The following is a 56,832-nucleotide window of genomic DNA, read 5'->3' as shown; positions in this document are numbered from 1 at the left end:
CGGGGCCGAAGGCCGCTATGCCGACGTTGCGGCCCGCCGGGATGCCGACGTTCTCGGGCAGCTCCACGGTCCGTACGCCCTCGGGGAGCTCGGGCAGGGGGGAGCCGTTGCCCACGACTACGACCTCGATCCGCTCGCCGTGCTGCTTGGCGACCGAGTCGAGGAGCGCGCGCAGCTCGTCGGGGCGGTTGCCCATGGTGAGGACAACCGCTCCGAGCTTGAGGTCGGCCGCCCCGGTCATCGCAGCCTGCTCGAGGCGAGGATGCTGACGAGGTGCAGCAGGGTCTGCACGATCGCGATGCCGGCGAGCACCGCCACACCCAGACGGGTGAAGAAGAGGTCGCCCCTGATCATGTCCAGGATGGCCACGAGCAGGATGACCAGCGAGGCCTCGACGCCGCCGACCAGGCGGTGGAACTTCAGCGCGGCCGCCGCCCTGCGGGCCAGGGCCAGGCCCGAGGACCGGGGCACGGAGGCCTCGTCCCGAACGGCGGGCAGCCCGCTGCGGGACCGGGCGACATCCACCAGATCCGTCTCGGCCTTGATCAGGATGGCGCCGAGTGCGGCCAGGGTGCCGAGGAAGGCCCACAGCCAGGCCGGGTCGCCGTGGGCGGAGAGGTCGGTGGCGCGCAGGCCGAAACCCACCAGCAGGGCCGCCTCGGAGAGGTAGTGGCCGATGCGGTCGAGATAGACCCCGGTGATCGAGGTCTGCTTCCGCCAGCGAGCGACCTCGCCGTCCACGCAGTCCAGCAGCAGATACAGCTGGATGAGCAGGGCGCCGAGGAGCGCCCCGGGCAGGCCCGGCACCAGGAGTGCCGCCCCGGCCAGGACGCCCGCGACCACCATCAGATGGGTGAGCTGGTTCGGGCTGATCCTGGTGTTCACCAGGTGTCGGGTCCAGCGCAGCGAGACCTCTCGCATGTACAGGCGCCCGGCCCAGTGCTCACCGCTGCGCCGGTCCTTCACGCCCTCGGGGTGAACGACCGGACGGAGTTCAGCTACTGATGGCTTTGGCATAGTCGGCGTATGCGTCCCTGATCTGGTCGGTGGACAGGTTCAGGTGCTCGAGGATCGTGTAGCGCCCGGGGCGGGTCTGCGGTGCGTACTCCACCACCTGGACGAACTCGTCCACGCTGAAGCCGATCTCCTCCGGCAGCACGGGCAGGCCGTGGCGGCGCAGCACCTCAGCCATCAGGCGGGACTCCTCGTGTGCACCGCGCAGGTACATCGCGAAGGCGGCGCCGAGACCGCACTGCTCGCCGTGGCTCGCGGCGCGCTTGGGGAAGAGGAGGTCGAAGGCGTGGTTGATCTCGTGGCAGGCGCCGGAGGCCGGGCGGCTGTCGCCCGCGACCGACATCGAGATGCCGGTCAGGACGAGGCCTTCGGCCAGCACGGTCAGGAAACTGTCGTCGCCGACGCCGCCCGGGTGGCGGAGCACAGCCTCGCCGGCCTGGCGGGCCATGGCGGCGGCCAGTCCGTCGATCTGCTCGCCCTTTTCGCGGTGGGCGAGCTCCCAGTCCGCGACGGCGGAGATGTTCGACAGCGCGTCACCGATGCCGGCGCGGACGAACCGGACCGGGGCCTCGCGGATGATGTCGAGGTCGATGACGACGGCGATCGGGTTCGGGACGCCGTACGAGCCGCGGCCCGCGTCGTTGTCCAGCGTCGCGACCGGCGAGCAGAGGCCGTCGTGCGAGAGGTTCGTCGCGACGGCGACCAGCGGCAGACCGATCCGGGCCGCGGCGAACTTCGCACAGTCGATGATCTTGCCGCCGCCCAGGCCCACGACCGCGTCGTAGTGGCCGGACTTCATCGCGTCGGCGAGCTTGACCGCGTCGTCGAGTGTGCCGCCGCCGACCTCGTACCAGGTGGCGCCGGGCAGCGCCGGGGCGAGCCGCTCGCGCAGCGCCGCACCAGAGCCACCGCTGATCGCGATGGCGAGCTTCCCCGATGCGGAGATGCGCTGGTCCGCCAGCACACCCGCGAGATCATCCAGGGCCCCGGCTCGGATGTCGACGACGAGGGGCGAGGGGATGAGTCGGGTCAGTACTGGCACGCGATCTCCCGGCCCTTCGCGAGGTCGTCGTGGTTGTCGATCTCGACCCACTTGACGTCGCCGATGGGGGCGACGTCGATCTTGAAGCCGCGGTTGACCAGCTCCTGGTAGCCGTCCTCGTAGTAGAGGTCGGGGTCCTTATCGAAGGTGGTCTTCAGGGCGTCGGCGAGGTCGTCCGCCGCCTCGGGCTCGATGAGGGTGACGCCGATGTACTCGCCGGTGGCGGCGGAGGGCTCCATCAGCTTGGTGATGCGCTGGACGCCCTTGGCCGGGTCGACGACGACCTTCATCTCCTCGTCGGCGAGGTGCTTCACCGTGTCCAGGGCGAGGATGATCTTCTGGCCCCGGCCCTGGGCCTCGAGCAGAGTCTTCTCGACGGAGACCGGGTGCACGGTGTCGCCGTTGGCGAGAATCACGCCCTCCTTGAGGACGTCACGCGCGCACCACAGGGAGTAGGCGTTGTTCCAGATCTCGGCCTTGTCGTTCTCGACCAGGTGCAGCTTCAGACCGTACTTCTGCTCCAGGGCGGCCCGGCGCTCCACGACGGCCTCGCCTCGGTAGCCGATGACGATGGCCACCTCCTTCAGACCCACCTCGGCGAAGTTCCCGAGGGTGAGGTCGAGGACGGTGGTGTCGCCATCAACCGGCACCAGAGCCTTGGGCAGGGTGTCGGTGTAGGGGCGCAGACGCCGTCCGGCGCCGGCTGCCAGCACGAGGCCGATCATGCGGGTTCTCCTGTTTCGTCGTGTACGGCGGGTGCCCCGGAGGACACCCAGAAGCGGATGCTCTCGCTGAGCACCGCCAGCGCCAGGGCCGTCGCAAGGGCCGTCAGCGCGATGGTGAAATCTGTGTCGCGCAGCAGAGCTGCGGCGACCGTGACCGCCAGAACCCGCCCCTCGTGCCCGCCGATTGCCCGCACCAGCAGGTGCGGGGGCGCGCCGGTGCCGCCGCGGATGCGGTACACCGTGTCGTAGTGATGGTAGGCGACGGCCGCCACCAGCCCGAAAGCCGCAGGCAAGGCGCCGTTCACTTCGGAGCGGGCGGCGAGTATAAGAATGACGGTGTATTCCGCTACGCGGAAGAGGGGCGGCACGAGCCAGTCGAGCGGGCCCTTGAGGGGCAGCGCCACGGCGGCACCGGAGCTCAGCGCATAGAACGCGGCGGCGAGGACCGGCCACCAGCTGCCGACCGGCGCAAGCCACACGGCGGCGAGCAGCGGCACAACGCCTTGCAAGGCGAGCAGTGCCCTGGAGCCGACGGGCTCACGGGACCGCAGCCTTCCCAGCGCTCGGGCCGTCCCCTCGGCGATCGGGCCGGAGTCCGCGAGGTCGGCGAGCGCCTGGGCGGCCCGGTCGGTACGGGCGCCACGCCGCATGAGGGAGCGCAGCACACGGCCCGCGGTGGTGTAGCACGCGGCGAACGCGCAACCGATCAGCAGGGCGTAGAAGACGATACGAGGCGTGGCCACGGCCGTGAGGACGGCGATCATGGCCCATCGCTCGCCGATCGGCAGGATGATCATCCGGCGCACCCAGACGGTCCAGCCGACGCGGTCCAGCTTGCCGGAGAGGGCGGCGGTGGGGCTGCTGTTGCCCGTGGCGTCCTGGTTGGCCTCATTGAAGGAGAAGTCCACGACGTGGCGGCAGGTCTGGAGCACCATGGCGCCGAGGGCGAGCGCCCAGACGTCGTCACCGCCACGGGCAGCGCCGAGGGCGAGGCCCGCGTAGTACGCGTATTCCTTGGCGCGGTCGAAGGTGGCGTCCAGCCAGGCGCCCATCGTGGAGTACTGCAGCGAGTAACGGGCCAGCTGGCCGTCGGTGCAGTCGAGGATGAACGAAGCGATGAGCAGCGCGCCCGCCGCTATGTAGCCGGGGCGCGTGCCGGTGGCCGCACAGCCCGCGGCGATCAGGGCGGTGAGCAGCGAGGCCGTGGTGACCTGGTTCGGGGTCAGGCCGCGGCGGGCGCACCAGCGGGCGATGTAGCGCGAGTACGGGCTGATGAAGAAGGTCGTGAAGAATCCGTCGCGTGCCTTCACGGCGGTCCGGAGCCGTACCTGCTCGTCGTCGACTCCGTCGACGACGGCCTGGGCCTCGGCCCGCTCCGCGTCGTCGCCGGCCACGGTGGCGACGAGCACCCCGAGCTCGGGCCGGTGTACGTGGACGCCCGCGGCGAGGAGCGCCTCGGCGACGGCGTCGGCCACCGTCCGCGGTACCTCCGCGCCGGACGGCACGTCGGTGCCCTCCGCCGCCCCAGCGGCGAAGCCATCCTTCGTCGGCTGCCCCTCGGTGGCTGCCGGAGCACCCACGCCTACACCGGTCGGGTCAGCGCCGGTGAGCGCTCCACTGACGGTGGCTTGCCCATCCGCTCGTTCAGTTCGGACGTCAGCGGGCTCGTCGTCGGCCACCGGGCGGGCGGCGTCGCCCGGCCCGGCCTGCGGGCCGGTGCCCCGTGCGGGAGCGGCGGCGCCGGTTGCCGCGTCGGCTTCGACACCGGCAAGGGCAGCCGCAGGGCGGGGGGCTGTCGTGGACGTCAGTGCGGCGAGAAGGGCCGGGCGGGCATCCGGTTGGGCCGTGAGCGCGCCGGGGATCGCGGCTGCCGGGAAGCGGGGGTCCGTGAGGGCCAGCCGCAGGGCGTGCCGGTGGGCCACCAGGCGCGGGTCCACCAGCGCCACGCGCTCCGACGGCGGGACCGCGGCGACCCGTTCCGCGAGGTCGTCGCCCGCCGGGACCGCGACCACGGCGAAGCCCAGCGATCGCAGGTCGCCCTCGAGCTGGGACCCGGCGACCGGCGGACCGGTGAGGATGGCGGTCGACAGACGCGTTCACTCCTTGGAAGCTGGCATGGCCGCGCCGGGAGTCAGGGGTGTCCGGGCAGCGGTCGTGGCACGCCCCGGCTCCGACGCGCACGGGCGGCACGTCGGGAGAGGCTATCGGATTCTCGGAAGCGACCGTTCATCGCCCGTTTACGCCCGGATAAGACCGTAGAGGTGCGGGAGTCGACCGGAGAGATCCGTCTTTCGCATCATGGGCGATCATCGCGGTCCGCGACAAGCGCAGCTGCCCGGAGCCGCACACGGCCGGTTACGCTGCCAGGCATGACATGGATGATCACCGGTGGTGCCGGTTACATCGGGTCCCATGTGGCCCGGGCCATGGCCGACGCCGGGGAGCGCGTCGTCGTGCTGGACGACGTCTCGTCAGGGCTCCCCGAGCGGCTCCCGGCCCACGTCCCGCTGGTCCGCGGCACGATCCTCGACCGCGAACTCGTGGACCGTACGCTCGCCGAGCACTCCATCACCGGAGTGGTACACCTGGCGGCCAGGAAGCAGGTCGGACAGTCCGTCGAGCAGCCCCTCCGCTATTACCGGGAGAACGTGCACGGCCTCACCGTGCTGCTGGAGGCCGTGGTCGCCGCCGGGGTGCGGCGCCTCGTCTTCTCCTCCTCGGCCGCCGTCTACGGCATGCCCGATGTGGACCTCGTCACGGAGGACACCCCCTGCCGGCCGATCAACCCGTACGGCGAGACGAAGCTCACGGGCGAGCGGCTCGTCCGGGCCGCCGGCCGCGCCCACGGCATCGCCACCACCTGCCTGCGCTACTTCAACGTGGCCGGCGCCGCACGTCCCGAGCTCGCCGACACCGGAGTGTCCAACATCGTCCCGATGTTCTTCGACGCACTGACCCGCGGCGAGCCCCCGCTGATCTTCGGCGACGACTACCCGACCCCGGACGGCACCTGCATCCGCGATTACATCCACGTCTCCGACCTGGCCGACGCCCATCTCGCCGCCGCCCGCCGACTGCGCTCCAGGACCGAGGCGGACGATCTGACGGTCAATATCGGGACCGGCCGGGGCGTGTCCGTCCGCGCGATGGCGGATCTGATCGCTGAGGTCACCGGTGTGCCGGAGCCGGCCGCGAAGGTCGTCGGACGGCGGGCCGGGGACCCGGCGCGCGTCGTCGCCGCTGCCGACCTGATCGCCCAGGAGCTCGGCTGGAGCGCCCGGCGCGGTGTGCGCGAGATGGTCGAGTCGGCCTGGGAGGGCTGGTGCCTGCGCCGCGAAGCCGCAGGTCACAGCACATGACAACGGTGTTCAGCGCCATGTTGCCCGGCACCCCCCACCCGTAGTTCACTGATCACAGTCGGCAGTCGGTCGACGATTTCTGATCACTTGCTTTCGGGAGGGAACGGCATGGGGGCAGGCCACGACCACGGGCATGCGCATCGCCCGCCGCCCGGAGTGGGCGGCACGGCGGCGACGGCCTACCGGGGACGGCTGCGCATCGCCCTGTGCCTGACCCTCACCGTCCTAGTCGCGGAGATCGTCGGTGGACTCCTGGCGGACTCCCTCGCCCTGCTCGCCGATGCCGGGCACATGGCGACCGACGCCGTCGGGATCGCGATGGCCCTGCTGGCCATCCACTTCTCCGCTCGCCCGCCGAGCGAGCGCCGCACCTTCGGCTACGCGCGCGCCGAGATCCTCGCCGCGCTCGCCAACTGTCTGCTGCTCATCGGTGTCGGCGGCTTCATCCTCTACGAGGCCGTACGGCGCCTGATCTCACCGCCGGAGGTCGAGGGCGGGCTCACCGTCGTCTTCGGTCTGGTGGGCCTGGTGGTGAATGCACTGTCGCTGGCTCTGCTGGTGCGTGGGCAGAAGGAGAGCCTCAATGTCCGCGGCGCCTTCCTGGAGGTGATGGCGGACGCGCTGGGCTCGCTGGCCGTCATCGTCTCGGCGGTGATCGTCATGGCGACCGGCTTCCGGCAGGCCGACCCGATCGCCTCCCTGGCCATCGGCGTGATGATCGTGCCCCGGTCGTGGAAGTTGCTGCGCGAGGCGCTGGACGTGTTGCTCGAGGCGGCGCCGAGGGACGTGGACATGGCCGAGGTCAGATCGCACATACTGGCCCTGCCAGGCGTCGAGGACCTGCACGACCTCCACGTGTGGACGATCACCTCCGGACTGCCGGTGCTGTCCGCGCACGTGGTGGTCCGCGAAGAGGTACTGGATGCGATCGGGCACGAGAAGATGCTGCACGATCTCCAGGGCTGCCTCGGTGAGCACTTCGATGTCGGCCACTGCACCTTCCAGCTGGAGCCGGCCGGACACGCCGAGCACGAGGTCAAGCTCTGTCACTGAGCCCACCGAGCCGAGCGCGGTGCTCGTCCGCTCCGCCATCGGTGGCACGAGCCGCCTATCAGGCTGACATGCGGGGCGAGCAGCCGGGCCGCGCCTGTTTCGTGCGGCAGACTGAAAGGTCGAAGCCCAACCGAAGGATGGCCATGCCGACCACACCTGCCTCCACGGCGGACGCGGACCTCTCGTCGAACGGCTCCGCAGCACCGATCATGCTGGAACTCGTCGACGAGAACGGCACGACGATCGGCACCGCTGAGAAGCTCTCCGCCCATCTGCCGCCCGGCCGGCTGCACCGCGCCTTCTCGGTCTTCCTCTTCGACACCTCCGGCCGGCTGCTGCTCCAGCAGCGCGCTCCGGGCAAGTACCACTCCCCCGGTGTCTGGTCCAACACCTGCTGCGGACACCCGTACCCCGGCGAGGCGCCGTTCGCGGCCGCCGCCCGGCGTACGGCGGAGGAGCTGGGGGTGTCCCCATCGCTGCTGCGCGAGGCGGGCACGGTGCGCTACAACCACCCGGACCCGGACTCGGGGCTGGTGGAGCAGGAGTACAACCACCTCTTCGTGGGGCTGGTACGAGCCGAGCCGCAGCCGGATCCCGAAGAGGTCGGGGGGACCGCCTTCGTGACCGCAGAGGAGCTGCCGCGGCTGCACGCTCAGCGGCCGTTCTCGACGTGGTTCATGACCGTGCTGGACGCCGCGCGCCCGGCGATCAGGGAGCTGACCGGAGCCTCGGCGGGCTGGTAGCCCCGGTCCGCGCCCGGATCCCGAGTCCTCCGGCGCCGTCAGTCCCCGGTCAGCGGCAGGGCGGCCCAGATCACCTTGCCTCCGCTCGTCGTGTGCTCGACGTCGCAGACGCCGCCCGCCTCGGCGGTGATCACCTTCACCAGGAGCAGCCCCCGGCCGCCCGTCTGTCCCTGGTCCGCCACCAGGGCCTTCGGCCGATACGGATGGTCGTCCTCGACCGCGACCCGTACCCACCCGGCGCCGACGGAGACCTCGACCGCGATCTCGGGGGAGAGCAGGGCCGCGTGCCGGACGGAATTGGTGACCAGTTCGGAGAGGATCAGCATCAGCCCGTGGACGGTGTCGTCCTGCACCGGCACACTCTGGTCGCGCAACAGGTCGCGGACGGCGTGGCGGACCTGTGGAACCGAGGACTCCAGGGCCGGTGCCGTGAAGCGCCAGACACCCTCGTACGGCGGTGGAGCGGTCAGCCCGTCCGCGACCGGGGCGGTGGACAGGCCCTGCCCCGGCGTCTGGGGGCACGCCCCCTGGCTGCGCCGGGGGGACCCCCACCCAGCGTTAGCTGGGGGAGGTACGCTTCCGCCGCTCTCCATGTCGGGCACCTCCGCTGGTCTTCGACATGGGGGACCCTCACGACTGCACGCGACGATCCCCGCAGCTCCGGCGCCGCAGCACCGGAACGACCGGGGATGCGACGGCCGAGTCCGCCTCATAACTCGAGTGTCGGGAACGCGCTGGTCCAACCGGTCCGCTGCTCGGAAGTCGGCACTTTTCGACGGATTCTGATCGATGGCGTATGCCAGGATCGGTTGCACGACTGATCCTGTTCGTCGCTTCGCGACCCCAGGAACGTTCCTGCACAGCCCGTCCCGAGGTCCGCAGCCCGCGGAGCCCGGCGATCAGCCGGATAGCATCCGGCGTCATGGAGCCCGGACTGCACCTGGACCTCGCCGACGGCGTCGCGACGGTCGTCATACACCACCCTGCCAAGCGCAACGCCATGACCCCGGCCATGTGGCGGGAGCTGCCAGGGCTCCTGGACCGGCTGGCGGACGACCCGAGCGTACGGGTGCTGGTGCTGACCGGGGCCGGTGACACCTTCTGCGCGGGCGCGGACATCGGCACCCTCAGGGAGTCGGCGGTCGAGTCGCAGGCCCTCGCCGTGGCCGCGGAGGAAGCCTTGGCCGCCTTCCCCAAGCCGAGCCTGGCAGCGATTCGCGGCTACTGCGTGGGCGGCGGCTGCCAGCTGGCCGCCGCGTGCGATCTGCGGTTCGCCGCCGAGGGCTCGTCCTTCGGGATCACTCCGGCGAAGCTCGGCATCGTCTATCCGGCCTCGTCGACCCGGCGGTTGACCGGGCTGGTCGGCCCGGCCACCGCCAAGTACCTGCTCTACTCCGCGGAGTTGATCGACGCGCAGCGGGCCCTGCGCACCGGCCTGCTGGACGAGCTGCTGCCGGCGGACGGGCTGGCGAAGCGCGTGGCGGAGTTCGTACGGACCCTCGCCTCGCGGTCGCTGCTCACCCAGGCCGCGGCCAAGGAGTTCACAGCCGGACCCGTGGCACCCGAGCGGGAGGCCCACTGGGCGGGGCAGGCGCGCGGCAGCGGCGACACGGCGGAGGGCGTCGCCGCGTTTCTGGAGCGCAGGACACCGCGCTTCACCTGGTCCGGTCCGTCCTGATTCCTCAAGGACCGGCCGCTCCAGCGGAGACTCCCGCGACGATCTCGGGCGGGCCGACGTACGTGCGGCGCCCGCCTTCCCTGCCGTCGCGGCCTTGGCATTCAGCCATCTCGTACTTGCGGGTAACGTGCGGACATGAGCACTCCTCTGCCCGCCCGCGCCGGCCGCCGCTGTCACAACGTCCTCAACGTGCTGCACTCGGCGGTCTACTTCGCACCGGAGTTCACCCAGGAGATGGCGGCCATCGGCCACGACCATCCGTCCGCCGCCTACTTCGCGTCCCGCGCGGCTGCAATGGGGCCGGTGGGCGCGGGCGCGGTCACCGCCACCTTCTTCAACTTCAACCACGAGCTCGTGGCCCGGCACATACCGCAGATCTGGCGCACTGCATCCCCGGAGGACGCCCTGGCCGCCCGCGACCGCGCCGCCGACGCCACGCTGCGGCGGCTGCTCGGGGCGGAGGCCGTCGCCTCCGCGGAGATGGCGGAGGCCGCGCGGCTCGCGCTGCGCGCCGCCGAGGCCTGCACCCGGTCCGCCCGGCCCCTGTACGCGGCGCACGCCGACCTGCCGGTGCCCGAGGAGCCGCACCTCGCCCTCTGGCACGCGGCGACGCTGTTGCGCGAGCACCGCGGCGACGGTCATGTGGCGGTGCTGGTCGGCGCCGAACTGGACGCCCTCGAGGCGATCGTCAGCCACACCGCGAGTGGCAAGGGCCAGGCGCCGAAGTGGCTGCTGCGGACCCGTGGTTGGGCGCCGGAGAACTGGGCCGCGGCCGAGGACCGGCTGCGTGCCCGCGGACTCATGGCCGCCGAGGGTGAGCTGACCGAGGCGGGCGTCGGACTGCGCAAGCGCATCGAGGAGGAGACCGACCGGCTCGACCGGGCCCCGTACGAGCACCTCGGCGAGGCGGGCGTGGCGCGGCTGACCGAACTGGCGGGCGGCTGGACCATGACCGCGCTCGCCGCGGGCGCCTTCCCCGACGAGCTGCTCGGCAAGGGCTGACTCCCCCGCGCGGCGGCGGGCATGGACGCTGTGGCACGGCTGGTGGCGCGGCACGGACGCGGTTTACGGGCGGCGTGCGCGGCAACCCGCCACGCGTGAGCCCCACCTTTGTCGGCGTCGCCTGCCACAATGCAGGCTCAAGTTCACTGCAGAAGGCGGAACGGAACGTGACGACGTCGGTTGAGGGCAGGATCGCCGAGGAGCTCGGCGTACGGGAACGGCAGGTGAAGGCGGCCGTCGAGCTGCTCGACGGCGGTTCGACCGTGCCGTTCATCGCGCGCTACCGCAAGGAAGCCACCGAAACGCTCGACGACGCGCAGCTGCGCTCGATCGAGGAACGGCTGCGCTATCTGCGGGAGCTGGAGGAACGGCGCACCGCGATCCTCGAGTCCGTCCGGGCACAGGGCAAGCTCGACGAACAGCTGGAGGCGCAGATCCGGGCCGCGGACTCCAAGGCCCGGCTCGAGGACATCTACCTCCCCTTCAAGCCCAAGCGCCGCACGAAGGCGCAGATCGCGCGCGAGGCCGGCCTCGAGCCACTGGCCGACGGGCTGCTGGGCGACCCGTCGGTCGAGCCGCTCGCCGCGGCCGCCGCGTTCGTGGACCCGGACCAGGGTGTGGCGGACGCGCCCGCGGCCCTGGAGGGCGCCCGGGCCATCCTCACCGAGCGGTTCGGCGAGGACGCCGACCTGATCGGCGAGCTGCGTGAGCGGATGTGGCGGCGGGGGCGGCTGGCCGCGAGGGTCCGGGAGGGCAAGGAGGAGGCCGGCGCGAAGTTCGCCGACTACTTCGACTTCGCCGAGCCGTTCACCGACCTGCCGTCACACCGGGTGCTCGCCATGTTCCGCGGCGAGAAGGAGGAGGTGCTCGACCTCGCCCTGGAGCCCGCCGGCCCCGGCGACGAGCCGGACGAGGGCCCGAGCTCGTACGAGCAGGCCATCGCCACCCGCTTCGGCGTCACCGACCGCGGCCGCCCGGCCGACAAGTGGCTTGCCGACACCGTCCGCTGGGCCTGGCGCACCCGCATCCTGGTCCACCTCGGCATCGACCTGCGGCTGCGACTGCGACAGGCCGCCGAGGACGAGGCGGTCCTGGTCTTCGCGGCCAATCTCCGCGATCTGCTGCTCGCCGCTCCGGCGGGCACCCGCGCCACGATGGGCCTGGATCCGGGGTTCCGTACGGGCGTGAAGGTGGCCGTCGTCGACGCCACCGGCAAAGTGGCGGCCACCGACACCATCTATCCGCACGTGCCGCAGCAGAAGTGGGACGAGTCGCTGGCGAAGCTGGCCCGGCTCGCGCGGGAGCACCGCGTCGAGCTGATCGCCATCGGCAACGGCACGGCGTCGCGGGAGACGGACAAGCTGGCCGCCGATCTCATCGCGCGCCAACCCGAGTTGGGACTCACCAAGGTGGTGGTATCCGAGGCGGGCGCCTCGGTCTACTCCGCCTCGGCCTTCGCATCGCAGGAGCTTCCTGGGCTCGACGTGTCGCTGCGCGGCGCGGTGTCGATTGCGCGGCGGCTCCAGGACCCGCTGGCGGAGTTGGTGAAGATCGACCCGAAGTCGATCGGTGTCGGGCAGTACCAGCACGACCTGTCCGAGGTGAAGCTCTCACGCTCGCTCGACGCGGTGGTCGAGGACTGTGTGAACGGCGTCGGCGTGGACGTGAACACCGCGTCGGCACCGCTGCTCGGCCGGGTTTCCGGAATCGGCGCCGGGCTGGCCGAGAACATCGTGGCGCATCGCGACGCGAACGGCCCCTTCTGCTCGCGCAAGGAACTGAAGAACGTGGCGCGGCTCGGCCCCAAGGCGTACGAGCAGTGCGCGGGCTTCCTGCGCATCCGCGGCGGCGACGACCCGCTCGACGCGTCGAGCGTGCACCCGGAGGCGTACCCGGTGGTGCGGCGTATCGCGGACTCCACGGGCGGGGAGGTGAAGACGCTCATCGGCAACACGGCGGTGCTGCGCGGCCTGAAGCCGCTGGACTTCGTGGACGAGTCCTTCGGTCTGCCGACGGTCACCGACATCCTCAAGGAGCTGGAGAAGCCGGGGCGCGACCCGCGGCCCGCGTTCAAGACGGCGGTCTTCAAGGAAGGCGTGGAGAAGATCGGCGACCTCGCGCCCGGCATGATCCTCGAGGGGGTCGTGACAAATGTCGCGGCGTTCGGGGCGTTCGTGGACGTAGGTGTCCATCAGGACGGTCTGGTCCATGTCTCGGCGATGTCGAAGACCTTCGTCAAGGACCCGCGGGACGTGGTGAAGCCGGGTGACATCGTGCGTGTGAAGGTTCTGGACGTGGACATTCCGCGGAAGCGGATCTCGCTCACGTTGCGCCTGGACGACGAGTCGTCGTCCGGCGCGGGCGGGCGGCCGCAGGGTCGCGAAGGGCGCGGCGAGCGCCGCGGCGATGGCCGCGGGCGTCCGCCGCAGCAGCGAGGAGGGCGCGGCGGGGGCGGCGGGCGCGGCGGCGCGCGTCAGGACGCGCCCGCGAACGGCGCGATGGCCGACGCGTTGCGGCGGGCGGGGTTGGTGGACCCGAAGCGCCGCTGAGACGGGTCGGGGGTCTCATCGAGATTCAGCCGCGTCGCACCGGCGACACGAGCACGCCGCCCGTGGTGCGCGCGACCACGTGGGACTCCCCCTTGAGCGCGTTGCGATCGGCGTCGATCACGTGGCTGCCGGGTTCGAGGAGCCCGTCGAAGACCTCGTGGGTGTGCGTGCGGTAGAGGCGGTCGAGGCGATAGGCGAGCACCTGGACCCGGCACGGGGCAGCGACCTCCGCGGTGATGCGACCGGCCTCCGCGGAGAGCGCCGTGAGCCGCCGCCGCTCCGCAGGGCTGCGGTCCAGGGCCTGCTCGATCTGTGCCACGAGCAGCGGGATGATCGGGGCCAGGCCCTCGACGAAGACGGCGTCCGCCCCGGCCGCCTCGAAGGCACGGCGCACCGCTGTCCGTTCCTCCTCGTCGATGGCCCGTCCGAACGCGACCGCGCCGTACGTCCGCAGCTCGTCGGCGTGCGCCCCGGCCGCGTCCCGGGAGATCTCCGCGCCGACGCCGATGGTGCGGAGCGCTGCGGCGAGTCTGGCCAGTACCGCGACCCGCTGGCCGACGAGCAGCACGCGGCGGCCGGGCCCCGGCCCGCCCTCCGCGAGCAGGTGCTCGAGCTCGGTCCGGTACTGGTCCCCGCGGAAGCGGAACGGTCCGATGCCGGGGTAGCCGTTCAGCACGAGATCGGGGATCTCGTTCGTCTGCCAGGCGAAGTCCCGCCACACGATGTCTTTGCCGTCCCGCTCGATGATCGCGGTCACCGCCCCGCACTCGAGGCCCTCGCACTCGGGGCAGCCGTAGATGACGTAACGGCCGTCGGCTAGCGGCGGTTCGGATTCCAGCAGCAGCCGGCGGACGTGCGCCGTGAAGATGGACGGCCCCAGGTCGGTGGCGAGGGGCGATACGGCATCGAGGTCCGCGAGGCGGAGCAGCAGCGGTCTGCCGTCGATGATGAAGTCCAGGAAGTCCCGGTGCGCTTGGTATGCACCGTTGGACAGGACACCTCCGGCGCGCATCGCTGGCGCCAGGCCGAAGGTCGCGTAGGCGGGCTCGGCAGACATGTGCTGAGTATCTCCATCGCGGATGACTTTGGAGCGCAGCCGCGCACATCGATTCATTTGTGGGCACGGGGGGGCGGATTCCGGGCGCCGTGTCGGCTCTCGCCCCGGCAGGTGGGACGGGATAGCGTCCCGGCATGGAGAGCGACGTGATCGTCGTGGGCGGCGGGGTGGTCGGACTGACCACGGCGGTCGTCCTCGCGGAGAGCGCGCAACGGGTCAGAGTGTGGAGCCGAGAGGCCGCCGCGCACACCACGTCGGCCGTGGCGGGCGGGCTGTGCTGGCCCTATCGCATCCAGCCCGAGGCGCAGGTCGTCGCCTGGTCACTGCACTCCTTCCACGTCCTGTCCGAGCTGGCAGAACGGCCGGAGGAGACAGGGGTGAGGCTGGTCACCGGCACGATGGCCGACGCGGGTGGGTGGCAGCCTCGCGCCTGGACCGAGGGCGTTCCCGGGCTGCGCGCCGCCCGGGCCGAGGAGCTGCCCGACGGATACGAGACGGGGTTGCACGCGCGCGTGCCGCTGATCGACCTGCGCGCGTATCTGCCCTATCTGGAGCAGCGGCTGATCGCTGCGGGCGGGGTGCTGGAGCGGCGCGAGGTGACGTCGCTCGACGAGGCGGGCCGGGACGCGCCGTTCGTCGTCAACTGCACCGGGCTGGGGGCGCGCGAACTGGTGCCGGACCTGGATGTCCGGCCCGTACAAGGGCAGTTGGTGGTGGTGGAGAACCCGGGCATCGACCAGTGGTTCGTGGCGGCTGATGCTGGCGCCTCGGAATCGACGTACATCCTGCCGCAGTCGTACGGGGTCGTCCTCGGCGGTACGGCACGTGAGGGCGTGTGGGACCGGACGCCCGATCCGGCGACGGCGGCCGCGATCGTGCGCCGGTGCGCCGCTGTCCATCCAAGGCTCGCCGAGGCCCCGGTACTCGAACACCGTGTGGGGCTCCGCCCGTCCCGGTCCGTCGTACGGATCGAGGTGGAGCGGCTACCCGGCGGGGCGCTGTGCGTGCACAACTACGGGCACGGCGGAGCGGGGATCACCGTAGCGTGGGGATGCGCGGAGGAAGCCGCGTGGTGGGTGGTCGCGGGAGGCGAGGCGGGGGCGGCTCGATGACCCGACCCGCCGGGCAGCGGCGCGGAGTTGCGCTCACCCTCTGCGATAGCGGGTGAAGAGAAAGCCGTCTTCCTCCAGCAGTCCGACCAGCTCCAGGGGCAGTGGCGGCTTGAGCGTCGGACCGTGGGTGATCCGTTTGCCGGGGCCGGCGGTGAGCCTCGGCGAGAGCGACAGACACAGTTCGTCGAGGAGTCCGACGGCTGCCAGCTGGGCGAGCAGTGTCGGCCCTCCCTCGCACAGCACCCGCGTCCAGCCGCGCTCGGCCAGCGCGGTGACGGCCGTCGGAAGGTCGACCCGGTCGTCGTGGCCGGGGGCGGAGGCGATGACGGTGTCCACCGTGCCCGCCGCAATGGCCCAGGCGGGGTCGGCGGCCGCCCGGTGCGTGGTGATCACCACCGTTCGCGCCCGCTCCGCGGTGAACAGGGGCGCGGTGAGGTCGAGCTGTGTGGGGTCGTCGCAGACGATGGCGATGGCCGGGGCCGGGTCCTGTCCGTTCGCCGCCCGCAGTCCGGCGAACTCCGCTCGCGGCCGGATCGGCACGTAGGTCTCCCGCAGCACGGTGGTCTGGCCGATCAGGACCACATCGGCGAGGGCGCGCAGCAGGTGGAAGATCCGCTGGTCGCTCGGTCCCGAGAGACCTCGGGAGAGTCCGTCGAGCTGGGCCGCTCCGTCGGCGCTGGAGACCATGTCGGCCCGCACCCACGGACGGGTGGCCGCTTCCGCGGGGTACGCGTACGCCGCCAGGAGTGCGGTGTCGTCGAGATCCGGGGTGGGAGTCGGGGTCGTGGGAGTCGGGATCAATCGGCGCATATCAGCCAGTATCCGTGCCTCCTTCGCGCATCGGTGTCAGGAACGCCAGGTGTAGCGCCGTTCGGGGCGGCCGGTCGTGCCGTAGCGCAGATGGACCTCGGCACGGCCGGCCGAGGCGAAGTGCTCCAGATAGCGGCGGGCGCTCACCCGTGACAGACCGGTGCCGGCCGCGCACTCGCTCGCCGAGAGGCCTGCGGTGTCCGCGGCCCGCAGCGCGTTCGCCACCAGAGCCGCGGTGGGGGCGCTCAGGCCCTTGGGCAGCGCGTCCGAGCGGGCGGGGACCCCCGCTGTGCCCGGAGCCGGGAAGAGCCGGTCCACGTGGGCCTGGTCGGTGCTGTGGGCACCGGCCAGCGCGAGGTGGGCGGTGCGGAAGTGGCCCAACCGGGCCCGGAGCTCGGCTAGTTCGAACGGCTTGATGAGGTAGTTGACCGCCCCGGCCCGCTGGGCCTCCCGCACCGTGTCCGTGTCCTTGGCTGCACTGATCACCAGGAAGTCCGTCCGGGGAACGTCCTCGCGTATGCGGCGCAGGACGTCGAGCCCCGAGCCGTCGGGCAGGTAGAGGTCGAGCAGCACCAGGTCAGGCAGGAGGCGGACGGCCTCGCGCACCGCCTCGGCGGCGGTGTGCGCGACACCGGCCGTGCGGAAGCCGGGAGTCCGGCCGACGCACGCACTGTGCAGTCTCGCGACCATGAAGTCGTCGTCGACGATCAGAACACTGAGCTCCATGAGGACCACAAGTTACTCAACGACCTTTGTTTTGCGAATAGTGACCGGGCCCACATCTCCTGGGATGGTCGGCGCACCGCCCCCCTTCGCCGAGGAAATGAGTCCCCTGTGAACAGACGGACACTACTGCGCACTGCCGCACTGGCGGCACTCACCCCGGCCGTGACGGCCGCCACGGCAGGCTGCGGAGCGACCGGAAAGAGCCAGGCCGGAGCGAAAGGCCCGCTCACCGGGCTCCGCATGATCGTCGGCAACAGCCCGGGCAGCGGCTACGACATCACCGCCCGCACGGTCGGCAAGGCCCTGACCGCCTCCAAGGCCGCCCGCGGCCTGGAGGTCACGAACATCTCCGGGGCGGGCGGCACCATCGGCCTCTCCCGGTTGGTGAACGCCCGGGGCAACGACGAGATGCTCATGATGATGGGCCTCGGCGTGGTCGGCGCCGTCTTCACCAACAAGTCGGCCGTCGCGCTGGGCGACACCACCCCGCTGGCCCGGCTGATCCAGGACCCGAGCGCCATCGTCGTCCCGAAGGGCTCGCGGCTGCGCACCCTGGACGACTTCCTCGACGCATGGCGACGCGACCCCGACCGGCTGTCGGTCGGCGGCGGCTCCTCGCCAGGCGGTCCCGACCACCTCCTGCCCATGCAGGTCGCCGAGGCCGCCGAGGTCGATCCGGCCAAGGTCCGCTACATCGGCTACGACGGCGGCGGCGAGCTGCTGACCGCGCTGCTCGGCAGCAAGATCGACGTGGCGGCAACCGGCATCGGGGAGATGGTCGACCAGATCGCCACCGGCGACGTACGGGTGCTGGCGACCACCGGCAAGACGACCATCAAGGGCATCGACGCGCCCACCCTCGCCGCTGAGGGCATCGATGTCTCCGCGATCAACTGGCGCGGCGTGGTGGCCGCCCCCGGCATCTCCCCGCAGCGCCGCGACCAGCTCGTCGAGGCGCTGCGCACCATGCGTGACTCGGACGAGTGGCAGACGGCCATGCGGCGCAACGGCTGGACCGACGCCTTCCTGGACGGCAAGGAGTTCGAGGACTTCCTCGTCGACCAGGGCAAGAAGGTCGAAGGAACGCTCAAGCGGCTGGGATTGACCAAGTGAGCGCTATGACGGCCAACGAACGGGAGGACGAGGGCGTCGGCACGGCTGCCGGTAAGGAGGCCGGTGGCCGCGCGGAGCTCCTGGTCTCCGCGCTGCTCGCGGTGCTCGGTGCCGTGGTGGTCGTCGATGCCGCGACGATGGGCACGGCGGCGACGGCCGCCGGGCCCATCGGCCCGCAGGCCGTGCCGTACGGGGTGGGCGGCGGCCTGCTGGTGTGCGCGCTGGTGCATGCGATCGACGTGCTGCGCGGCGGACGCGGCGAAGCCGAGGGCGGCGAGGACATCGATCTCACCGCCCCGTTGGACTGGCGCGCGGTGCTGCTGGTGATCGCCTTCTTCCTGGCGAACGCGGTGCTCATCGAGCCGCTGGGCTGGGTGATCTCGGGCGCGCTGCTGTTCTGGGGCATCGCGTACGCGCTCGGCAGCCGCACCTGGCTGCGCGACGCGGTGGTGTCCGTCGTGCTCTCGGTCGGCTCGTTCTACGCGTTCGCCTTCGGGCTCGGCATCACGCTGCCGCCCGGCGTACTGGAGGGGATTCTGTGATGGACGCCCTGAACAGTCTGCTCGGCGGCTTCGCCACCGTGCTCTCCCCCGTGAATCTGCTCTACGCGCTGGTCGGCGTGCTGATCGGCTCCGCGGTCGGCGTCCTGCCGGGCATCGGTCCAGCGATGACGGTGGCGCTGCTGCTGCCCGTCACCTTCGGCATGGATCCGACCGCCGCATTCGTGATGTTCGGCGGCATCTACTACGGCGGGATGTTCGGTGGCGCGATCACCTCGATCCTGCTCAACACCCCTGGTGAGTCGGCATCCGTGGTGACCGCCATCGAGGGCAATCTGATGGCCAAACGCGGGCTGGCGGCACAGGCGCTGGCCACCGCCGTGATCGGCTCGTTCATCGCCTCGACCATCGGTACGGCGATGCTCGCCTTCCTCGCCCCGCTGGTCGTGAAGTTCGCGGTGACGCTGGGCGCCCCCGCGTACTTCGCCATCATGGTGGTGGCGCTGACCACGGTGACGGCCGTGATCGGGTCCTCGCGGGTGCGTGGCTTTTCCTCGCTCGCGCTCGGCCTGACGATCGGACTGATCGGCATCGACTCGATCTCCGGCCAGCAGCGGCTGACGTTCGGGGTGCCACAGCTCGCGGACGGCATCGACATCGTGGTCGTCGCGGTCGCCGTGTTCGCGGTCGGCGAGGCACTCTGGGTGGCCGGCCATCTGCGGCACACCCCGCCGAAGCCGGTGCCGGTCGGGCGGCCGTGGATGAGCCGGGAGGACTTCCGCCGCTCGTGGAAGCCCTGGCTGCGGGGGCTGTTCATCGGCTTCCCGATGGGTGCGCTGCCGGCCGGCGGAGGCGAAATCCCGACCGTCATCTCGTACGCCACGGAGAAGCGGCTGGCCGGCCCGGGCGGGGAGTTCGGGCGCGGAGCGATCGAGGGGGTCGCGGGTCCGGAGGCCACCAACAAGGGCGCGGCGGCGGGGTCGTTCGTGCCGATGCTGTCGCTGGGCCTGCCCGCGAACTCCATCGGTGCCGTGATGCTCGCCGCGTTCACCCAGTACGGGATCCAGCCGGGTCCGCTGCTGTTCGAGCGGGAGAGCGAGCTGGTGTGGGCACTGATCGCGAGCCTGTTCATCGGCAATGTGCTGCTGCTGGTGCTGAATCTGCCGCTGGCGCCGGTGTGGGCGAAGCTGTTGCAGGTGCCGCGCTCGTATCTCTACGCGGGCATCCTGTTCTTCTCCGCGCTGGGTGCGTTCGCCGTGAACTCCCAGGCCGTGGACCTGGTGATCCTCCTGGTGCTGGGGCTGCTGGGCTTCATGATGCGGCGGTTCGGGCTGCCGGTGCTGCCCCTGATCCTGGGGGTGATCCTCGGTCCGCTGGCGGAGGAGCAGCTACGGCGCACCTTCCAGCTGAGCAACGGCGCGGTCAGCGGGCTGTGGAGCGAGCCGGTCGCCGTCGTGCTGTACGCGGTGGCGGCCGTGGTGGTCCTCTGGCCGTTGATCAGCACCTACGTGCTCCGGCGCGGGTCCGCGGCTCGCCGCTGAACCCGGGTCCGGCAGGGCTGCGGACCGTACCTCGGTCCCGCGGCCCCAGCCGGGTGTTCCGCCGCGCCTCGGGCCCGACGCCCTCAGCAGGCCTGGGCCGACCGGCCCGCCGAGGACGCGGGACCGGGGGATCACGGGGCCGACGCACCTCCCTGGCCGGCCGGGCCGGTGGCGAACGGGACCGGCGGAACCGTGCGCGGGTCGCGTACGCCGCGCAGCGGGCCGTCCTCGACGTCAGCGGCCTGCGGTACACCCCGGGTGGCTCGGCCGAAGGCCGGTGCGCCGCCGATGAGCGGCAGTTCGGCCGAGGTACGGGCCAGGTCGAGGGTGAGCCGCGGAGTCGACGCGGGCGGCTCGATCAGCCCGGCGTCCGTGCCGGCCACGATCAGGCCGAGGCGATGGCCGGCGGGCACGACGTGGTCGCTGGCGTGCAGGTCCAGGGTGATCGTGTACTTCTTCCCCGGGACCAGCGGGCGGCCGGTGTGCTCGGACGCGTAGTTGCCCAGGTCGGCCCAACCACGGCTGAAGACCGTGTAGTCGACGTCCGTGGTCTTCGCCCGCGTCTCCTTGAAACAGGCACTGTCACCCGCGGTGCTGCTCCCCCAGCAGGTGCGCTCGGGAAGGGTGGAGATGCCTTCGCCCGGGGCGGCGTAGTCGCGGATGGTGTCGGGACCGAGGTCCACGAGCACGGCGGACAGATGGGCGCTGGAGGTGGACGGCGTCGCGGTGACGGTGACCGTTCCGGCTCCGGACAGACGCAGGTTCTCGCGGAGCGGGCCGGTGGCGAATCCGGCCTTGCTCGCCGTCGGTGCGTCGATGTGCGCGGCCCAGTCGGTCTCGCTCAGCTTCGGGTCGTCGGTGAACGTCTCGGTGCTGCCGGCGGGGGCGGGGCGCAGTCCGAGTGCGCCCACGCCGGGCTGGTCGCCTGCGCGGGGACGCAGCGTGGTGAACCGGGTGCCGTCCGCGGGCCAGACTCGGTCGGTGGACCACCGGTCGGGCGCGCGCTCGACGTGGGCCATGGGCTCCCGCTCGGCGCCGTTGTCCATGCCGAGCAGATAGTGGTCGAACCAGCGGTGCAGGGCCTTCACCCAGTCCGCGCGGCGGAAGTCGAAGGGATCGACATGGCCCGTCTGGGAGAGCCAGATCCTGCGCTCCACGCCCGCCTCGGCGAGCGCGTCCCACCACTGTCCGAAGTGCTTGGCCCGGACGTTGAGGTCCTGCATGCCGTGGACGACGAAGACGCTGGCGCGCACCTTGTCCGCGTCCGGCACGTAGTCGCGCTCGCTCCACAGCCGGGTCCAGTCACCGCTGCGCGGGGCCTCCTCGACGAGCCGCTTCTGTACGGCGGCGCACCGGGCCCGGGCGTCCGGGGACTCGACGTAGTTCGACAGCCAGTCGGGGCCGCTGTCGAAGAGCGGGGCGCCTTTGGCGAAGTAGTAGTCGTACCAGGAGCTGATGGCGCCGATCGGGACGATGGTCTTGAGCCCCTTCACACCGGTGGCGGCGACTCCGTTGGCGACGGTGCCGTCGTAGCTCTTGCCGATCATTCCGACGGCGCCGGTCGACCAGGCGGCCGTCACGGCTGTGCCACCGGTGCGTGAGCTGTAGCCGCGGGCGCGGCCGTTCAGCCAGTCGACGACGGCCTTGGCGGACTGGACGTCGGAGCGGCCGCCTACGTCGACACAGCCGTCGGAGCGGTTGGTGCCCGCCAGGTCGACCAGGACCGTCGCATAGCCGCGCGGCACGAAGTAGTTGTCGTAGAAGAGCGGGAACTGAACCGGTTTTCCGGCGGCGTCGTAGGTCTTCTTCTGGCCCTCGTTGCCGCGCCCGCAGCAGGCGTAGTACGGGCTCGCGTCCATGATGACGGGGATCCGGCGGCCCTGCTGCGCGGGCTCACGCGGCCGGACGATGTCGACGGCGACCCGGTCGGCCTTGCCGTCCGCGTCGCCGTCGATCCGGGTGTCGACCCATACAGACTCGCGTATCGCGTCGTCGTACGAGTAGATGGGCCTGCTCTCGGTCGGGGCGGGCGGGGCCGCCTGGGCTCCCGCCGGCTGGACGAGCACGGCCATCAGGGCGGCCAGGGCCGCCGGCACGAGCGTTCTCCACTGGTTGCGGGTGACCCGCGCACGTATCGCCACGAGCGGGACGGTACACCCGTCAACTCCCGTTCCATAGAAGGCCCGTTCGAGATCCCCGAGCCGACTCGGCATGCTGGGCACCGTCCTGCCGCATACCCGGGGCCGGGTACGAGGTGCCAACAGACCGGTCATGTCCGTCGCATGGCGATCTCATGACACAAGAAGCCCGTATGCCTGACGGTGGACACGTGTCCGAATAGGGTCTCGAACGCATCCTTCTCCCCGACCAGTTGGAGGACTGACTCGTGCACCGCAGACTCCTCGCCCCGAGCGCACTCGCCGCCTGCCTGCTGCTGGCGATCCCGGCATCCGCGGCGACGGCCCCTGAGGGGGGCGCGCCCGGAGCGCCGGGCCTCGGCGATCCCTACTACCCGGACTACGGCAACGGCGGATACGACGTCTCGCACTACGACCTGCGCCTGAAGTACCAGCCGGAGAGCGACCGCATCGACGGCACCGCGACCCTGATCGCCACCACCACCGAGCAGCTGTCGCGCTTCAATCTCGACTTCGCGCTCGATGTGAGCGAGGTCCGGGTGAACGGCAGGAAGGCGGCGTTCGCCCGGTCCGGCGCCCACGAGCTGGAGATCACCCCGGCGGCGCCCCTGGCGAAGGGCGCCCCGATCAGCGTCGTCGTGCGCTACTCCGGCATCCCGTCCAAGGTGGAGGTCGACGGCTTCACCTCCTGGCTACGGACCCCGGACGGCGGCGTGGCGGCGAATGAGCCCGAGGCCGCCTGGTGGTGGTTCCCGAGCAACGACCATCCCCTCGACAAGGCCACGTACGACGTCTCGGTGTCGGTGCCGGACGGCACTCAGGCGATCAGCAACGGCGTCCTGACCTCACAGAGCTCCCGTCTCGGCCGGACCCGGTTCAGCTGGCGCTCCAACAAGCCGCAGGCCACGTATCTCGCGACCCTCGCCGTAGGCAAGTTCGACATCACCACCGACAAGACCGCCGACGGTCTGCCCGTGCTCAACGCCTACAGCAAGGACCTGGGCGACAACGCGAGTGCCGCCCGGGCGAGCCTCGAGCGGAGCGCCGAGGTCACCGAGTGGCTGACCGAGATCTTCGGCCCCTACCCCTTCAACGCACTCGGCGGTTACGTGCCGAACGTGCCGACCGGGTATGCGCTGGAGACCCAGACCCGGCCCTTCTACAGCCCCCGGCAGTTCGGCTCCGGAGCCAACGTCTCCGTCGTCGTCCACGAACTGGCCCACCAGTGGTACGGGGACAGCGTCTCGGTCAAGGGCTGGAAGGACATCTGGGTCAACGAGGGCTTCGCCCGCTACGCGCAGTGGCTGTGGTCGGAGAAGGAGGGCGAGGGCACGGCCCAGGAACTGGCCGACTACGTCTACGCCTCCCGCCCGGCCGACGACCCCTTCTGGAAGGTCCGGCCGGGCGACCCGGGTCCGGCCAACCAGTTCCACCTGGCGGTCTACGACCGGGGGGCGCTCGCCCTCCAGGTGCTGCGCAACGAGATCGGCGACGAGGACTTCTTCGCCATCCTCAAGGGCTGGCCCAAGGAGAACGCGTACGGCAACGGATCGGTCGGGGACTTCGTCCAGTACGCGGAGAAGGTGTCCGGCAAGCAGCTCACCGACCTCTTCAAGACCTGGCTCTACGCGGACTCCAAGCCGGCCGCCCCCGCCGCGACCCGCGCGGAGATCAGTGGGAAGAAGGCCCCGGCGAAGCCCAAGTCCTGGAAGAAGATCGCCGCGACGAACACCGTGCACGACCACGGTTCCCGTGCCGCCGCCGGCAGCACGGGGCACGACCACTGACCGCCTGATCGGCGCTCTCCCACCCACCCGCCCTTTGAAAGGGCGGGTGGGTGGGAGAGCCCCGCGCCGCAGGCGCGCTACGAGGTCAGCGCCTCGCCCCGCGGCGAGCCTCCCGAGCGTACGGCAGATAGCGCAGTCGCTCCGGGAGCAGCGGCACCACGACGCGTACGACCCGTCCGAAGCGCCGCAGCCGGCGTTCCTGCCGGTCGGTCCACTCCAGCCCGATGGCCTCGCGCGCGTCGGGCGGCATCAGCCCGATGGTGAGGAAGCGGCGCACCCGCAGGAGCGGTGGCAGCAGCAGCGGCCAGGCGGCGTGCAGCAGCAGGCGCAGAGGCCTAAGGCGCCCGTCCGGCGGCGGCACGTAGACGTCGATGGCGACCAGCTCCCGCACCACCACCGTCGCCTCCAGCTCGTGCTCGAGCACGGTCCGGTAGTACGGCCAGAACTCCTCGAGCGTCTGCGGCATGTCGGCGTCGCTGATTCCCAGCACCCGTCCGACCTGCAGCCACTCGGCGTACAGCTGCAGCTCCTCGGCCGGTGTGAACGGTCGGCGGCCCAGCACGCGCTGCGTGTGCCGGTAGACGGGGAAGCCGGTGGCGTGCACCCACGCGTAGTAGGCGGGAGTGAGCGCGTGGTAAGGACGGCCGTGGGCGTCGACGCCCTGGATCGGTTCGTGCAGCCTGCGCAGCCTGCGGCCTTCCTCGGCCGCCGCCGCACCGCCGTACACCCACAGCTGCCCGGACGCGAGGGAGCGCCGGGCGCGCCCCCACGGGTCGGTCCGAAAGACGGAGTGATCGTCCACGCCGGCGCCCACCGCGGGGTGCGCGACCTGCATCGTCAGCGCGGCGGGCATCGCCAGCACGGCCCGGACCTCCCCGGCGAGGCTCCAGAGCATCCCGCCGACGGGAGGTGGTACGGGATCGGCGGTGCCGCAGCGCGCCCGGGCCGCCTCGTGCGCGGGGGTCACACCACCATCATCCCTCGCCCATGATCGGGCCGCCCGGCGGTGCCGTGCCGGCCCATCGGGGCGGCGCGCTGTCCACGGTGTCCACGGTCCGCCGGGCCTGCGTGGGCGTCACGGCGTGTTCCGCCGATCACCGGTGATCCCCGTCAATCTTTTGCACGCCGACCTGTTACCTGAAGGAATCTCCAGCTGCTTGGATGTCCGGCGCCGGTCATCACCGGCCAACTGACCACTTCCCGACGGGAGATGCAGTGTCGCACTCCACCCCCCTCCGCCGGACGCAGCGGGCCGCGATCGCCACCGTGCTCGCGGTGGGCACGTTACTGGCCGTCTCCGCGCTGTCCGCCGACGCGACCGAGGCCACCAAGACCACGGCAACACCGCAGATGAAGGTGCTCAGCTACAACGCCTTCCTGTTCAACAAGGCGATCTATCCGAACTGGGGCCAGGATCACCGGGCCAAGGCGATACCCGCGTCGGACTTCTTCCGCGGCAACGACGTCGTGGTGCTCCAGGAGTTGTTCGACAACTCCTCCTCGGATGCCCTGATGAGCCAGGCGTCCGCCCAGTACCCGCACCAGACACCGGTGATGGGGCGCAGCAAGAGCGGCTGGGACGCCACGGGCGGCGCGTACTCGGCCACCACGCCGGAGGACGGCGGCGTGACGGTGCTCAGCAAGTGGCCCATCGTGCGCAAGGAACAGTTCGTCTACAAGGACGCCTGTGGTGCCGACTGGTGGTCCAACAAGGGCTTCGTCTACGTGATTCTCAACGTCGACGGAGCGAAGGTGCACGTCGTCGGCACGCATGCGCAGTCGACGGACCCCGGCTGCGACCCGGGCGAAGCGGCGGCGATCCGTGCGAAGCAGTTCCGCGAGATGGACGCGTTCCTCGACGCGAAGGCCATCCCGGCGGGCGAGCAGGTCGTCGTCGCGGGCGACCTCAACGTCGACTCGCGCACCCCTGAGTACGCCTCGATGCTCACGGACCTGGGTCTCGACGCCGCCGAGGCGCGTACGGGCCACCCGTACTCCTTCGACACCCAGGAGAACTCGATCGCGGCCGAGCGCTACCCCGACGACCCCCGCGAGGACCTCGACTACGTCCTGCACCGCCGGGGCCACGCCCGCCCAGCGGACTGGCGGAACAACGTCATCAAGGAGACGAGCGACCCCTGGGGTGTCACCAGCTGGGGCAAAAAGAAGACCTACACCAATCTTTCCGATCACTACCCGGTCGTCGGCGGCGACGTCTGACACCGGCACCGGGACCGGCACCGGGGGCTGAGGGCCACGCTCGTGGCCCCCGGCCCCCGCGGCGGGTGGTACGACGGGGAGGTTTCACATCGGCAGTGAGACAGCATTACTGTTGCATCGGCCGGATGCCGGAGAGAGAGGCGCAGCCGATGAGCCAGCAGACGACGCCGGACGCCGCCCCCGCCGACACGTCCCTCACGGTCGACGAACTGGCGGCGCGTGCCGGTGTCACCGTCCGTACGGTCCGCTTCTACAGCACCCGCGGTCTGCTGCCGCCGCCGGCGATAGGCCCGCGCCGGGTCGGCCGGTACGGCCAGGAACACCTCTCTCGCCTGGCGCTGATCGAAGAGCTGCAGCACCAGGGCATGACCCTGGCCGCCATCGAGCGCTACCTCGAGCGGCTGCCGGCCGACCTGAGCCCGCACGACCTGGCGATCCACCGTGCCGTCGTGGCCTCCTGGGTCCCTGACACGGCGGAGGAGGCCACCCGCGCAGAGCTGGAGCGGCGCGTCGGCCGGGCGGTGTCGGAGGAGGACCTGGACCGGCTCGCGGCGATGGGCGTCCTCGTACGCACCGACGACCCCGACGTCCTCCAGGTCGACCCCGGCCTGCTCGCCCTGGGTGCGCGGCTGCTGGACGTCCCGATCTCGCTGGAGGGGATCCGCGCGGCGCGCACGGTCATGGTGGAGCACACGCGGTCGGCCGCTCGTGAGCTGAGCCGCCTCTTCCGGGAGGAGGTGTGGGAGCCGTCGCGCGAGGACGAGTCCGGCCCGGAGCGGGTGGCACGGACGAAGTCGCTGTCCGCGCACATGCAACCGCTCGTGGTTCAGGCGCTGGTGACCGCCTTCCAGCGGTCGATGAAGGAGGAGCTGCGGACCTGGCTGGGCGAGGCCGCGACCCGCGCCGCCGACGCGGACGGGCGGCCCGGTCCGTCGTGAGACCCGCCCGCCCGTCGCCCCTGGCGTCCACGGCATCCGGTCAGGCGTCACCCTCCGGTCGGGCGTCGGTGAACAGCTCACCTCTCTCCGCCTTGTCCAGCAGCAGCGCGGGCGGCGCGAAGCGGTCGCCGTACGCCGCCTGTAGTTCGCGGGCGCGGGCCACGAAGCCGGGCAGTCCGCCCTCGTAACCGTTGATGTACTGAAGGACGCCGCCGGTCCAGCCGGGGAAGCCGATGCCGAGAATCGAGCCGATGTTGGCGTCCGCGACCGAGGTGAGGACCTTCTCCTCCAGGCACCGGACGGTGTCGAGGGCCTCGGCGAAGAGCATCCGCTCCTTCAGGTCCTCGAAGGGGACCGAGGTGTCCGGCCCGCTGCTGCCATCTCGCGGGGGACGACCCCCGTACCCCACGAAGTGCTCGCGCAGGCCCGGCCACAGGCCCGCCCGTCCGCCGTCCTCGTCGTAGTCGTAGAAGCCCGCTCCGCCGCTGCGGCCCGGGCGGCCGAACTCGTCGACCATCCGGTCGATGACCGCCTCGGCCGGGTGCGCCTGCCAGGTCCCGCCCGCGTCCTCGACGGCCCGCTTCGACTCCTCGCGGATCTTGCGCGGCAGGGTGAGGGTCAGCTCGTCCATCAGGGACAGTACCTTGGCCGGGTAGCCCGCCTGGGCCGCGGCCTGTTCGACCGAGGCCGGGTCGACCCCCTCCCCCACCATCGCCACGCCCTCGTTGAGGAACTGGCCGATCACGCGCGAGGTGAAGAAGCCGCGCGAGTCGTTCACCACGATCGGCGTCTTCTTGATCTGCCGGACCAGGTCGAAGGCGCGCGCCAGGGCTGCGTCGCTGCTCTTCTCCCCGCTGATGATCTCCACCAGCGGCATCTTGTCGACCGGCGAGAAGAAGTGCAGGCCGATGAAGTCTTGGCTCCGCTCGACGCCCTCGGCGAGGAGCGTGATGGGCAGGGTGGAGGTGTTGGAGCACAGCAGCGCATCGGGCGCCACCACGCCCTCGATCTCCTGGAACACCTTGTGCTTGAGCGCCGGGTCCTCGAAGACCGCCTCGATGACGGCGTCGCAGCCCGCGAGGTCCTGCACGTCCGCGGTCGGGGTGATACGGGCCAGCAGCTCGTCTCGCTTCGCCTCGGTCGTACGGCCCTTGGCCAAGGCCTTGGCCAGCAGGCCCTCCGAGTACGCCTTGCCCTTCTCGGCCGCCTCGATGGACACATCCTTCAGGACCACCTCGATCCCGGCCTTGGCACAGGAGTAGGCGATGCCCGCGCCCATCATGCCCGCGCCGAGGACGGCGACCTTGCGGACCGTGCGGGGCTCGACGCCTGACGGCCGGCTGGCTCCGGAGTTGACGGCCTGGAGGTCGAAGAAGAAGGCCTGGATCATGTTCTTGGCGATCCGGCCGGTGACCAGCTCGGTGAAGTAGCGGGCCTCGATGACCTGAGCGGTCTCGAAGTCGACCTGGGATCCCTCGACGGCGGCGGCGAGGATGTTCCGCGGGCCGGGGTAGGGTGCGCCGGCCGTCTGCTTCTTCAGATTGGCCGGGAAGGCGGGGAGGTTGGCGGCGAACGTCCGGCTGGCCGGGGTCCCGCCGGGGATCTGGTAGCCCTTGACGTCCCAGGGCTGCTGAGACTCGGGGTGGGCTTCGATGAAGGCGCGGGCCTTCGCCAGCATCTCCTCCGGTGTCGCGGCGACCTCGTGGATCAGCCCGGCCTCCAGGGCTCTGCGCGGGGTGTACTGCGTGCCCTGCAGCAGAACCTTCAGCAGCGCATCGGCGATGCCGAGCAGCCGTACCGTACGCACCACGCCACCGCCGCCCGGCAGCAGGCCGAGCGTGACCTCGGGCAGGCCGATCTTGGAGCCGGGCGCGTCGAGGGCCACGCGGTGGTGGCAGGCGAGCGCGATCTCGTAACCGCCGCCCAGCGCGGCGCCCCCCAGGGCTGCGACGACCGGCTTGCCGAGGGTCTCGATGCGGCGCAGGTCGCGCTTGATGCCCATGCCGGTGTCGAAGACCTGCTGGGCGTGCTCGGGCCCGACCAGGCTCATCTCCTTGAGATCGCCGCCCGCGAAGAAGGTCTTCTTGGCGGAGGTGATGATGACACCGCGTACGGTGTCCCGCTCGGCCTCCAGGCGGTCGGCGACCGCGGTGAGGGACGTGGTGAAGGCCCGGTTCATGGTGTTGGCGGACTGGCCGGGGTCGTCGAGGACGAGGGTGACGACGCCGTCGTCGCTCCGCTCCCAGCGGATGGTGGTGCGATCGGTCATTCGGGGGTCTCCATCGGGGTGTTGTCGGGGGCCGGGCTGCGGACTCAGAGCCGTTCGACGACCGTCGCGACGCCCATGCCGCCGCCGACGCACAGCGTGGCCAGGCCGTAGCGCTGATCACGGCGCTCCAGCTCGTCGACGAGCGTGCCGAGGATCATCGCCCCGGTCGCGCCGAGCGGATGGCCCAAGGCGATGGCCCCGCCGTTGACGTTGACCTTGTCGAGGCTGAGGCCCATGTCGCGGACGAAGCGCAGGACGACCGCGGCGAAGGCCTCGTTGATCTCGACGAGGTCGATGTCGTCGATCGTCAGGCCGGCCTTGGCCAGGGCCTTGCGGGAGGCCGGCGCGGGGCCGGTCAGCATGATGGTCGGCTCCGAGCCGGAGACGGCGGCGGAGACAATGCGGGCGCGAGGGGTGAGCCCGTAGCGCTCGCCGACCTCGCGGCTCCCGATCGCCACGAGGGCCGCTCCGTCGACGATGCCGGAGGAGTTCCCCGCGTGGTGGACGTGGTCGATCGTCTCGACCCAGTGGTACTTCTGCAGGGCTACGGCGTCGAAGCCGCCCGCCTCGCCGATCGCCGCGAACGAGGGCTTGAGGCCGGCGAGGGATTCGACGGTGGTGCCGGGCCGCAGGTGCTCGTCATGGTCCAGGACCACCAGTCCGTTGCGGTCGCGGACGGGCACCACGGACCGCTCGAAGCGGCCGTCCTTCCAGGCCTCGGCGGCGCGCTCCTGCGACTGGGCGGCGTAGTTGTCCACGTCGTGGCGAGTGAAGCCTTCGATCGTGGCGATGAGATCGGCGCCGATGCCCTGCGGAGCGAAACCGGTGTCGAAGCTGGTCATCGGGTCCATGGCCCAGGCGCCGCCGTCGGACCCCATGGGAACCCGCGACATCGACTCGACGCCACCCGCGAGGACCAGGTCCTCCCAGCCGGAACGGACCTTGGCCGCCGCGAGGTTGACGGCCTCGAGGCCGGAGGCGCAGAAGCGGTTCTCCTGTACGCCGGCGACCGTGTCGGGCAGCCCGGCCGCCACGGCCGCGATCCGGGCGATGTCCGAGCCCTGGTCGCCGACGGGGCTGACGACGCCGAGCACGACGTCGTCGATCGCGGCGGGGTCGAGTCCGGGGAAGCGGCGCCGGATCTCGTGGATGAGCCCGACGACCAGATCGATCGGCTTGGTGCCGTGCAGTGCGCCATGGGACTTGCCGCGGCCGCGCGGTGTGCGGATCGCGTCGTAGACGTACGCTTCGGTGCTCAAGGTCAGCAGCCTTTCGGGGAGATGAGGGATGTCGTCCGCGGTCAGCCGAGCAGGGAGCGGCCGATGATCTCTTTCATGATCTCGGTGGTGCCGCCGTAGATCGTCTGGATACGGCCGTCGGTGAAGGCCTTGGCGACGCGGTACTCGGTCATATAGCCGTAGCCGCCGTGGAGTTGGAGACAGCGGTCGGCGACGCGCTTCTGGAGCTCGGTCGCCCACCATTTGGCCATCGAGGCGTGCACGGCATCGAGTTCCCCGCGCCCATGGTCCTCGATGCAGCGGTCGAGGAAGGCGCGGGTGACGGCGCACTCGGTGGCCATTTCGGCGATCTCGAACCGGACGTGCTGCAGCCTGGACAGCGACCGCCCGAAGGCCTCACGCTCCTTCACGTACTCCGTGGTGATCTCCAGCAGGTGCTCGGCCGCGGCGATGCCCGCCACCGCGATGGCCAACCGCTCCTGGGCGAGCTGGGTCATGAGATGCAGGAACGCGCCGTTCAGCTCGCCGAGCAGGTTCGCCTTCGGCACCTGGACGTCGTGGAAGAACAACTCGGCGGTGTCCTGCGCCTTCTGGCCGATCTTGTCGAGGTTGCGGCCGCGCTCGAAACCGTCCATGCCGCGCTCCACGACCAGCAGACTGAGTCCGTGCGCACCACCCTCCTCGGTCGTCTTCGCGACGACGATCACCAGGTCGGCGAGGATGCCGTTGGAGATGAAGGTCTTGGAGCCGTTCAGCATCCAGTGATCGCCCCGGTCGACGGCGGTCGTACGGATTCCCTGGAGGTCGGAGCCCGCGCCGGGCTCGGTCATCGCGATGGCGGTGACGATCTCGCCGGTGCAGAATCCGGGCAGCCAGCGGCGCTTCTGCTCGTCGGTGCCGAGCGAGGTCAGATACGGGCCGATGATGTCGTTGTGGAGGCCGATGGCGAGTCCTGGGGCAGCTGCCCGGGTGAACTCCTCGTGGAGCACGGCGGCGTAGCGGAAGTCGTCGTTCCCACCGCCCCCGTACTCCTCGGGGACGGCGAGGCCCAGCAGCCCCTGGCGTCCGGCGGCGAGCCACGCGTCCCGGCTGACGATCCCGTCCTTCTCCCACTCCTCGTAGTGCGGCAGCACCTCCTTGGCGAGGAAGGTGCGGACGGTTCCACGGAAGGCGTCGTGCTCGGCGGTGAAGATCCGGCGCTTCATCGGTCCTCCTGACCGGCCATCGGGTCGTCCTTACGGTCCCCCCTCGGGGCCGTCTCCCCGGACGCCTCGGCAAGGCGGGGGACGTCCCAGTCCGCGGCGACCTCGGCGGCGCCGGCCCCGGGTCGCGCCGGCGACCTGGTCACAGCCGCGGGCGTGCGAGAGAAGCGCGGTGCCGGCGCGGGCTGGGTGATGCCCGCATGGTCGACGAAGGTGTGGCGGGCGGCGAGGTGCGGGTGGGCGGGGGCTTCGCGCAGCGACAGGACGGGCGCCACGCAGGCGTCGGAGTCCTGGAAGACCGCGGTCCACTCGTCCCGCGTACGGGTCCTGAAGCGGTCCGCGACGGCGGTGCGCAGCTCGCCCCAGCGGTCCACGTCCTTGCGCGCGGGGGCCTCGTCGGCGATCCCGAGGAGGCGGACGAATTCCTCGTAGAACTGCTGCTCCAGGGGTCCGACCGCCATATGGCCGCCGTCCGCCGTCTCGTACGTGCCGTAGAACGGGCAGCCGCCGTCCAGCAGGTTGGCACCGCGCCGGTCCTGCCATCCTCCGGCGGCCATCATGCCGTGGATCATGGCGGTGAGGTGCGCGGCGCCGTCCACGATCGCCGCGTCGACGACCTGGCCCTCACCTGTCGTACGGGCGTGGTGGAGCGCGGCGAGGACCCCGATGACGAGATAGAGGGAGCCACCCGCGTAGTCGCCCAGGAGGTTCGCGGGGACCGAGGGTGGGCCCTGGGCGGGTCCGATCATGCCGAGGGCGCCGGTGATGGCGATGTACGCGATGTCGTGCCCGGCGCGGTCGGCGAGCGGTCCTTGCTGTCCCCAGCCGGTCATCCGCCCGTAGACGAGCCGGGGATTGCGGGCGAGGCAGGCGTCAGGACCCACGCCGAGCCGCTCGGCGACACCCGGACGATATCCCTCGATGAGCACATCGGCGCGTGCGACGAGGTCGAGGACGGCCTCCGGTCCGTCCGGAGCCTTGAGGTCGAGGAGCACCGAGCGCTTGTTGCGGTTGGTGACGTCGTAGGCCGGGTCGATGTTCAGCCCGGAGCCGCCGGGGCGGTCGACCCGGACGACGTCGGCGCCGAGATCGGCGAGGAGCATGGCGGCGAACGGGCCGGGCCCGATTCCGGCCAGTTCCACGACCCGTAGCCCGGCCAGCGGGCCGTTCCCTGCGGCTGCCATCAAGCCCCCAGCTCTTTGACACCGTTGATGTAACATCAGTGATGTTAAGAACGTGTTCCACTTTGCACAACCCCCCGGAGCGTACGAAAGGCGTTGCGGCCGCCATGGGGGCGGCCGCAACGAAGGAGGTTGGGAGCGGCGCCTCGCCCACGCCGGAGGCGGGCGGGGTGGTGTCAGTCCGCGTCGAGTTCGTCGATCAGCCGCTTGGGGGCGATCACCCGGTAGCTCTCCTCCACCCAGTCGCACAGGATCTCGACCTCGGGCGCTCCAGGCTCGGCGAGCGGCACGCTCACCCAGCCGGACTTGCCCAGGCCGTAACCCGCCGGCTCCGCACCCGGAACGGACATCGCGTGCTCGTGGACCTCCTGGTCCTTGAGCTTGACGGTGATGCCTGGCGGATAGCTGCCGTCGTCGACCCCCAGGAAGACGAAGACCTTCTTGTTGACCTTGATGACGCTCTCGCCCCAGGGGAACTCCTCGACCGCGCCGGGCAGCCCGAGAGCGAACCGCCGTACCTTCTCCCGTACCTTCAGAGGTCCTCGTAGAGGGTCCTTCGCCGCGACCATCGCTTCCTCTCCTGTCTCGCCCGCTCCACGGTAGCCCCGACCACCGACAGGGACCCGGGCACGAGGTGGTCGTCATGGGCCGTACACGACGAATCGCCCTGACGGCGATTCGCGGTCATCACAGAAGCCCTCCTTCTTCCAGGAGTCGGCAGACCGCTTTGGTCGCGGCGTCACCCAGCGGCACCTGTGGAGCAGCGGTCGCGGGGCAGTCGATGACGCCCAGCAGGTGGAGCGCGGCCTTGAAGGCACCGAGCGCCGAGGAACTGCGGCCCATGGCGGTCTCGTCACCCACGTCGGTGATGGCGAACAGCGCGGCGAGCCGGTCCTGTTCGGCGGCCGCTTCGGTCCAGCGGCCCGCGCGCGCATGCCCGTACAGCCGAACGTATCCGGCGGGGTCCACGTTTCCCAGACCCGGTACGACCCCGTGGGCGCCTGCGAGCAGCGCTCCGTCGACGGCCAGCTCGGAGCCGGTGAGCACGGTGAAGGTGCTGTCCAGGCCGCGGCGGCGCAGCTCGACGAGCAGCCGTCGCAGCGCGCCGTCGTCGCCGCTGCTGTCCTTCAGGCCCGCGAGGGTGCCGTCCGCCGCGAGGGCGAGAACGATGGCGGCCGGCAGCTTGGTGTGCACCGCCACGGGGATGTCGTAGGCGAAGAGCGGCAGGTCGGCGCCATCGCGGATCCGGCGGAAGTGGTCGGCGATCTCCACGGGGTGGGTGCGGGTGTAGAAGGGGGCGGTGGCGACGAGCGCGTCCGCACCGAGCTCGACCGCGGCCCGGGCATGGTCGAGGACGCGGGCGGTCGTCATGTCGATGGCCCCGGTGAGCACCGGCAGCCGGCCGGCCGCCGTCTCGACGACCGTACCCAGTGCGGTACGGCGTTGGGCGTCGCTCAGATAGGCCGCCTCGCCACTGGAACCGAGCACGAACAGGCCGGCCACGCCGGCTTCGATGAGGCGCTCCGCGAGGGCGCGCAGGGAGCGTTCATCGATGTCGCCGCGGGGGGTGAGCGGCGTGCAGAGCGGCGGCACGACGCCGGTGAGGGGGGTGGGAAGGGGCATTGCGGCTCCAGCGTTCCTGCGGCCATTGGGGTAGAACTGCTAATAACTCGGACATCGGACGTCCTATGTCCTGGATGTGACAGTGCCTCAGGTCCCATGCATCGTCAAGGTTCGCCCGAGGCGCGCCTCCGCGAGGCCATGGGCCACGGCCGGCCGAGGGCCGCGGGCCGACTCGGCCTCAGGGGTGCAGGGTCGCCGCGCCGGTGACGCGGATGCCGGTCTGCTGACCGGGACGTACGGCGACGGGTCCGGCGACGCGGATGAACACGGGTTCGTCGAGCCCGCCGACCTCGACGGTGACCATGGCGTCGTGCCCGTAGTAGCACACCTCGGTCACGGTGCCGCGAGCTCCCGAAGGTGTGGCTTCGCCGAGCTGCAACTGCTCGGGCCGCAGCAGCACCGTGCCGTCGCGCGGACCTGCGGGGGCGCCGCTCTCGGCGGGAGCGGCGAGCGGAACCGGGCCTAGGGCGGTGGTCGCCGTCCCGTTCTCGGCCGTACCCGGAAGCAGGACCGCGTCACCGACGAAGCCGGCCACCCAGGGGTCGGTGGGGTGCCGGTAGACCTCCTGCGGTGTGCCGCACTGGGCGATCCTCCCGTTGCGTACGACCGCGACGAGGTCGGCCGTGGAGAGGGCTTCCTGCTGGTCGTGGGTGACCAGGACGGCGGTGGCGCCGGTGGTGCGCAGCGCCGCGCGGACGTCGGTACGGACTCCGGAACGCAGGGCGCTGTCCAGGGCGTTGAACGGCTCGTCGAGCAGCACCAGCGCGGGTTCCGGCGCCAGCGCCCGGGCGAGGGCGATGCGCTGCTGCTGTCCGCCGGACAGTTCGTGGGGCATCCGGTCGCCGTATCCGGCGAGGCCGACCAGGTCCAGCATCTCCTCCGTACGTCTGCGGCGTCCGCTGCTGTCGGTGCCTCGCAGGCCGAACGCGACATTGCCGGCCACGCTCAAGTGCGGGAAGAGCGCGCCCTCCTGGGGGACGATGCCGATCCGGCGGCGTTCCGGCGGCAGGTGCACTCCGGGGGCGCTGAGGGTGCGGCCGCCGATCGTGACGGTGCCCGCGTCGGCGCGCAGGAAGCCGGCGATGATCCGGAGCAGCGTGGTCTTGCCGCAGCCGGAGGGGCCGAGTACGGCGGCCAGAGCGCCGCCGGGCACGGTCAGGTCGAGCCCGTCGAGGACGGTGGAGTCCGGGCCGTACGACTTGGACAGCGCGGCGATCCGCAGGTCGGTCATGTGCGATGCCTCCCCAGGAGATAGGAGGGAACGGCGGCGAGCAGGATCAGCGCGGCGGCGTAGGGGGCCGCGGCGGCGAACGATCCGGCGCCGGTCTCGGTCCACAGCCGAGTGGCGAGCGTGTCCATGCCGGTGGGGCGCAGCAACAGCGTCGCGGGCAGTTCCTTCATGCAGACCACAAAGGTCAGGGCGGCCCCGGCCAGCACACCGGGAGCGGCGAGCGGCACGGTGACCTCACGCAGCACCCGCAGTGGCGAGCGGCCGAGGGAGCGGGCGACGTCTTCCAGTACGGGCGGGGCCTGGAGGACGGCGGCGCGCGTGGCGGCCACCGCGACCGGCAGGAAGAGCACCGCGTAGGCGCAGACCAGCAGGGGGAGTTGCTGGTACAGCGGGTAGGCGTAGCGGACCGAGAAGAAGACCAGGGAGAGGGCGACGGTGATGCCGGGAAGCGCGTGCCCCGCGAAAGCGGCCTGTTCCAGGAGGCGGGCGGCGTGCCCCCGGTAGCGCGCGGCGATCACGCCGACGGGGAGGGCGAGCGCGGTGGTGAGGACGGCGCCGGCGGCGGCGACGCCGAAGGTCGTGCCCGCGGTGTCGAGGAGTGTGCCGGGGTCCCAGGTCGCGGAATTGCCGACGGCCAGCCAGTACCCGAGGGTGCCCAGGGGAAAGGCGACGGCGGCGGCGGTGATCGCACCGCACCAGCTCAGCGCGGGCGTGCGCAGCCTCCCCAGGTGAGCGCGGGCGGAGGGGCGGGCGGTGCCGGTGCCGGTCCTGGCGTGCCCGGCCCGGCCGCGGGTACGGACTTCGGCGGTGACCAGGGCCACGGTCATCACCACCAGGACCACGCTGAGCGCGGCGGCTGGGGTGCGGTCGAAGCTGGCCCGGTAGGAGGTGTGGATGGCCCGGGTGAAGGTGTCGTAGCGCATCAAGGACACGGCACCGAAGTCGGAGAGCACATACAGCGCCACCAGCAGCCCTCCGCCGGCGGCCGCCGGGCGCAGCTGAGGAAGGGTGACGCGCGCGAACGTCCGCACCGGCCCGAAACCGAGCGAGCGGGACACCTCCTCCTGCGCGGGGTCCATGCCACGGAGTACCGCGGTGACCGGCAGATAGACGTACGGGAAGCTCACCAGGGTCAGCGCCAGCGAGGCCCCGGTGAATCCCGCGAGTTCGGGCGCGGCGGACAGCCAGGCGAACGCCGCGACATAGCTGGGCACGGCCAGCGGCAGGGTCACCAGCACCGACCAGGCGCGGGCGCCGGGCAGGTCGGTGCGCACCGTCAGCCAAGCGAGGGAGACGCCCAGCACCAGGCAGGCCGTCACGACGACGACGGTGAGCCCCAGGCTGCGGGCGAGCAGGACGACAGTGCGCTCGTCGGCGACGACGTCCCAGGCATAGCCGGGGCCGCGTTCCAGGGAGCGCACGGCGAGGTAGCCGAGCGGCAGGAGCGCGAAGATCGCGGCCACGCCCGCGGGAAGGAGCAGCACCCAGGGGGGCCGGTGCCCGGCGCGCAGCCGCCCGGCCGGCGCAAAGGCTCCCCCAGCTACCGCTGGGTGGTGCCCCCGGGCCGGGCGGGTGGTGGGAGGCGTCCGGGCCGCGGTTTCCGGCGAACGCATACCGGCTCAGACCATCCCGACGTCCCGCAGCATGGCCAGGGTCTCCTGAAGGGAGTCCAGCTTGCCGAGGTCGATGTCGGGGGCTTCAAGGGAGTCCAGCGCCGGCAGGCCCTCCGCGGGGCTGACGCCGGCGGCCAGCGGGTACTCCTTGGTCTTGTCGGCGAAGTAGCTCTGCGCCTGCTGGGAGAGCAGGAAATCGACGGCCTTGCGCGCCGTCCCGCTCTGGCCGCTGCCCTTGAGCACACCCGCTCCGGCGACGTTGATCAGCGCGCCGGGGTCGCCGCCCGGCAGGAAGTGGAGCTTGGCGGTGACCTTGTCGGCGCCCTTCTCCGCGACCTTCTCGTACCAGTAGTAGTGATTGATCAGGCCTAGCGAGACCTCACCGGAGTCGACCGCCTCCAGCACGGCGAGGTTGTTGTTGTAGGTCTTCGCGCCGTTGGCCTTGAGGTCCTTGAGCCAGGTGCGGGTCGCGTCGTCACCCTCCAAGACCCGCATGCCCGTGACGAAGGCCTGGAAGGAAGCGTTGGTGGGCGCGTATCCGATCTTGTTCTTCCACTCGGACTTGGTCAGGTCATGGACGCTGTCCGGGGCCTTGGAGGTCTTCTCGGGGTGGTAGGCGATGACCCGGGAGCGGCCGGAGAGCCCGATCCAGTCGCCGTTGCTCGCCCGGTACGCCGGAGCGACCTTGTCGAGGGTCGCCTGAGGCAGCTTCTCCAGACGCCGTTCCTTGGACAGGGCGCCGAGGGCTCCGGCGTCCTGGGAGAAGAACAGCGCGGCCTTGGTCCTGTCACCCTCCTCCAGGATCTGCGCCGCGAGTTCGGCGCTGTCGCCGTACCGAACCTCGACGTCGGTGCCGACGGCTTTCTCCAGCTGCTTCAACAGCGGCTTGACCAGGGGTTCGTGACGGCCGGAGTAGATGACGAGGGCGGACTCGCCGTCCTTGCCGCTGGTGTCGTCGGCGCCGCAGGCCGCGGTGGCGGGGAGGAGCACGGCTGCCGCGGCGAGCGCGGTGAGACGGCGGGCCGAGGGGCGTCGCATGGTGATGCCTTCCTGCATGGCTCGCCTCTGCCGCGCGCTCCCCCTGGGTCTCCAAGGGGTGCCTCCAGCGTCGTCAGGAAACGAGCGGCGAAGCGGTGCCGCGGAGGAACCTCTGAACGCCCTCATGAATAAGGTAAAGCTAACCTAATGGTCAAGGGTGTGCGCATAACGGCTCGGGAGCGGTTCTCTCGGCGATGGGAGCCGATCTCGCTCCGGAGTCATGGCAGTTCGATCATCACTGCTGGTCAGCGGCGAGGGCCGACACCCGATCGTGACTTCCGATTAAGGCTAGCCTTACCTACGATGCGCTCGTGACGCTCGATTCCGACGTGCTCCCCATCGCCGCAGCGGTGCCGTTCGCCCGCAGTCTGGCTACCCACGGCGACCGGGTGGCGGTCATCGCCCCGGACGGCGAGATCAGCTACCGTGCGCTCGCCGAGCGGGTGGCGGCCACTGCCCGGCGCCTCGGCCCGGAGCGGCGGCTGGTGCTGCTCGCCGGTGCCCATACGGTCGACGCCCTCGTCGGCTATCTGGCGGCACTGGCCGCGGGCCACCCCGTCTTGCTGGTCCCGGGCGACAACGCGGACAGCGTGCGGTCGCTGACCGCCGCCTACGACCCCGACGTCGTGCTCCGCCAAGTCGCCGACGAGTGGGTGCTCGACGAGCGGCGCAAGCATTCCGCGCACCCGCTCCACCCGGACCTCGCGCTGCTGCTGAGCACCTCCGGCTCGACGGGATCGCCCAAGCTCGTCCGCCTGTCGCAGCAGAACGTACAGGCGAACGCCGAGTCCATCGCCACGTACCTGGGCATCCGCGACAGCGACCGCGCCCCCACGACCCTGCCCATGCACTACTGCTACGGCCTCTCCGTCATCAACAGCCATCTGCTCCGCGGCGCGGGACTGATCCTCACCGACCTCTCGGTGGCCGACACCTGCTTCTGGGACCTGTTCCGTCACAGCCGCGGCTCGACACTGGCCGGAGTTCCGTACACCTTCGACCTGCTCGACCGGGTCGGGTTCGCCGCCATGCAGCTGCCGCATCTGCGGTACGTCACCCAGGCGGGAGGCCGGCTGGCGCCCGACCGCGTAGCCCACTACGCCGCTCTGGGCCGACGAGCGGGCTGGGACCTGTTCGTGATGTACGGCCAGACCGAAGCGACGGCACGTATGGCCTACCTGCCGCCGGAACTGGCGGCTACTCACCCGCAGGCCATCGGCGTCCCGGTGCCCGGCGGGTCCTTCAGGCTCCACCCGCTGCCCGACCGGACCGCCCCGGACACGGGCGAGCTGGTGTACACCGGGCCGAACGTCATGCTCGGCTATGCCGACAGCCCGGCGGACCTCGCCCTGGGCCGGACCGTCGACGAGCTCTACACCGGGGACATCGCCCGGCGCACGCCCGACGGGCTGTACGAACTGGTGGGGCGACGCAGCCGATTCGCGAAGATCCTCGGTCTGCGGATCGACCCGCAGCAAATCGAGGCATTGCTCGACCGGCACGGCATCGCCTCATGCTGCGTCGGGGACGACGAGGAACTGGTCGTGGCGGTCACCGAAGGGGCGGAGGCGAAGGACATCCGGCGACTCGTGGCGGGCGAGTGCGGTCTGCCGCTACGGGCGGTCCGCGTCTGCGTCCTCGCCGAACTGCCCCGGCTCGCCACCGGCAAGCCGGACTACCACGCCGTACGGGAACGGACCCGAAGACCCGGCCGCGGCACGCCCGGGTGGACGGATGGGGAGACGGCAGCCACGCCCGCCGCGCCGCCGGGGTCTGTGCCGCCCGGGCCGCCCGCCGGTCCTGCGGATCTGCGCCGGCTCTACGCCGAGATCCTCGACCGAACCGACGTCACCGAGGACAGCAGCTTCGTCAGCCTGGGGGGCGACTCCCTGTCCTACGTCGAGATGTCGCTGCGGCTCGAGGAGGCCCTCGGCCGGTTGCCCGCCCAGTGGCACACCCTGCCGATCCGCGACCTGAAGCCGCTCGAGCGCCGAGCCGCCACCCGCCGTCGCTCCCTGGAAACCGGCGTCGCCCTGCGCGCCGTCGCGATCGTCCTCATCGTCGGCACCCACATACCCGTCTTCTTCCTCCAAGGCGGAGCACATGTGCTGCTCGGGGTCGCGGGATTCAACTTCGCCCGCTTCCACCTCACCTCCGCCGAGCGCCGGGAACGCATCCGGCACGCCTGGAACGCCATCGCGCGCATCGCCGTGCCGAGCATGGCCTGGATCACCGTGGCGGTGCTCTTCGCCGACGGGTACGACCTCGAGAACGCCGTCCTGCTCAACACCGTCCTCGGGCCGCACGAGGGCAGGCAGGAGTATCACTACTGGTTCGTCGAGGCGCTCATCTACTTCCTGGTCGCCGTGGTCACCTGCTTGACCGTCCCGGCACTGGACCGGATGGAACGACGATTCCCCTTCGGCTTTCCCATGTCCCTGATGGCACTTGGGCTGGTCACGCGCTACGACCTCCCAGGTCTCGAGGCGCGCGTCCAGCACCTCTCGGCGGCCGTCGTCTTCTGGCTGTTCGCACTGGGCTGGGCTGCGGCGAAAGCGAACACGGTGTGGCAGCGGCTGGTGCTGACCGCGGCGGTCCTGGTGACTGTGCCGGGCCTCTTCCCCCAGACAGAGCGCGGGGTTGTCGTCATGGTGGGACTGGCCCTACTGATCTGGCTGCCCGGCATACCGAGTCTGGGACCGCTCAATCGCGTGGCAGGCGTGCTGGCGGGCAGCTCGCTGTACATCTACCTGACCCACTGGCAGGTCTTCCCGTATCTGAAGGACCACTCGCCGTTGCTCGCGCTCGTCGTCTCGCTGCTCTTCGGCGCCGCGTACGCCGCCGTGGCGAGGCTCCTGATGCGAAGGCTGCCCTCCCTCCTTCGCCGCCGGGAGCGAAGGCCGACGGGCCCTGTTGCCGTCAGCTGACATCTCCTGTTGCTGTCCCGTTGACCCCGTTCGTCACCGTCCGGGTGACTCCACCTCCGCCAACTCCCCGTCCAGCCGCACCCACCGTGTGATCCCGATCCCGCGCAGGAACGGGATGTCGTGACCGGCCACGATCAGCGCGCCTTCGTACGAGGTCAGAGCCGAGGTCAGTTGCCTGACCGAGGCCATGTCGAGGTTGTTCGTCGGCTCGTCGAGCATCATCAACTGCGGGGCGGGCTCGGCGAGCATCAAGGCCGCCAGCGCCGCGCGGAAGCGCTCGCCGCCGGACAGTGTGCCCGCCGCCCGGTCCGCTCGGGCGCCGCGGAAGAGGAAGCGGGCCAGCCGCGCCCTGATCCGGTTGTTCGTCGCCGCCGGAGCGTACCGCGCCACGTTCTCGGCGACACTCAACGCGTCGTCGAGAACGTCCAACCGCTGCGGAAGAAAGCGCACCGGTACGTCTGCCACAGCCTCCCCACCAGCTGGTTCCAGCTCTCCTGCGATGGTCCGCAGCAGTGTGGACTTCCCGGCGCCGTTCCGCCCGAGCAGGGCGATCCGCTCCGGTCCGCGCACCTCGAAGGCGGGCACCCGGGCCCCGTAACGCAGCTCGAGATCCCGCAGGGTGAGGACGACCCGCCCCGTCGGGACCGCGGTGTGCGGCAGGTCGACACGGATCTCGTCGTCGTCCCGTACCGCCTCCACGGCCTCGTCGAGCCGCTCCTTCGCCTCCTCCAGCTTCTCGGCGTGCATGGTGCGGTACTTGCCCGCCGACACCTGGGCCTGGCGCTTGCGCTCCTTCATCACGGCCCTGGGCTCGCGCTTGGTGTCGTACATCTTCTGCCCGTAGCGTCGCCGCCGAGCCAGTCTGACCTGCGCCTCGGCCAGTTCCCGCTGCTGCCGCTTCACGTCGGCCTCGGCGACGCGGACCATCCGCTCCGCGGCCTCCTGCTCGACGGCGAGTGCCTCCTCGTACGCCGAGAAGCCTCCGCCGTACCAGCGGATCTCACCATCCCGCAGGTCGGCGACCTGGTCGACCAGCTCCAGCAGTTCGCGGTCGTGGCTGACCACCACCATCACGCCGGACCAGGACGCGACCGCCTCGTACAGCCGCCGCCGGGCATCCAGGTCCAGGTTGTTGGTCGGCTCGTCGAGCAGCAGGACATCCGGCCGCCGCAGCAGCAGGGCCGCCAGCCGCAGCAGCACCGACTCGCCGCCGGAGATCTCGCCGATCGTGCGGTCGAGGCCGATGTGCCGCAGCCCCAGTTGGTCGAGCACCGCACGAGCTCGCTCCTCGACGTCCCAGTCGTCCCCGACGGCCGTGAAGTGCTCCTCGCTCGCGTCGCCGCTTTCGATGGCGTGCAGCGCGGCGCGGGCCTCGGCGATGCCGAGCGCCGCGTCGACCCGCAGGGCCGTGTCGAGAACGAGGTCCTGCGGTAGGTACCCGATCTCCCCGGCGACCCGGACACTGCCCGCGACCGGGGTGAGTTCGCCCGCGAGGAGTCGCAGCAGAGTCGATTTCCCCGAGCCGTTGAGGCCGATCAACCCGGTTCGCCCCGGTCCGACGGCGAGGTCGAAGCCATCCAGAACGGCGGTCCCGTCGGGCCAGGCGAAGGAGTGTGCGGAGCACGTGACGGACGATGTGGCGGAATGAGCCATGCGCGGCCTCCCGGTTGCTCGAAGGGATGTGGCAACACACTTCGGACACCGGGATTGCGGCGACGGCCGGAAGGGCGCAGAGACGCCCCGGTCTGGGGAGAGACGGCTCAGTGCCGAGGTCGCACACAGCTCACGCAGCATCGCTGCGGAGCACGGTGTCCCAGGACCTCAGACGAGCAACGTCCTTCTCCGTTCGACGACAACAGGGCCAGGGAAACAACCGTAGGCGGCCCGTCCAGCGACGGCAACGCGATTTCCAGGCCTCAGGTCTCCGGCCTCAGACCTCAGGCCTCAGGCCTCAGGTCTCAGGTCTCAGGCCTCGCGCAGCAGATCGGCCAGGTCACGGTCCAGGTCCAGGTGGAGGTGCTCGCTCCCGGGCGGGACCACCCCGTACGACCGCTGCAGAAAGCCGTACAGGTCGGCGGTCGTCATCCGCACCATGGCCGTGCCGAGCGAGGTGTGGAACTCGAGTACGGTCATGGCGCCGCCGGACGGCCGCACCCGCACGTCGCCTTCCCCGGCCGGCTGGTGAAGCCCGGAGGCCAGCAGGTCCCGCCCGAAGACCCACGCCACGTCCGTGCCGCCCAGCGAGGCACGGGGAGGGAAGCAGACGCGGACGGCGAGCGGGTCCGTGCGCCGGTAGCGGAGGACCGCGGGAATCTCCTGGACCCGGCCGCCCGACCTGAGGAGGCCGGCCCGGACGGTCTGGTCGATGACAGGGGACACCACTGACTCCTAGCTCGCTTAGCTCGCTCCGCATGGCTCTACCTGGAAAGACGAGGAAACGACCGGATCCGTGCATGCGAAGGCAACGTGACTTCGGTCACTATGGCGCGGACCTGATAGGACAGCCGTATGGCAGGGACAGTCGGGTACTGGCCGAGGACCGAGGCCCAGGCGATCGCGGAGCAGGAGCGGCTGCGCGTCCGCGTCGATCTGGCGAGTGGGGGCCCGATCGAGGTCCGTCGCATCGCCGGCGTGGATGTGGGGTACGACGAGTCCACGGACCGGCTGGCGGCCGCGGCCGTCGTCCTCGATCCGCGGACGCTCGCCGTCGTCGAGCAGGCGACCGCCGTGGGCACCGCGGCCTTCCCCTACGTGCCCGGGCTGCTGGCCTTCCGCGAACTGCCACCCGTCCTCGACGCCCTGGACCGCCTCGGCGCACCCGTCGACCTGGTGGTGTGCGACGGCTACGGCATCGCACACCCGCGCCGTCTCGGGCTCGCCAGCCACCTCGGGGTGCTCACCGGCCTGCCGTCCTTCGGCGTCGCGAAGACCCCGTTCTCCTTCAGCTACGAGCAGCCGGACGCGGCGCGCGGCGCCTGGGCCCCGCTGGTCGACGACGGCGAGGTGGTCGGCAGGGCGCTGCGCACCCGCGAGGGTGTGAAGCCGGTCTTCGTCTCCGTCGGTCATGCGATCAGCCTCGAGAACGCCTGTGCTCACACGCTCCGGCTGACTCCGCGCCACCGGCTGCCGGAGACCACGCGGCTCGCCGACCGGCTGTGCCGCCGTGCCCTGGCCGAAGCCCTCGCGGGCTGAGCATCTAGGCTCAGGATCATGTTCGTGCTTGAGCTGACCTACACCGCGCCCCTCGACGAGATCGACGCCCTCCGGGAAGCCCATATGGAATGGGTGGACGAGCAGTTCGAGGCCGGGGTGTTCGTCGTCTCCGGACGCAAGAAGCCGCTCGACGGCGGAGTGATCCTCGCGGTGGGTGACGATCGCGACCGTATCGAGGCGGTCGTGGCCAGCGACCCGTTCGTGCAGGAGGAGGTCTGCGCCTACCGGGTCACGGAGTTCACCGTGAGCCGGACCGCGCGGGGGCTGGAGGAGTACCGCCAGTCGTCGGGGCGCGTCTGAGACGACCGACACCAGCCTGCCGCGCCTGCGCGGCGTCGCTTGCACGTGACGTGAGGACGGCATCCCGGACTTCTCGACAGGTCGGCCGACGGCGGCCTGGACGGGCCGTCAGGGCTCGGCTACGTTCCGGCGCCATGAGACTCACGAGGTCACTGAGGCGCACGGTACTCATCGGACTCTCCGCGGCGACACTCGCCGCGGGTTCCACCGCCCCGGCGCAGGCAGACGGCATCGGCTGGCAACTCACCCCGACCGGAAGCGACGCACGGTTCCGCGGCCTCGCCGCCGTCAGCCACACGACGGCCTGGGCAGCGGGCTCGAAGGGCACGGTGCTCCGCACGGTGGACGGTGGCCGCAGCTGGCGCAACGTCTCCCCACCCGGCGCCGCCGAGCTGCAGTTCCGCGACATCGAGGCGTTCGACACGCGCCGAGCGGTGGTGCTGGCGATCGGCGAGGGCGAAGCGTCCCGGGTCTTCCGCACCGAGGACGGCGGCGCGACGTGGACGGAGAGCTTCCGGAACACCGACCCCCGGGCCTTCTACGACTGCATCACCTTCTTCGACCGGCGGCACGGGCTGGCGATGAGCGACCCCGTCGACGGGAAGTACCGCATCCTGTCGACCTCCGACGGCGGCCAGATATGGAAGGTGCTGCCCACGGAAGGCATGCCGTCCGCACAAACGGGTGAGGCGGGCTTCGCGGCGAGCGGCCAATGCCTCGTCAGCTCGGGTCCCCGCCACGTGTGGCTGGCCACCGGAGGCGGCGCGACCGCCCGGGTCCTTCACTCGTCCGACCGGGGCCTTACGTGGACGGCGGCGGAAGCGACGATCCCGGCGGGCGACCCCGCACGCGGCGTCTTCGCGCTGGCCTTCCGGGACTCCCGGCACGGCATTGCGGTCGGCGGGGACTACCGGCCGGACCAGGAGTCGCCGAGGGCCGCCGCGACGAGCCGCGACGGCGGCCGTACGTGGACGCAGTCGCGGCGCCCTCCGACGGCGTACCGGTCGGGCGTCACCTGGCTTCCCCACCACCGCTCCGCAGCCATCGCGGTGGGCCCGACGGGCAGTGACGTCTCCACCGATGCGGGCCGTACCTGGCGCACGTTCGACAAGGGCTCCTTCGACACGGTGGACTGCACCTCCGACCGGTCCTGCTGGGCCTCGGGTGAGAAGGGCCGCATCGCCCGCCTGAGCCGGCACTGATGTGGCGGCCCGACCTGGGGGTACCTCCCATGCCGAAGGCTATGGGGGAGGGCCGCCGTCGCGTAAATGCTTCGACGGCGGGGCCGCGGATCGGCAGGCTCTGGTCATGGAGACCCGATTCTGGCCCCTGTACGGGCTCCGGATCACCACGCCGCGTCTCGAGCTGCGGGTGCCGGACCTGGAGTTGCTCGACGAGCTGGCGGCGGTCGCCGCGGACGGCGTCCACGACCCGGCGGTGATGCCGTTCACCGTGCCCTGGACCGACGCCGACCCCCAGGCGCGGGGGCGCGGGACGTTCCAACACCTCCTGGGCACTGTCGCGGACTGGCGCCCGGAGAAGTGGACGCTCAGCCTGGTGGTGCTGTGCGCGGGGGAGGTGGTCGGGCGGCAGGATCTGACGGCGACCGACTTCGCGGTCACCCGGGAGGCGGAGACCGGCTCCTGGCTGGGGATGGCCCACCAGGGGCAGGGCATCGGTACGGAGATGCGGGCGGCGGTGCTGCAGCTGGCGTTCGAAGGGTTGGGCGCGCGTTCTGTGACGTCCTCCGCGATGGTGGACAACGCGGGCTCCCTGGGAGTGTCGCGACGGCTCGGCTACCGCCCCGACGGTCTCCAGGCGGCATCGGTCCGCGGGGAGCGCCGTACCCTCCAACGTCTCCGCCTGGACCGTGAGGCATGGGTGGCACATCGCGGCGTCCGGGCTGAAGTGCACGGTCTGGAGCCGTGCCGGAAGTTGTTCGGATTGTGATATCGCCGACGGTTGATCTGCCGTCCCCGACACCACGACGGCTCCCGGGGTGTTCCGCCCCTCCGGGGCGAGCGGTACGCCGCGCCGGCCAGTGGTCAGGGAATCCATAGCGCTGCACCTGATTGACGAGGCATCAGGTTCCATGCACGCCGGCAACGCGTCCCGGCGGAGTCGATACGCGGCGGGCCGGGACGGTGGTGACGACTGCCCGGCGGCACGTACGGGCGGCGCCCCCACCGGGGTGGGCACTAGAGCATTTGCCCCGGTGCGCGTCAGGATGGGGGGCTGTACCACGCGTAAGTACGTCGAGAGGGAACCACCGTGCCCAGCAAGAAGGCGCTGATCCGCCGCCCTGTCCCGCGCCTGGCGGAGGGTCTCGTCACCCATGTCGAGCGGTCGCCGGTGGACTACGAGCTGGCGATCAGCCAGTGGGAGGCGTACGTCGAGGCGATGCAGGCGCACGGCTGGGAGCCCTTCGAGGTGGAGCCCGCACGGGACTGCCCGGACAGCGTCTTCATCGAGGACACGGTGGTCCTCTACCGCAACGTGGCGCTGATCGCCCGACCCGCACCGGACTCCCGTAAGCCGGAGACGGCGGCGGTGGAGGAGGCCGTGGCGCAGTTCGGCTGCTCGATCAACTGGGTGTGGGAGCCGGGCACACTCGACGGCGGTGATGTCCTCAAGGTCGGGGACACCATGTACGTGGGTCGGAGCGGGCGGACGAACGGCGCCGGTCTCCAGCAGCTACGGGCCGCTTTCGAACCGCTGGGGGCACGGGTCGTCGCCGTTCCCGTGACCAAGGCGCTGCATCTGAAGTCCGCGGTGACCGCGCTCCCGGACGGCACGGTCATCGGCCACCCATCGCTCGTCGACGACACCTCGATCTTCCCGCACTTCCTGCCGGTGCCGGAGGAGTCGGGCGCGCATGTGGTGCTACTGGGGGGCTCGAAGCTGCTGATCGCGGCGAGTGCGCCGAAGACGGCCGAGATGCTGGCTGGGCTGGGCTATGACCCGGTTCTGGTGGACATCGGGGAGTTCGAGAAGTTGGAGGGCTGCGTCACATGCCTCTCGGTGCGACTTCGCGACCTCTACGCATAGCGGGATGAAACCGGAGGCTCCGCGCACCGCCCTTGGCCATAGCCTCACCGGGGACTTAACCTACGGCCTCGTAACCTACGGAGTCGTAGGTGCCTCGCACGTCCCCAGGAGCATCCATGACGATCACCTCTCTCCCCCACAGCGGTTCGGAAGGCCTCACTGATGCCCGGCTGCTGTACGCACTGGAAGAGGTGGTCGAGACCGAGCTCAACCGCCATCTGCAGGTCGCCAAGGAGTGGATGCCGCACGAGTACGTGCCGTGGAGCGACGGCCGGAACTTCGACGGCCCACTGGGCGGCGAGCCCTGGGCTCTCGAGCAGTCGAAGGTCAGTGACATCGGCCGGATATCGCTGGTGGTCAATCTGCTCACCGAGGACAACCTCCCCAGCTACCACCACGAGATCGCCACCCTCTTCGGCCGGGACGGCGCCTGGGGCACCTGGGTGCACCGCTGGACCGCCGAGGAGGGCCGGCACGGGATCGTCATGCGCGACTATCTGCTGACCTCACGCGCCGTCGACCCGGTGGAGCTGGAGCGGTTCCGCATGGCCCACATGTCGGAGGGGTTCGAGTCGGACAACCGGCACAGCATGCTGCACTCCGTCGCGTACGTCGCCTTCCAGGAGCTGGCCACCCGCATATCGCACCGGAACACCGGTCACCACTCGGGCGACCCGGTGTGCGACCGGATGCTCGCCCGGATCGCCACCGACGAGAACCTCCACATGGTCTTCTACCGGAATCTGCTGGCGAAGGCCTTCGAGCTCGCCCCCGACCAGACCATGGCCGCGGTCCGGGACGTCGTCGTGAACTTCCGGATGCCCGGCCACGGCATGCCCGGCTTCGAACGCGCCGCCGCCCAGATGGCCATCGGCGGCATCTACAACCTGCGGATCCACCACGACGACGTGCTGCAGCCGGTACTGCGCTTCCTGAAGGTGCTGGAGATCACCGGGCTGGGGCCGGAGGGTCTGAAGGCTCAGGAGGAACTCGGCCTGTTCATGGACGGACTCGACGCCCAGGCGCGGAAGTTCGACGAGCGTCGGGCCGCACTGCTGGCGCGCCGCGCGGCGCGGTCGGGGTCCGCCTCCTGACGGCACGCAGACCGGAGGACGCCGCCGACGAGGACCTTCTCAGAGCCCCTCGCGCCACAGCCAGATGCGCCGGGCCGCCCGGCGGTCCCCTTTCTGTTCCTGGATGTTCTTGCCGTCCGGAGACAACGCCTCTGCGCTGCGGTCCCTCTTGGAACAGGGGGACATCCAACGACACGAGGGGCACACGGTGCGTAGGAGCACACGTACACAAATGCCGGGGCGGTCCGTCATCGCCATCGCGCTGGCGGGAGCGGCGATCGTCTCCGTCACACCGACGTTCGCGGCCGAGCCGCTGGCGGCGGACCTCCGGGCCGATGTCGACCGGGACGGGCTGGTCGACACCGACGGGTCGTCCGACACCGCGGGCGAGGACACCTGGACCCCCCAGCGGGGGGCGGTGTTCCTGCCCAACATCGACGACGACACCAAGCGCTGCCGGGTCACCGGGCCCGGCGGGAAGCCGCTCAGCGACGCGAAGCTGGCGGCGTGCAAGGACGCGGCCGACACCACAGTGAACGGGCCTGCCGACGCCGCCGATCTCGCCCGGCTGCGCACCGTGCCGATGCGGAACGTGCCCGACGGCGCGACCGGCACGGCCGCGGTCACCGGCCCCGGAGCCAAGTACACCCGGCTGTTCGTCAAACGCTCATCGGGCTCCTGGAGCGCGGTGACCTCGCGGACGCGGCTGACCGCCGCCGAGCTCCGCGGCGGTGTCGAACTCGGCATCGAGGGCACGGACGTGGTGCGGGACACCCGGGTCTGGGACGGCCGCGCCGCGGTCCGCCTGAAGGTGACCGCGGGCGGGAGCAGCACGAGCGACAGCGTCACCCTCAGGGTCGCCCCGCTGTTGACCCACCATCATCTCCAGAATGCCCAACGGGTGATGGTCACCCGCGTCCGCGGCACGGATGCCTACTCCCGCACACAGCAGGCGTTCGTCCGGAAGCTGGCCGACGAGGTGAAGCGGGCCGGTATCACCGACCCGCTCGTGACGTTCACCAAGTACCAGGACATCTGGGCGCAGGACTTCGTCGAGCCGGCGTACGTCAGCATGGCCGGCCCGGGCGGGCAGCCGCACGCGATGCGCGTGATGCTGCGCTCGGCTCAGCCGTGGCGCAAGGCGGGCCGGGAGCTGTTCGAGAAGGTGCGCGGCCGGGACATCGGCGTGGTGCAGGTCTCCGGTGTCCGCGACACCGAAGAGGGGACGCTCAACTCCATGGGGAACCTGGAGACCATACCCCCGTACGAGCACGGGGGCCGCTCATTCCCCGCCGGACGGATCATCATGGGCCAGCGCAAGGACAGCGGTTCCAAGCCCGCAGCCGCGATGCGCACGTTGCTGAGCGCTCAAGGGATGCAGAATCCGCTGCTGCTGGACACCTCCTGGCTGCATGTGGGGCATGTGGACGAATTCGTGCAGTTCCTGCCGGCCGACACCGCACGCGGCTGGCGGATCGGCGTCGCCGACCCCGACGCGGGAATGCGGCTGCTGCGGGACGCGCAGCGGGCCGGACACGGTGGAACGCGGATGTTCTCCGTGCCGGCGGCCCACGGCACACCCGCCCCGAAGGAGACCATCGGCCAGGCACTGGCCTCGAAGAAACTGCTGTCGGACAACAAGCTGGCCGCGGAGCGGATCGCCGCCAACCTTAAGTTGATCAAGCGCGAGACGGGGGTCACGGACGCCGAGATCGTACGGGTCCCCGCGCTCTACACCCGTGGGAGCGAGAACCCCGAGCGGGGTGATGTCATGCCGCGGCTGCGGCGGATGGGCTCCCCCGTCACTCCGCCCGACGCCGTCGGTGACTTCGGCCAGCAGCGCATCCTCCGCAAGGGCGGCTCAGCGTCCGGTGAGCGGGCCCGGCAGACGACGATGACCAGTGCGTACATACCGGGAGCGGTCAACGGCGTGCTGCTCGGCCGGGACCGCTATCTGGCGCCCAAGCAGTGGGGTCCGGTGATCGGCGGCAAGGACATCTTCACGGAGGCGGTCACGGCGGCGTACGCCCGTGCCGGGATCCGGGTGTCGTACCTCGACGACTGGTACACCTACCACCTCGGGATGGGTGAGGTGCACTGCGGCACCAACACCCTGCGGGACGTCACCGCGCCGTGGTGGAAGCGGTAGCGGACGTCGTCGGTCGCGGTCACGCGAACCACCGCTGCGGTGTGGGTGCGGTGTTGCGCCAGATGTGTTTGGGCTCCTGATACTCCGCCAGTCCCGCCGGCCCCAGCTCGCGGCCGACGCCGGACTGTTTCATCCCGCCCCACTCCGCCTGCGGAACGTACGGGTGGAAGTCGTTGATCCAGACGGTGCCGGCGCGCAGCCGGGAGGCCACCCGCCGCGCCCGGCCTTCGTCCGTGGTCCACACGCCGCCGGCCAGTCCGTACACGGTGTCGTTGGCGAGCAGAACGGCCTCCTCCTCGTCGCGGAACTGCTCCACCGTCAGGACCGGGCCGAAGGACTCGTCGCGCACCACGGACATCCCGGGCGTGCAGTCGTCCAGCACGGTCGGCAGGTAGTAGTAGCCGTTCTGCAAGGCCGGGTCGTCGGGGCGTCTGCCGCCGCAGCGCAGCACCGCGCCCTCGTCCAGGCCCGCCGCCACATACGCCTCGACCTTGGCGCGGTGTGCGGCGGAGATCAGCGGACCCGTGCGGGCGTGCTCGTCGAAGGGGCCGCCGAGCCGGATCTCGCGGGCGCGGTGGACGAGTTCGTCGACGAACCGGTCGTGCAGCTCGGCCTGCACCAGCAGCCGGGCCCCGGCCGAACACACCTGCCCGGAGTGCAGGAACACGGCGGTGAGCGCGTGGTCCACGGCAGCGTCGAAGGCGGCGTCGGTGAAGACGATGTTCGGGTTCTTGCCGCCCAGCTCGAGGGCGATCTTCTTCACGGTGGGTGCCGCGGCCGCCATGATGTGCCGCCCGGTGGCCAGTCCGCCGGTGAAGGAGACCATGTCCACCCGCTCGTCGACGGTGAGCGGCACGCCCACGACGGGCCCGGCGCCGAGCACCAGATTGGCCGCCCCGTCGGGCAGCCCGGCCTCGGCCAGCAGGCGCATCAGCCCGATGGCCGTGTGCGGGGTGAGCTCGCTCGGCTTGAGTACGAAGGTGTTGCCCGCGGCCAGCGCGGGGGCGACCTTCCAGGCGGTCTGCAGCAGCGGATAGTTCCAGGGCGTGATCAGCGTGCACACGCCGACGGGCTCGTGGACGACCCGGCTGTCGATGTCGGGGTCGCCGGTGTCGACGACCCTCTCGGTGCCACCGGCTGCGACCAGGTTGCCGAAGTAGCGGAAGCAGTTCGCGATGTCGTCGAGGTCGTGTTCACTCTCGACGAGCCGTTTACCGGTGTCGAGGGACTCGGCGCGGGCGAGGGCGGTCTGGTCGCGTTCGAGGAGGTCGGCGACGCGGAGCAGCAGCCGACCGCGCTCGGCGGCGGGGGTACGGGGCCAGGGGCCGCTGTCGAACGCCGCACGGGCGGCCTCGATCGCCGCGGCGGCGTCCTTCGGGCCGGCCTCGTCGACGGTGGCGACCAGCGTGCCGTCGGCGGGACAGTGGATCTCGCGGGTCTGTCCGTCGACCGCGGAAGCCCAGCGGCCTTCGATGAAGAGCTCCGGCATGGGGTCCTCCCGGGGGGTGCACGGTGCTCGGGGCCGTGGGCAGCACAGAAATTCTATGTGAGGGTCGTCACACCCGCGCGCCGCTGTTGATGCGACGTTCATGATTCGTTGATCGGCGGCGGGCACCGTGGCCGTCATGCTGATCGATTTCACCGGCCCGGCCGGGCGCGTGTCCGGCCGGGGAGAGCCCGAGCCGTCGCAGGACCTCGCATGGCGGGAGCGGGCGCTGTGCGCACAGACCGGGCCCGAGCTCTTCTTCCCGGAGGCAGGGGGTTCGGTCCGGGAGGCCAAGCAGATCTGCCGGGCGTGCGAGGAGCGCGCGGAGTGCCTGGAGTATGCGTTGGCGAACGATGAGCGGTTCGGCGTCTGGGGCGGGCTGTCGGAGAAGGAGCGACGCAGGCTGAGGCGGCGTGACTGAGGGCCGCTGTGGTGGCGCTGTCGTCCGGCGGCGGGGAGCTGACGCGAAAAGGATTTGGCGGGATCGCCCGGAGCGCGTAAGGTTCCCTTCACCGACGCGGGGTGGAGCAGCTCGGTAGCTCGCTGGGCTCATAACCCAGAGGTCGCAGGTTCAAATCCTGTCCCCGCTACTCAGACGGCAGGCCCGGTGCACATGCACCGGGCCTGCTGCCTTGGGGGCGGGCGCCCACCGCGCGAACGGGGCGGCCGGTCAGCTCTTGCACACCGCGACATTGTCGGCCGCACCGGGGACGGCTGCGCGGCGCACGGCGTCGAGATTGTTCGCGTAGGCCGCCAGGGTCGCGTCATCGTTGATCTTCATCAGGGCCTCGTCGTTCGCCCGCAGGCCCCGCGTCGAGTAGTTCGGGCTGCCGGTCCACAAGACCTTGTCCGGTCGGCCCGCGTACCAGCCGTCGATGAGCAGGTACTTGGAGTGGACCACCCTCCGGGGCGTGGACCCGTTGCCGTCGTGGTCGTGGTCGTAGCACCGCATGTCCGGGCCCCCGGTGAAGTGCAGCGCGCGCCAGGTCCCGGCGTCGGTGTTGCTGTAGACGATGTCCACCGAGCAGCCGGCTCGACGCAGTGCCGCGAACTTGTCGGCCACGGCCTGCCGGGTCAGCGTGAACATCGCGAGACGAATCCTCGTCCGATGCGTGCCGGCGCTGTCGGACCAGGAGCAGCGGACGTTGTCGAGAACGCCCACGATGGTGTCGCTCGCCTTGCTGTTGCCCGCCCGGGGGAAGAAGTAGGCCTTGTGCGTGCCGGCGCTCGTACTCGAGTAGGTCCAGCTCGACCACTTCTTCGCGGCCAGTTTCCGGAAGTACGTCACATAGGCGTCGTGGAGCGTGCTGTTCTCGGACACGGTGGTCGCACTGTTCCAGTACTTGTCGTAGCTGGAGGGCGTGAGATTGGACGAGGTCTGCACGACGACGTCCCGCAGCGTGCCGACGCCCACACTCGAGAACAGGACGAACTTGTTGTGGCTCACCGAGCTTCCTCTGGCCGGGTCCCCCAGGCATGACTTGCCCTTCGGGCAGAGCGTCACGAAGGAGCTCCGAGAGGTGTCCGTTCCGAGGGACGCCTTGAGTGTGGCGTACGTGTCGTCCGCGACCGGATTGCTCGCGGACCCCTCGTCCAGGACGACCTGGACGTTGACCGCTCGCACCGGGTCGTCATGAGCCTCGGTCAGCGCCCTGGCGACGGTGGCGCTCCACAGTTGGTACATGGAGAGCCTGATCGTGGACTTCGGATCCGCTTTCTTGATCAGGCCGACCACGTGGTCACGGATGGCTGTCCGCTCCGAACCCACGCTGCTCAGCGGGTTGTTGAAGACCGAGCTGCTCGAGACGGCCGCCGCTTGCGGCGGATTCACCAGTAGCAGTCCGGCCCCGACGAGGCCGGCGATGACGGTGGACAGGAACCTGACGAGCACGGCGGGCACGGCCCGCTCCAACACGCGGCGCACGGTCACCTCCCGGGATGGTGTCCCCCCTGTGGGTTGGCTCGACGCACCTGGTGAGGCGCGTTTCGAACGAACCGCAGGCCGCGCAGGAGCCCGGTCGGGGCGAGGCCCGATCGGGCTCCTGGCGATTCGCTGCGGGCGGCCCGATCAGCGCGCGTACAACTGCCTGCTCGGGACGATCTGCTGGGACTGGCTCGGGCTGGACCACAGCAGCTTCATATGGGCCTCGCCGGTCCGCTCGGTGTGCTCGACCTTGATGGTGTGCCGCTGCCCCGCGCGGAGTTGGACGTCCCCCTTGTCGACGCCCGGAGCGTGCGGGTTCGCGTGGTCGATGACGAGTCTGTCGTCGATCCACACGCGCACCGTCTCGTCGGAGACGGCGGTGAGGGTGTACGTCTCGCTGAAGCGCGGCTCGATCGACCCGGTCCAGCGCGTGCTGAAGTGATCTGCCGGGACCTTGAGGTCGGGCGAACCGTCGAAGCGGTAGGACTTGTTCACCGTCGGGTCGATACGCGTCACGGCCGGAGGGCCGCTGAAGTTCTCATTGGTCCAGGTCTCGGCCTTGAGTCCGCTGCCCTTGCCGGCCAGCGCGGGTGCGGGCGGCTCGATGGCCAGCCGGATCACGGTCGCCTTGGGGTCGATGGCCGCTCCGGACGGTGTGAGGTCGAAGCCGTCCCCCGCCGGGACGACCTTCACCTGCTGGGAACTGCCCAGCAGCCGGGCCGACTTGACCGTGAACGGGACCTTGGCCGTGAGGTGCAGGGACCGGCCGGACTCGGGCCAGGAGGTGACGGCGGCGTACAGGTCGTTGCCCCTACGGGAGACCGTGCCCCAGTCCGGGTCCGCGACGAGCCCGGTGTATCCGGCCCCGTACACGGCGCGGCCCTGGCCGTGCGCCCTGAGCCACTGTCCGGTCTCCCGCAACCGCTCCACGGATGGCTGGGGGATCCGGCCCAGCTTGTCCGGACCCACGTTGAGCAGGTAGTTGCCGCCGAGCCGGGAGGTGTTGAGGAGATTGCGGACGATCGTCTCGGCGGACTTCCAGTTGGTGTCGTACTTCGCGAAACCCCAGTGACCGTTCAACGTCATACAGCTCTCCCACAGCTGGCCGTCCACCGGCGCCGTGGGGATCTTCTGCTCGGGGGTGCCGAAGTCGCCGTTGACGACGACGGGTTGTCTGTTGATCCTGCCGAACCGGTTGTTGGTCATCAGGTCGGGATCGAGGCGTTGTATGTACGCCTGTAGTTCGGCGCCGTCCTGGAGGGTCCAGGGGTTGGTGGGCCGGTCCGTCGTCCAGTCGCCGTCGAACCAGAGCAGCGCCGGGTCGTAGGCGTCGACCAGTTCCTTCAGCTGGGCGTACATGCGCTTCTTGTAGCGGGGCAGGGTCGCGGGATCCGGGAAGTCGGGATCGTGCCAGTCCCAGATCGAGTAGTAGAGGCCGAGCTTGATGCCCGCGTCGTCGGCGGCCTTCTTGAGTTCGGCCAGGATGTCGCGGCGCCGGTCGAACGAGGAGTGGTCACGCAGGTTCCATCTGTTCTGCTTCGTCGGCCACATCGCATAGCCGTCGTGGTGCTTGGCGGTGATGACGATATAGCGCTGCCCGGCGTCCTTGGCCGCCTTGACGACGGCGTCGGCGTCGAAGGCCGAGGGATTGAACTCGGCGGCGAGCTTCTCGTACGCGTCGTCGGGAATGGCGCACTGACGCTTGATCCACTCGGCGTCGCGGCAGACCGTCCCGTCGGGGCGGGTGTACTCGCCCTCCAACTGCGAGTACGCGCCGAAGTGGATGAACATCCCGAACCGGTCCTGGCGCCACGAGTTGGTGCGCTCGGCGGTGAAGGGGTCGTCCACCGCATGGTTGGTTCCGGGGCCCTCCGCGCCCGGGGCCGGGTCAGCGGCCGCGGAGGGACCGGCGACCACGAGCGGGACGACCCCCAGGAGCAGGGCCAGTCTGGTGCGGAGGCGCATCGTGCACTCCTTCGGGATGGTCGGGGCATGGACATGCCTCGTGTGTGATGCCTCGTGTGCCGTCCCGCATGGTGCAGGCGATGCCTCCCTTCGGGAAGCCCTCCCGCACCACAAACATCCGATGGAATCGCGCAACTTACCGGCAATCAGGCCTGGTTCGGGCCACGTTCCACGCCTTTTGCATTGATTCCTCGGACCTTAAAGCCCGTCAGTCACCTGTTGACGGGCGGGCGTCCGGCGCCCGC

The 56,832-nt window shown here is 70.9% G+C and carries 47 protein-coding genes and 1 tRNA gene (1 of these 48 cut by a window edge); 23 read left to right on the top strand and 25 right to left on the bottom strand.

Annotated elements, in window-relative coordinates:
* The 5 genes in view from ACTWQI_RS15180 to ACTWQI_RS15160 are tightly spaced (each overlapping or abutting the next) and all read right to left on the bottom strand, a layout consistent with a single transcriptional unit that may run on beyond the window.
* Positions 1-241, bottom strand: partial view of a glycosyltransferase family 2 protein gene (locus ACTWQI_RS15180; RefSeq protein ID WP_443270716.1) — the 5' end (the start) only. 650 nt of this gene lie to the left of the window's left edge; the window shows 241 of its 891 coding nt (coding positions 1-241); it begins with the start codon at positions 239-241; the stop codon falls past the left edge of the window.
* On the bottom strand, positions 238-1,017 hold the full coding sequence (locus ACTWQI_RS15175) for a CDP-alcohol phosphatidyltransferase family protein (protein WP_443270714.1): 780 nt from the start codon (positions 1,015-1,017) through the stop codon (positions 238-240). The genes ACTWQI_RS15180 and ACTWQI_RS15175 overlap by 4 nt, the downstream gene beginning before the upstream one ends.
* Positions 995-2,056: an iron-containing alcohol dehydrogenase family protein gene (locus tag ACTWQI_RS15170; protein WP_443270712.1), complete on the bottom strand. Its 1,062-nt coding sequence runs from the start codon at positions 2,054-2,056 to the stop codon at positions 995-997. The genes ACTWQI_RS15175 and ACTWQI_RS15170 overlap by 23 nt, the downstream gene beginning before the upstream one ends.
* Positions 2,044-2,781: a phosphocholine cytidylyltransferase family protein gene (locus ACTWQI_RS15165; protein ID WP_443270711.1), complete on the bottom strand. Its 738-nt coding sequence runs from the start codon at positions 2,779-2,781 to the stop codon at positions 2,044-2,046. The genes ACTWQI_RS15170 and ACTWQI_RS15165 overlap by 13 nt, the downstream gene beginning before the upstream one ends.
* A complete protein-coding gene (locus ACTWQI_RS15160; protein ID WP_443270749.1) occupies positions 2,778-4,727 on the bottom strand; it encodes a DUF5941 domain-containing protein in 1,950 nt (649 codons plus the stop codon). The genes ACTWQI_RS15165 and ACTWQI_RS15160 overlap by 4 nt, the downstream gene beginning before the upstream one ends.
* A gap of 423 nt (positions 4,728-5,150) precedes the next feature.
* Here ACTWQI_RS15160 and galE point away from each other — a divergent pair, with 423 nt between their 5' ends.
* The 3 genes from galE to idi all read left to right on the top strand — a co-directional run bounded on the left by galE (position 5,151) and on the right by idi (position 7,936).
* Positions 5,151-6,140, top strand: a complete 990-nt coding sequence (gene galE, locus ACTWQI_RS15155) for a UDP-glucose 4-epimerase GalE (protein WP_443270710.1) — start codon at positions 5,151-5,153, stop codon at positions 6,138-6,140.
* Positions 6,141-6,248: 108 nt separating this feature from the next.
* Positions 6,249-7,193: a cation diffusion facilitator family transporter gene (locus tag ACTWQI_RS15150; RefSeq protein WP_443270708.1), complete on the top strand. Its 945-nt coding sequence runs from the start codon at positions 6,249-6,251 to the stop codon at positions 7,191-7,193.
* Between the two features lie 143 nt (positions 7,194-7,336).
* Positions 7,337-7,936, top strand: coding sequence for an isopentenyl-diphosphate Delta-isomerase (idi, locus tag ACTWQI_RS15145; RefSeq protein WP_443270707.1), 600 nt, complete (start codon positions 7,337-7,339; stop codon positions 7,934-7,936).
* A gap of 38 nt (positions 7,937-7,974) precedes the next feature.
* On the opposite strand, the gene ACTWQI_RS15140 is transcribed toward idi, so the two are convergent.
* Entirely contained in the window at positions 7,975-8,529 is a 555-nt protein-coding gene (locus tag ACTWQI_RS15140; protein ID WP_443270705.1) for an ATP-binding protein, read from the bottom strand.
* A 329-nt stretch (positions 8,530-8,858) separates the two neighbouring features.
* Between ACTWQI_RS15140 and ACTWQI_RS15135 the strand changes: the two genes are divergently transcribed.
* The 3 genes from ACTWQI_RS15135 to ACTWQI_RS15125 all read left to right on the top strand — a co-directional run bounded on the left by ACTWQI_RS15135 (position 8,859) and on the right by ACTWQI_RS15125 (position 13,165).
* Positions 8,859-9,614 (top strand): enoyl-CoA hydratase/isomerase family protein, encoded by a 756-nt coding sequence (locus ACTWQI_RS15135; protein WP_443270703.1) that lies wholly within the window; start codon positions 8,859-8,861, stop codon positions 9,612-9,614.
* 135 nt (positions 9,615-9,749) lie between these two features.
* Positions 9,750-10,616, top strand: a complete 867-nt coding sequence (locus ACTWQI_RS15130) for an SCO6745 family protein (RefSeq protein WP_443270701.1) — start codon at positions 9,750-9,752, stop codon at positions 10,614-10,616.
* 167 nt (positions 10,617-10,783) lie between these two features.
* Positions 10,784-13,165, top strand: a complete 2,382-nt coding sequence (locus ACTWQI_RS15125) for a Tex family protein (protein WP_443270700.1) — start codon at positions 10,784-10,786, stop codon at positions 13,163-13,165.
* 25 nt (positions 13,166-13,190) lie between these two features.
* On the opposite strand, the gene ACTWQI_RS15120 is transcribed toward ACTWQI_RS15125, so the two are convergent.
* Entirely contained in the window at positions 13,191-14,222 is a 1,032-nt protein-coding gene (locus tag ACTWQI_RS15120; RefSeq protein WP_443270698.1) for an oxidoreductase, read from the bottom strand.
* A gap of 134 nt (positions 14,223-14,356) precedes the next feature.
* Between ACTWQI_RS15120 and ACTWQI_RS15115 the strand changes: the two genes are divergently transcribed.
* A complete protein-coding gene (locus tag ACTWQI_RS15115) occupies positions 14,357-15,334 on the top strand; it encodes an FAD-dependent oxidoreductase (protein WP_443270697.1) in 978 nt (325 codons plus the stop codon).
* A gap of 33 nt (positions 15,335-15,367) precedes the next feature.
* Here ACTWQI_RS15115 and ACTWQI_RS15110 read toward each other — a convergent pair whose 3' ends face one another.
* Entirely contained in the window at positions 15,368-16,144 is a 777-nt protein-coding gene (locus ACTWQI_RS15110) for a dihydrofolate reductase family protein (protein ID WP_443270695.1), read from the bottom strand.
* A gap of 36 nt (positions 16,145-16,180) precedes the next feature.
* Complete coding sequence (locus ACTWQI_RS15105) at positions 16,181-16,870, bottom strand: response regulator (RefSeq protein WP_443270693.1); 690 nt, start codon at positions 16,868-16,870, stop codon at positions 16,181-16,183.
* Between the two features lie 108 nt (positions 16,871-16,978).
* On the opposite strand from ACTWQI_RS15105, the gene ACTWQI_RS15100 reads away from it, so the two are divergent.
* The 3 genes from ACTWQI_RS15100 to ACTWQI_RS15090 are packed head-to-tail and all read left to right on the top strand — an operon-like array spanning position 16,979 to position 20,024.
* Positions 16,979-17,983 (top strand): Bug family tripartite tricarboxylate transporter substrate binding protein, encoded by a 1,005-nt coding sequence (locus ACTWQI_RS15100; RefSeq protein ID WP_443270691.1) that lies wholly within the window; start codon positions 16,979-16,981, stop codon positions 17,981-17,983.
* 5 nt (positions 17,984-17,988) lie between these two features.
* Positions 17,989-18,525 carry a tripartite tricarboxylate transporter TctB family protein gene (locus ACTWQI_RS15095; protein WP_443270747.1) on the top strand — a complete coding sequence of 179 codons (537 nt, stop codon included), beginning with the start codon at positions 17,989-17,991 and terminating at the stop codon, positions 18,523-18,525.
* Positions 18,525-20,024: a tripartite tricarboxylate transporter permease gene (locus ACTWQI_RS15090; RefSeq protein WP_443270689.1), complete on the top strand. Its 1,500-nt coding sequence runs from the start codon at positions 18,525-18,527 to the stop codon at positions 20,022-20,024. The genes ACTWQI_RS15095 and ACTWQI_RS15090 overlap by 1 nt, the downstream gene beginning before the upstream one ends.
* Positions 20,025-20,155: 131 nt before the next feature.
* Here ACTWQI_RS15090 and ACTWQI_RS15085 read toward each other — a convergent pair whose 3' ends face one another.
* Positions 20,156-22,165, bottom strand: a complete 2,010-nt coding sequence (locus ACTWQI_RS15085) for a Xaa-Pro dipeptidyl-peptidase (RefSeq protein ID WP_443270687.1) — start codon at positions 22,163-22,165, stop codon at positions 20,156-20,158.
* Positions 22,166-22,410: 245 nt separating this feature from the next.
* On the opposite strand from ACTWQI_RS15085, the gene ACTWQI_RS15080 reads away from it, so the two are divergent.
* Complete coding sequence (locus ACTWQI_RS15080; protein WP_443270684.1) at positions 22,411-23,949, top strand: M1 family metallopeptidase; 1,539 nt, start codon at positions 22,411-22,413, stop codon at positions 23,947-23,949.
* A gap of 85 nt (positions 23,950-24,034) precedes the next feature.
* Here the strand turns inward: ACTWQI_RS15080 and ACTWQI_RS15075 are convergent, their stop codons facing one another.
* Entirely contained in the window at positions 24,035-24,844 is an 810-nt protein-coding gene (locus ACTWQI_RS15075; protein ID WP_443270745.1) for an oxygenase MpaB family protein, read from the bottom strand.
* A 320-nt stretch (positions 24,845-25,164) separates the two neighbouring features.
* Here ACTWQI_RS15075 and sph point away from each other — a divergent pair, with 320 nt between their 5' ends.
* Positions 25,165-26,169 carry a sphingomyelin phosphodiesterase gene (gene sph, locus ACTWQI_RS15070; RefSeq protein ID WP_443270683.1) on the top strand — a complete coding sequence of 335 codons (1,005 nt, stop codon included), beginning with the start codon at positions 25,165-25,167 and terminating at the stop codon, positions 26,167-26,169.
* 149 nt (positions 26,170-26,318) lie between these two features.
* Positions 26,319-27,107: a MerR family transcriptional regulator gene (locus tag ACTWQI_RS15065; RefSeq protein ID WP_443270682.1), complete on the top strand. Its 789-nt coding sequence runs from the start codon at positions 26,319-26,321 to the stop codon at positions 27,105-27,107.
* Positions 27,108-27,147: 40 nt separating this feature from the next.
* Here ACTWQI_RS15065 and ACTWQI_RS15060 read toward each other — a convergent pair whose 3' ends face one another.
* From ACTWQI_RS15060 to ACTWQI_RS15020, 9 genes are all read right to left on the bottom strand, one after another.
* On the bottom strand, positions 27,148-29,376 hold the full coding sequence (locus ACTWQI_RS15060; protein WP_443270680.1) for a 3-hydroxyacyl-CoA dehydrogenase NAD-binding domain-containing protein: 2,229 nt from the start codon (positions 29,374-29,376) through the stop codon (positions 27,148-27,150).
* Positions 29,377-29,420: 44 nt separating this feature from the next.
* Positions 29,421-30,635: an acetyl-CoA C-acetyltransferase gene (locus tag ACTWQI_RS15055; protein WP_443270678.1), complete on the bottom strand. Its 1,215-nt coding sequence runs from the start codon at positions 30,633-30,635 to the stop codon at positions 29,421-29,423.
* Between the two features lie 41 nt (positions 30,636-30,676).
* Positions 30,677-31,819, bottom strand: coding sequence for an acyl-CoA dehydrogenase family protein (locus ACTWQI_RS15050; RefSeq protein WP_443270676.1), 1,143 nt, complete (start codon positions 31,817-31,819; stop codon positions 30,677-30,679).
* On the bottom strand, positions 31,816-33,000 hold the full coding sequence (locus ACTWQI_RS15045) for a CaiB/BaiF CoA transferase family protein (protein WP_443270675.1): 1,185 nt from the start codon (positions 32,998-33,000) through the stop codon (positions 31,816-31,818). The genes ACTWQI_RS15050 and ACTWQI_RS15045 overlap by 4 nt, the downstream gene beginning before the upstream one ends.
* A 173-nt stretch (positions 33,001-33,173) precedes the next feature.
* Positions 33,174-33,566, bottom strand: coding sequence for an MmcQ/YjbR family DNA-binding protein (locus tag ACTWQI_RS15040; RefSeq protein ID WP_443270674.1), 393 nt, complete (start codon positions 33,564-33,566; stop codon positions 33,174-33,176).
* 118 nt (positions 33,567-33,684) lie between these two features.
* Complete coding sequence (locus tag ACTWQI_RS15035) at positions 33,685-34,620, bottom strand: dihydrodipicolinate synthase family protein (RefSeq protein WP_443270672.1); 936 nt, start codon at positions 34,618-34,620, stop codon at positions 33,685-33,687.
* Between the two features lie 178 nt (positions 34,621-34,798).
* Positions 34,799-35,851 (bottom strand): ABC transporter ATP-binding protein, encoded by a 1,053-nt coding sequence (locus tag ACTWQI_RS15030; RefSeq protein WP_443270670.1) that lies wholly within the window; start codon positions 35,849-35,851, stop codon positions 34,799-34,801.
* Positions 35,848-37,464 carry an ABC transporter permease gene (locus ACTWQI_RS15025; RefSeq protein WP_443270669.1) on the bottom strand — a complete coding sequence of 539 codons (1,617 nt, stop codon included), beginning with the start codon at positions 37,462-37,464 and terminating at the stop codon, positions 35,848-35,850. Before ACTWQI_RS15025 ends, ACTWQI_RS15030 begins: the two co-directional genes overlap by 4 nt.
* 6 nt (positions 37,465-37,470) lie before the next feature.
* Positions 37,471-38,502 carry an iron ABC transporter substrate-binding protein gene (locus ACTWQI_RS15020; protein WP_443270667.1) on the bottom strand — a complete coding sequence of 344 codons (1,032 nt, stop codon included), beginning with the start codon at positions 38,500-38,502 and terminating at the stop codon, positions 37,471-37,473.
* Between the two features lie 311 nt (positions 38,503-38,813).
* Here ACTWQI_RS15020 and ACTWQI_RS15015 point away from each other — a divergent pair, with 311 nt between their 5' ends.
* The gene (locus ACTWQI_RS15015) at positions 38,814-41,429 is read left to right on the top strand and encodes an AMP-binding protein (protein WP_443270664.1); all 2,616 of its coding nucleotides are present in this window, start codon (positions 38,814-38,816) and stop codon (positions 41,427-41,429) included.
* Positions 41,430-41,462: 33 nt separating this feature from the next.
* Here ACTWQI_RS15015 and ACTWQI_RS15010 read toward each other — a convergent pair whose 3' ends face one another.
* On the bottom strand, positions 41,463-43,082 hold the full coding sequence (locus ACTWQI_RS15010) for an ABC-F family ATP-binding cassette domain-containing protein (RefSeq protein ID WP_443270662.1): 1,620 nt from the start codon (positions 43,080-43,082) through the stop codon (positions 41,463-41,465).
* Between the two features lie 312 nt (positions 43,083-43,394).
* The gene (locus ACTWQI_RS15005) at positions 43,395-43,808 is read right to left on the bottom strand and encodes an SsgA family sporulation/cell division regulator (RefSeq protein WP_443270661.1); all 414 of its coding nucleotides are present in this window, start codon (positions 43,806-43,808) and stop codon (positions 43,395-43,397) included.
* 129 nt (positions 43,809-43,937) lie between these two features.
* Here ACTWQI_RS15005 and ACTWQI_RS15000 point away from each other — a divergent pair, with 129 nt between their 5' ends.
* The 7 genes from ACTWQI_RS15000 to ACTWQI_RS14970 all read left to right on the top strand — a co-directional run bounded on the left by ACTWQI_RS15000 (position 43,938) and on the right by ACTWQI_RS14970 (position 51,212).
* Positions 43,938-44,621 (top strand): endonuclease V, encoded by a 684-nt coding sequence (locus ACTWQI_RS15000; RefSeq protein WP_443270659.1) that lies wholly within the window; start codon positions 43,938-43,940, stop codon positions 44,619-44,621.
* Between the two features lie 18 nt (positions 44,622-44,639).
* Entirely contained in the window at positions 44,640-44,942 is a 303-nt protein-coding gene (locus tag ACTWQI_RS14995; protein ID WP_443270658.1) for a YciI family protein, read from the top strand.
* A gap of 134 nt (positions 44,943-45,076) precedes the next feature.
* Positions 45,077-46,144: a WD40/YVTN/BNR-like repeat-containing protein gene (locus ACTWQI_RS14990; protein WP_443270656.1), complete on the top strand. Its 1,068-nt coding sequence runs from the start codon at positions 45,077-45,079 to the stop codon at positions 46,142-46,144.
* A gap of 106 nt (positions 46,145-46,250) precedes the next feature.
* A complete protein-coding gene (locus tag ACTWQI_RS14985; RefSeq protein ID WP_443270654.1) occupies positions 46,251-46,892 on the top strand; it encodes a GNAT family N-acetyltransferase in 642 nt (213 codons plus the stop codon).
* A gap of 321 nt (positions 46,893-47,213) precedes the next feature.
* Complete coding sequence (ddaH, locus tag ACTWQI_RS14980) at positions 47,214-47,990, top strand: dimethylargininase (RefSeq protein ID WP_443270652.1); 777 nt, start codon at positions 47,214-47,216, stop codon at positions 47,988-47,990.
* Between the two features lie 116 nt (positions 47,991-48,106).
* Positions 48,107-49,084: an acyl-ACP desaturase gene (locus tag ACTWQI_RS14975; RefSeq protein ID WP_443270650.1), complete on the top strand. Its 978-nt coding sequence runs from the start codon at positions 48,107-48,109 to the stop codon at positions 49,082-49,084.
* 211 nt (positions 49,085-49,295) lie between these two features.
* Entirely contained in the window at positions 49,296-51,212 is a 1,917-nt protein-coding gene (locus tag ACTWQI_RS14970; protein ID WP_443270648.1) for a protein-arginine deiminase domain-containing protein, read from the top strand.
* 19 nt (positions 51,213-51,231) lie between these two features.
* On the opposite strand, the gene ACTWQI_RS14965 is transcribed toward ACTWQI_RS14970, so the two are convergent.
* Positions 51,232-52,701 (bottom strand): aldehyde dehydrogenase family protein, encoded by a 1,470-nt coding sequence (locus ACTWQI_RS14965; protein WP_443270647.1) that lies wholly within the window; start codon positions 52,699-52,701, stop codon positions 51,232-51,234.
* A gap of 136 nt (positions 52,702-52,837) precedes the next feature.
* Between ACTWQI_RS14965 and ACTWQI_RS14960 the strand changes: the two genes are divergently transcribed.
* A complete protein-coding gene (locus ACTWQI_RS14960) occupies positions 52,838-53,119 on the top strand; it encodes a WhiB family transcriptional regulator (RefSeq protein WP_443270646.1) in 282 nt (93 codons plus the stop codon).
* A gap of 95 nt (positions 53,120-53,214) precedes the next feature.
* Positions 53,215-53,288: transfer RNA gene (locus ACTWQI_RS14955), tRNA-Met, on the top strand.
* A gap of 80 nt (positions 53,289-53,368) precedes the next feature.
* Here the strand turns inward: ACTWQI_RS14955 and ACTWQI_RS14950 are convergent.
* Together ACTWQI_RS14950 and ACTWQI_RS14945 are read right to left on the bottom strand one after the other, a co-directional pair.
* The gene (locus tag ACTWQI_RS14950; protein WP_443270644.1) at positions 53,369-54,628 is read right to left on the bottom strand and encodes a phospholipase D-like domain-containing protein; all 1,260 of its coding nucleotides are present in this window, start codon (positions 54,626-54,628) and stop codon (positions 53,369-53,371) included.
* Positions 54,629-54,766: 138 nt separating this feature from the next.
* Positions 54,767-56,587: an alpha-L-fucosidase gene (locus tag ACTWQI_RS14945; protein WP_443270642.1), complete on the bottom strand. Its 1,821-nt coding sequence runs from the start codon at positions 56,585-56,587 to the stop codon at positions 54,767-54,769.
* Positions 56,588-56,832: the final 245 nt, after the last annotated feature.

Origin of the sequence: Streptomyces sp. KR80, assembly GCF_052245555.1 — a bacterium.
Classification (GTDB): Bacteria; Actinomycetota; Actinomycetes; order Streptomycetales; family Streptomycetaceae; genus Streptomyces.
This window is presented reverse-complemented; position numbering and strand designations above follow the sequence as displayed.

Excerpts from the sequence above, each read along its gene's own strand:
- ACTWQI_RS15175 (WP_443270714.1), bottom strand. The coding sequence starts at position 1,017 with ATGCCAAAGCCATCAGTAGCTGAACTCCGTCCGGTCGTTCACCCCGAG.
- ACTWQI_RS15165 (WP_443270711.1), bottom strand. The coding sequence starts at position 2,781 with ATGATCGGCCTCGTGCTGGCAGCCGGCGCCGGACGGCGTCTGCGCCCC.
- galE (WP_443270710.1), top strand. The coding sequence starts at position 5,151 with ATGACATGGATGATCACCGGTGGTGCCGGTTACATCGGGTCCCATGTG.
- ACTWQI_RS15150 (WP_443270708.1), top strand. The coding sequence starts at position 6,249 with ATGGGGGCAGGCCACGACCACGGGCATGCGCATCGCCCGCCGCCCGGA.
- idi (WP_443270707.1), top strand. The coding sequence starts at position 7,337 with ATGCCGACCACACCTGCCTCCACGGCGGACGCGGACCTCTCGTCGAAC.
- ACTWQI_RS15140 (WP_443270705.1), bottom strand. The coding sequence starts at position 8,529 with ATGGAGAGCGGCGGAAGCGTACCTCCCCCAGCTAACGCTGGGTGGGGG.
- ACTWQI_RS15135 (WP_443270703.1), top strand. The coding sequence starts at position 8,859 with ATGGAGCCCGGACTGCACCTGGACCTCGCCGACGGCGTCGCGACGGTC.
- ACTWQI_RS15130 (WP_443270701.1), top strand. The coding sequence starts at position 9,750 with ATGAGCACTCCTCTGCCCGCCCGCGCCGGCCGCCGCTGTCACAACGTC.
- ACTWQI_RS15120 (WP_443270698.1), bottom strand. The coding sequence starts at position 14,222 with ATGTCTGCCGAGCCCGCCTACGCGACCTTCGGCCTGGCGCCAGCGATG.
- ACTWQI_RS15115 (WP_443270697.1), top strand. The coding sequence starts at position 14,357 with ATGGAGAGCGACGTGATCGTCGTGGGCGGCGGGGTGGTCGGACTGACC.
- ACTWQI_RS15110 (WP_443270695.1), bottom strand. The coding sequence starts at position 16,144 with ATGCGCCGATTGATCCCGACTCCCACGACCCCGACTCCCACCCCGGAT.
- ACTWQI_RS15105 (WP_443270693.1), bottom strand. The coding sequence starts at position 16,870 with ATGGAGCTCAGTGTTCTGATCGTCGACGACGACTTCATGGTCGCGAGA.
- ACTWQI_RS15095 (WP_443270747.1), top strand. The coding sequence starts at position 17,989 with ATGACGGCCAACGAACGGGAGGACGAGGGCGTCGGCACGGCTGCCGGT.
- ACTWQI_RS15090 (WP_443270689.1), top strand. The coding sequence starts at position 18,525 with ATGGACGCCCTGAACAGTCTGCTCGGCGGCTTCGCCACCGTGCTCTCC.
- ACTWQI_RS15075 (WP_443270745.1), bottom strand. The coding sequence starts at position 24,844 with ATGCTCTGGAGCCTCGCCGGGGAGGTCCGGGCCGTGCTGGCGATGCCC.
- ACTWQI_RS15065 (WP_443270682.1), top strand. The coding sequence starts at position 26,319 with ATGAGCCAGCAGACGACGCCGGACGCCGCCCCCGCCGACACGTCCCTC.
- ACTWQI_RS15060 (WP_443270680.1), bottom strand. The coding sequence starts at position 29,376 with ATGACCGATCGCACCACCATCCGCTGGGAGCGGAGCGACGACGGCGTC.
- ACTWQI_RS15050 (WP_443270676.1), bottom strand. The coding sequence starts at position 31,819 with ATGAAGCGCCGGATCTTCACCGCCGAGCACGACGCCTTCCGTGGAACC.
- ACTWQI_RS15045 (WP_443270675.1), bottom strand. The coding sequence starts at position 33,000 with ATGGCAGCCGCAGGGAACGGCCCGCTGGCCGGGCTACGGGTCGTGGAA.
- ACTWQI_RS15040 (WP_443270674.1), bottom strand. The coding sequence starts at position 33,566 with ATGGTCGCGGCGAAGGACCCTCTACGAGGACCTCTGAAGGTACGGGAG.
- ACTWQI_RS15035 (WP_443270672.1), bottom strand. The coding sequence starts at position 34,620 with ATGCCCCTTCCCACCCCCCTCACCGGCGTCGTGCCGCCGCTCTGCACG.
- ACTWQI_RS15030 (WP_443270670.1), bottom strand. The coding sequence starts at position 35,851 with ATGACCGACCTGCGGATCGCCGCGCTGTCCAAGTCGTACGGCCCGGAC.
- ACTWQI_RS15025 (WP_443270669.1), bottom strand. The coding sequence starts at position 37,464 with ATGCGTTCGCCGGAAACCGCGGCCCGGACGCCTCCCACCACCCGCCCG.
- ACTWQI_RS15020 (WP_443270667.1), bottom strand. The coding sequence starts at position 38,502 with ATGCGACGCCCCTCGGCCCGCCGTCTCACCGCGCTCGCCGCGGCAGCC.
- ACTWQI_RS15010 (WP_443270662.1), bottom strand. The coding sequence starts at position 43,082 with ATGGCTCATTCCGCCACATCGTCCGTCACGTGCTCCGCACACTCCTTC.
- ACTWQI_RS15000 (WP_443270659.1), top strand. The coding sequence starts at position 43,938 with ATGGCAGGGACAGTCGGGTACTGGCCGAGGACCGAGGCCCAGGCGATC.
- ACTWQI_RS14995 (WP_443270658.1), top strand. The coding sequence starts at position 44,640 with ATGTTCGTGCTTGAGCTGACCTACACCGCGCCCCTCGACGAGATCGAC.
- ACTWQI_RS14990 (WP_443270656.1), top strand. The coding sequence starts at position 45,077 with ATGAGACTCACGAGGTCACTGAGGCGCACGGTACTCATCGGACTCTCC.
- ACTWQI_RS14985 (WP_443270654.1), top strand. The coding sequence starts at position 46,251 with ATGGAGACCCGATTCTGGCCCCTGTACGGGCTCCGGATCACCACGCCG.
- ACTWQI_RS14975 (WP_443270650.1), top strand. The coding sequence starts at position 48,107 with ATGACGATCACCTCTCTCCCCCACAGCGGTTCGGAAGGCCTCACTGAT.
- ACTWQI_RS14970 (WP_443270648.1), top strand. The coding sequence starts at position 49,296 with ATGCCGGGGCGGTCCGTCATCGCCATCGCGCTGGCGGGAGCGGCGATC.
- ACTWQI_RS14965 (WP_443270647.1), bottom strand. The coding sequence starts at position 52,701 with ATGCCGGAGCTCTTCATCGAAGGCCGCTGGGCTTCCGCGGTCGACGGA.
- ACTWQI_RS14960 (WP_443270646.1), top strand. The coding sequence starts at position 52,838 with ATGCTGATCGATTTCACCGGCCCGGCCGGGCGCGTGTCCGGCCGGGGA.
- ACTWQI_RS14945 (WP_443270642.1), bottom strand. The coding sequence starts at position 56,587 with ATGCGCCTCCGCACCAGACTGGCCCTGCTCCTGGGGGTCGTCCCGCTC.